We start from the raw sequence: 49256 nt of genomic DNA, 5'->3' as shown, positions 1-49256 counted from the left end.
GCCCTCCGTCAGCCAATATCCGTTTGACAGAGTGAAGCCGCAACAGTTTATTCAGACATAGCCTTTCTTATTGGCGTGACAGCCAGGATGGGTCAGCTCCAAGGGCCGACCCACAGATCACTCGTCGCGGTGTTCGCGTGCCTGATGCAGCGCTTCGAGCAGACGGCGCGTACGCAGCTTGCGCCACATGACCGGCGCAACGATCGCGGTGGCGATCAGACACGGCACAGCCCAGCCAATGGTGGATTCCAAAAAATTCGTCATGATGCGCCCCTCCCGACACATGTTGCTGATGCGCACAGTTGGGCGGTGCGCATCATGTGGTCCCCGCAGGGCTTTGTTGTTTCGGCGGCGGCCGAAACGCCCTGACATTTATATGGACGGCTATCGGCGCTGTGCATTCAAACCTGAAGCCCAACGTTTGCCGTTTGTGCTATTTCCCGCTTATCGCAATGAACTGTCAATAGTATGGCGATAAGGTTGTAGAACATTGTGGCGCCACACTAACAGGGCCCGCGTGTGTCTGACCCCACTCCACAGTCTGACCGCAAAGGTAACGGCAGATTACGGCGGCCCCGGCGCGAGCGTTGTCAACGCGTGGCAGGCGGTCGGCCGCTGGCTTGGGCGTCATAGTTTTGCTTACAAACGGTAAAGCGCGGTTGCGAGGCGTTTCCATACAGTGAGGCCAAGTCCAACGACAACCACGGAGCCTCACCATGAAACGCACCATCGCCCTGCTCATCCTTGCTGCTGCCGCTGCGTCCGCGCTGAGCGCGTGTGTGGTGGTGCCAGCGGGCGGCTATTACGACCGCCCGCACTATCACCCGTACTACCGCGGTTATTAATGAGTAACTGCGGGGTAACTGCGGGGTAACTGCGGGGTGACCGCGGGGTGACATACGCGGCGGGGCCGGCATGCCCGCCGCTCAGGCCTTGCGCGCCTGCAGCATGCGGATGCGCGCGACGGCCACGCTCACGTCCATCACCTGCAGACCGTGCTCGCGTGCAAAGGCGCGGACGGCGTCGATGTCGCCGGTGGTGGCGCCAAATTGGGCGGCTCATTCTTCACGGGTCAGGGATGTGGGCGGTGGGGTGCCAGCAGCGTGCGCGTGGGCAAATCCGCAGAGGCGGGCGTCTTCAGGGATGGTGCGTTCGCTGCCGCGCAAGGGATGCCGGACCATGGGCCATCTCCATGCAGGTAGGTGGCCCCGGCGTCGCAACCGGCGTGCCGAGGGTACCGAACAGGATGCGGCGCCACCTCCAATCACGTTAGGCGATGGCCTGCCCGCTTGATCTGGCGGGTGCGTCAGTCGGCAAAATCGGCGCCGCCCGCACCTTCTGCGGGACGCTGCGGCTTGCCCTCGGCAAAAGCGCGGCGGATGAGCGCGCCGCAAGCAGCGCTGCGCACATAGGCGCGTGGGCCGAGCGTCTCGCGTACGAGCATGCCGTAATGGCGCTTGTCAGCGGTGATCCACGGATAAAAGCCGAATGCACCGGCCGAGCTGAAGGCGCCGTCACCGCCGTCTTGGTCTTCGATCCAGTAATTGAGCGCGTAGTGCCACGGTTGCGAGGCCGGCGTGCTGACGGCGGTCGGGCACGTGCCGGGCTCGGTGCATACGGCATGCTGGCCGAGCATCTTGCCGAGCTGGTATTCGCCGCGCATCAGCCGGCGCAGGAACTGGCCGTAAGCGAGCGGCGTGGCGATCATGCCGCCGGCCGGCTCAGGCGCAAGGTAACGAATGCCAAGCGGCTGGCCGGCATCACTCAGGCCGGGCACATTGGCTAGCTGGCGGTCGAGATCGTTGTTGAGCATTTCGACATCGGCGCGGCCAAAACCGAGATCGATCAGCAGCTTCTGGTCATGGCCGCCGTTGTAGCTGAAGCGGCCCACATGACCCGGCGTAAAGGTGTGATTGCGGCCGCGCTCAAAACAGCTTTGCACGGTGTCATTGCGATTGCACAGCAGCGGATTGAGCCCGTCGTAGCCAGAGCGCATGGTGAGCGCATCGATCTCGGCGGGGGTGGGCTTGCCGTGCGTGCGCTCGACCACGTATGCACCAAAAACCCATTTGGACGCGGACGCCAGGCGCACCGTTTTGTTGGCACCCACACGCTTGCCCTGCTGTCCGTGCATCAACGCGCCATGGGCGTCGCCGATTTCCCAGTAGTAATCGCCCATGCGCTGGCAACTGCCGGCGTGCGCCAGTGTCGATTCCACTGCGGCGCGGCGTGCTGCCAGGCTCGGCTCGGCAGCGTGCGCGGCGGCCGTTGCCGCCAATACTGCCGACGCCGCCAACGCGGCGGCAATTCCCCCTCGCCCCAGCCCTGCGAGCGCCCTGGTGCTCCGGGCGCGTCTTGCTTGCGTCATATCGTGTCCTGCTCGTTCTCAGATGCCTTGCCAGCCCGGCGGCACTGTACCGCAGCGTGCGTGGCATTTCGCTGTTTTGCGGTGGGACGCCCACTTCTGTGCAGTCTTGCAACACCCGACCCACGAAAAGCGCATGACTGTATCGGCGACACCTTGCAGGCAGATTGCGAGGTGCGATCGGCACGCGTTTCAACGTAATCGTTTGCACTTCGGTTAATTGTCCTCGCAGATCATGAAAGCCGTTTCATATTCGCACCCCCAATATGTCCTAAACCTCCCGTTTATGAGCCAAATGGAGGATAAGGATCATGCCAAGGCACGCTAGCGGTCTGCGCAGAGTGGCCTAGAATGCAACCGAAGAAAAAGAGAATTAAATAACATTAAATTCGCCGCCACAGCGAGCTTGCAGGAGCGGGCCATGGGAACGATCAAACGGGGAATAGCGGGCCTGAGTGCCCGTCGGGGGTGGGGGCATCACCCTGCCAATTGGCAGGTGATTCCAACGCGTCGGCGTCTTTTTCAAACACGCCTTCCGGCGACGCGCGCATCCACCGTTTTGCTCTGGCTGTTTGCTATCTCGATTGCCGTTGGCGTCGGGATGTTGCATCGATTGTGGTAACCCAAAAAACCTATAACTGAATTTTGTACGGGGAAGGTCGCAGCGCGAGAGCAAACCCGCAATCAGTCACCGGATTGACAGACCGCATAACGGCACCGAGGGATAGTCCGACCCGCTTTACTGGGTCAATTGCATCCGGATGGATTTAACATCTGGAGCATCGTCATCCCTCCATTCGGAAACCACGCTCCCGCATGTGATCACTGCGCCGCGAAAGCGGCATGTGCGGCACGCCGCTCAACCGGCACGCCTGATCAATGGGGGAGCATCATGAACATCTCATTCACCGGCAAGACTTTCAGGTCCGTGGGCGACCTGTTCTTCCAAGCCATCGTCGACGGCAAGGTTGTGAGCTGTTTCGTCACGTCCGAAGCGCTGTCGCTCTGCGATTGCGCACATCAGAAGATCACGGCGGAAGAGGTCTATCGCAATTACCGCGATTGGATCGAACTGGCTGCGTCAGACCTGATCCGGGCAGGCACGCTCGCCCCGGTGATCGTGCGCGGCCGTGACCTTGCCGCTTCACGCGCATCGCTGCCGCACGGTGGCGTGCCGGCCTACGACTTGGATCGCGCGCGTCAATTGCGCCTGGTCCCACGCTCGTCGCGCTGATATCGATCAGTGCTGGCACAGCGGAATGTGCGGTCGAGGGCCGCACGTTCTGTGAGTGCCAAAGCACTGCGCGCAGATCAATCGGCCGGAAAATCCTCTTCCCAATACTCCTGCATATTGCGCACGCCCGCGGCGCTTTCGCTGCGCGCGGCTTCACGCAAGCGCAGTTCGACGCGCCGGATCTTGCCCGAAATGGTTTTGGGCAGATCGGCAAACTCGATGCGCCGTACGCGTTTGTACGAAGCCAATCGGTTGCGGCAAAACCGGAGGACGTCGCGCGCCAGTTCCGGGCCGGCTTCGTACCCTGCACGCAGCGCCAGGAAGGCTTTCGGCACGGCCAGGCGTACTGGGTCAGGGCTTGGCACGACGGCGGCCTCCGCAATGGCCGGGTGCTCGATCAGCACGCTCTCCAGCTCGAACGGGCTGACACGGTAGTCCGACGCCTTGAACACGTCATCGGCGCGCCCGACGTAAGTCAGATAACCGCTGGCATCGCGCGCGGCAATGTCGGAGGTGTGATACACGCCGCCGCGCATGGCTTCGGCGGTTTTATCGGCGTTGCCGGCGTAGCCTTCCATCAGGCCGGTTGGGCGGCCACCCTGGCGTGAACTCAATTCGATGCAGATCTCGCCTTCTTCTGCCTCGTTGCCATCGGGGTCGCGCAGGGTGATGCGGTAGCCCGGCAGCGGCCGGCCCATCGAGCCGGCCTTGACCGGTTGCCCTGGGCTGTTGCCGATCTGGCAGGTGGTTTCAGTCTGGCCGTAGCCATCGCGGATGGTGATGCCCCAGGCAGCGCGTACGCGTTCGATCACCTCGGGGTTGAGCGGCTCGCCAGCGCCCACGAGTTCTCGCAGCGCGGGCTTCCAGGCGGCCAGGTCTTCCTGGATCAACATGCGCCACACCGTGGGCGGCGCGCACAGCGTCGTCACCTTGGCGCGGCAGAGCACGTCGAGCGCCGTCTTGGGCTCGAAGCGCGCGTAGTTGTAGATGAAGATGGTAGCGCCAGCATTCCACGGCGCGAATAAGCAGCTCCACGCGTGCTTGGCCCAGCCGGGTGAACTGATGTTCCAGTGCACGTCGCCCGGCGCCAGGCCGATCCAGTACAGCGTGGACAGATGCCCCACCGGATAGCTGGCATGCGTGTGCATCACAAGCTTGGGTTTGGACGTGGTGCCGGACGTGAAATACAGCAGCAGCGGATCGCTGGCCTGTGTTGGCGCGTCGGGGGTGAATTCGGCGCGCGCATCGTAGGCGTCTTCAAAGCGGTGCCAGCCTGCTGGCGCTTTGTCTGTACCAACAGCAATGCGTGTGAACGTGCCCGATACGGCGTCGAGCTTGGCGCAATCCGCCGCACCCACCACCACATGGCTCACCTCACCCATGGCAATGCGTTCGCGCAGGTCTTCGGCCGTGAGCAATGTCGTGGCGGGGATGATGACCGCGCCGATCTTGATGCTGGCGAGCATCACATCCCAGAGCCCCGGCACGTTGCCGAGCATGAGCAGGATGCGGTCACCCCGTTGCACGCCAAGCGCACGCAGATGGTTGGCAACGCGCGCAGAGCGCTCGGCCATTTGCGCGAATGACAGGCGTGTCTCGTGGCCCTGGTCGTCGACCACCCACAGGGCGATGCTGTCGTTGCCACGCGCCATGGTGTCGAAGTAATCGAGCGCCCAGTTGAAGCGATCCAATTCGGGCCACGCAAAATCGCGCACGGCGGTGTCGTAATCCTCACGGTGCGCGAGCAGAAAGTCGCGGCACCGCAGGAAGGCGTCCAGCGATGTCATGCCTGTCTCCTGGGTTTTGACTGCATGCGCCTCGTCCGGGCGCCACGTAAAACGCATGGGGTCTGTTGCCCCTGCCAACCGACATCGCCACTTATAGGAGGATTTTGTCCGCCAGACCAGCCCGGAATCACCCGAGCCATACGCTCATTGCGAGCGCGGCGGAAAACGTAGCGATCGGCCGCCGCCCAGGCTCAACCACGCCCAAGCCCCTGCTGCAACCACGACACCCAGCACGACGATCCATTGGGCGCTGACCAGCATCAGCTCAACGGTACCTGCCATGTCCGGCAGGATTTGCGGCCAGACGGGCGCAAGCCAGCCATCTGCGTCAAACCATGCGCCGCGTCCGGCACCCGTGGCCAGCTCTACCGCCAGCAGCGCCGCATTGATGGCTGCGAACGCCATGCCGCTGTGTGCCAACAAGCGGCTGAACACGGGCAATTCATACAGGGGCCTGAGATATTGAATGTGCCGCGCGAGCGACCACGCGCACACGATAAGCAACGCAACACTGATGGCCACCATGGGTGCGGGGCTGCGCAAGCACACGCCCAGCGCAATCCACGCCAGCGCATTGATCTCGTGGCGCCGATAAATGCGCAGCGCACGCGCGGCGTGCAGCAGGCCGATCGGGGGAACATCAGGGGGAACACCGGCAGACGCCATGATGTGCTCCATAAGCGGGAGGTTGGTGCGGCGCCGCACGTCTGTAGCGCTGGACGATCCGCAACTGTTTGCAGTGTACCGACGCGTTTTCACGCGCGCGAGTTCAAACAGCATGCCTCCGCCAAATGAAGGACGCGCACCGTGCTCAGGCCTCGCGCAAATGCTCGATCAACTGGCGCGCAAAGACGGGCAAGTCGTCGAAATGACGCACGCAGATGCGTAACAGGCGTGTCGCCCAGGCGTCGGTCAGGCGCACACGGCGTATGCCCATGGAGCGCTGCAACCGGATCGCCGCATGCTCGGGGATGACGCCAACCCCCACGTTGCGCTCGACCATGCGGCACACCGCATCGAAGCTGCGCAACCGCACGCGGTATTTGAGCCGATACCCCGCTCGCGCGGCATGCCCGGCCAGATACGCCTGCAACGCGTTGTCCCCCGTCAGGCCAACGAAGTCTTCCTGCAAGGTGTCGACAAATGCCAGTTCGCGGCGCTCGGCCAGCGGGTGGTCGCGCGCAGTCACGAGCACCAGACGGTCGTGCCGGAACGGGAAGGTCTCCAGCCCCGACAAGTCCACCGCGTCATTCACGATGCCAATGTCTGCCCGCCCCTGCGCGATCGCCTCGACAATCTCGTGGCTGACCAACTCCTCCAAATCGACATCAATTTCAGGATGCGCAGCCAAGAAAGCGCTGAGCGTTTCGGGCAGAAATTCCGTCATCGCGGCTGTATTGGACAGCAGCCGCACGTAGCCTTTCAGGCCCCGCGCGTATTCGCCCAACTCGCCGCGCATGCGATCCATCTGCTGCAGGACGACGCGCGCATGATGCAAGAGCGTGCGGCCAGCGGCGGTGGTTTCCACACCGCGCCGGTTGCGCGTCAGCAACGGCACGCCCAGGGTGTCTTCCATGCCGCGGATACGCGCGCTGGCCGAAGCCAACGTCAAGTGCGAACGCTCGGCGCCGGCGGTGATGCTGCCGGCCTCAGCGGTGTAAAGGAAGAGCCGCAGGTCAGTCAGATCAAAGCGCACGATTCGTCTCAAGATTGGCGTGAGCCTCAGTTTCAGCCTAAGGCTCAGTCAATGTATCGCAGATTGCGGCATTGCCACCAGTGGCAGAAACTGAGGCATCTCACAACACACCACCCCAACCTCGCCCCCAATGGAATCCGCCACGCTGCTGCTCTTTGGCGCGGGCCTGCTCGCCGGCACGATGAATGCGCTGGCCGGCGGCGGCTCGTTTGTCACCCTGCCCGCACTCATGTTTGCTGGCGTGCCGTCAGTGTTTGCCAATGCGTCGAGCACGGTGGCGCTGCTGCCCGGTGCGGCCACGTCGGCATGGGCGTACCGCTGCGACTATCGCGGGTTCGAGCAGGTTTCGATGCGCGCCATGGTGGGGATCAGCCTGGCGGGCGGCCTGCTTGGCGCGTTGTTGCTGATGAATACGTCTTCACGCGCGTTTGATTTCATCGTGCCGTGGCTGCTGTTGATCGGCTCGCTGGCGTTTACGTTCGGCAAACAGGCGGGCGTGTGGCTGCGCCGGCGCGTACAGATTGGCCGGACGACGCTGCTGGTCACGCAAGGCGGGCTGGCCATTTATGGCGGCTACTTTGGCGGCGCGGTGGGGATCATGATGATGGCCGTCTGGGCACTGTTCGGCCATGACAACATCAAGGCACTGAACGCGTCGCGCACGCTGCTGGTGGGCGCGACCAACCTCGTGGCCGTGCTGTGTTTTGCATTGGCGAAGATGGTGTGGTGGCCGCAGACGCTGGTCATGCTGGTGGCTGCCGCGCTGGGCGGCTATCTGGGCGCGCACGTCAGCAAGCGCCTGCCCGTGCCGGTGGTGCGGGCGTTGATTTCCACCTTCGGTTTTTCGATGACGGCGCTGCTGTTCTGGCGCGCGTGGTCGCACGCTTGAGCATGAGGAGGATCGCCGCCATGTCTCACCCGCCCATGCAGCCGCATCCGACACACCGCGCGCCGCGCGCCTATCGCGATGCGGTGCCGCGCCACACGGCGCGCAGTGTCTGGCACACCCAAGCTGCTCAAGCCGGATCTCGTGAGCCGGAAATCGCCGGCGCACAAACGGTGTTTTACGTCGCGCGAGGCGTTGCGGTTCTGCTGGCCGCAATGGCTGTCAGCTTGGGCGCGGTATCTGACGAGACGCAGCGACCGTCTGCGGCATACCCCACTTCAACGCAAACGACAACGCGCTGAAAGCCAGCGACCATCCGCCCCGCGATGCGGGCCAGCTTGGACAAGCGCGAGGCAAAGAAAAAGCCCGCGGGCCGGGGGGCGGGCGGGCTTAACATCTTCAGCCTTTGACGACGAAAGATGGTCGGGTGTGCTTTGTGAACGAGCAATGCGCCGGAATTCACAAAGCGTCGCCATTATAAAAATTGCCCGCCTCCCGACATACCCCAACAACGAGGGGGGTCTGCATCGTTTCCGCGTCGTTTCCGCATCGTTTTTTAAGGACTGTTCATACTCGGAATGTATGCAGCGCCGCGCGTAAGCCAACGCTAATCCTTGAGCGCTGCATCCAGCGTCTGCGGCGTCAGCAAACCGCTCGATGCATGGCGACTGCCGTCGGGGCGCAAGATGATCGTGCGCGGCATCTCGCCCTGCCAGCCGGGGTCGAGCGCGGCGCGCAGGCGCTCCGGCATGTCTTCGGCATTGGCGTACTGCGGCACGCGCGCAAGCCCAATCTTGCTGTCGCGCGCCAGTGGCGCCAGCGCGCGGTTCAGCATCTCGGCTTGGTCGGGGCCGTCCATCGACACCATCACCACATCCACGTTCTGCCTGACAGTGCGACGCCACTGCGCAATGCGCGCGATGTTCTCTCGGCAGTAGCTGCATTCCAGCGACCAGATCTCGACGATGAGCGGGCGCGCATGCTGTGTCTGCAGCAGCGCCGGCACATCGCGGGCATGCAACGGCTGGAACGGCAGTACCCCGGCCGCCTGCGCAGCGAAGGCGGCGGCAGACAGCGCCACACCCATCGCCAGCGACTTCCATCGAATGTTCATTGCGATGCCTCCAGTGTTGCGTTGGCCGGAACAGCGCCGGTCACGTCAATGAACCGATAGCCCTCTGCCTGCGTGCGCCACGACAGGTAGACATGGCCATCGCGCGCGAGCAGTTGCGGGTGGTCATTGCCGCCCTCCGTGCTCGCCAGGCTGACCGGGGCCGTCCAGTGCGCGCCGCCGTCGGTCGATTTACGCAGCAGGATCTGCATGCGATCGTCGGCAAACTGCTTCCACGCCAGCCACAGCGCGCCGCCGGCCGCCAGCAGCGCCGGATGCGCTGCCTGCGTGCCGGCTTGTGCAGAGCCCGCAAAGGCCCATGCGCCGCCGATCGGTTTGCCATCGGCCGAGAGTCGGCTGTAGAACAGGCCGGGCTTGTCCTGCAGCACCGAGAACCACGCCATGTGCCGCACGCCGTCGGCCGTCACAGCCAGCGCGGGGCCATGGTGCGGACACGCATCAACGCGCCACTCCGAAAACGTCGCGCGCGTGACGGCAAGCGGCGTGCTATCGATCGGCAAAGTCGCCAATGCGTGATCACGAATCTGCCCCGCAAACACGTTGCGCCACAGCGCGAGCATGTGGCCGTCAGCGTCGGGGGCAAGTGCGATGCGGCAGCACTCACAAGTCTGGTCAATGACCTTGCGCTCGGGCGCGAAGGTAGCACCGCGGTCGGTCGATACGGTGTAGTAGAGCGCTGCGCCGTCATACGGCTGTTTGGCCGCCTGCGCGCGCAGCAGGTCGCGCTTGTCGATCCACGTGACGAAGATGCGGCCTGCGCTGTCCACAGCAATCGAATCGAAGCGGTGCGTGATCGGCTGGCGGTCGTCATGGACAGTCACCGGCGCGGCCCACGTCTTGCCGCCGTCAAGCGAGCGCGAAAACCGCACGAAACCCGTGTATGGCGCATCGAGCGGCCGCGACCAACTGATGTACAGCGCGCCGTCCGGGCTGGCGACGATTTTCGGGCGGTTCTCGCCGTCGGTGTAGACCGGCTCGGGTTGCGGGTTCACCCGCTGCGGCTTGGAGAGCGTCTTGCCAAGATCGTCGGACGAGGCAACCACCACGTGCTGCCCTTCGGCCCACGTCACCCACAAACGCCCTGCTTTGTCGAACGCGGCTGTCGTGGCGAGCTGCGCGCGTTGTGGCTGGGCGGCAGCTTTGCCCGCCATGGCGCCATGATCGTGGCCTTCGTGCGCTGCGCTCAACGTTGCGGCCAAGGCCAGCAACGCACCGGCTATCCACCGAGGAATCGAGTGCATTACAGACGCCATTTCAGTTGTCCATAGAAAGTGCGCGACGGATACGGGTGGTACACGAAGTACCGCCGATCGGTCAGGTTATCGACCCCCAGCGCCAGCGTGACGTGCTTGTCGATGCGATAGCTCGCTTTCAGATCCACGGTGACAAAGCTGCTGGTGCCACCGTAGACGTTGGGCAGCACATCCGTGTTGTCGAGCGTGCCGTATTGCCGACCGGAATAGCGCACACCCGCGCCCACCGTCCAATCCTGCGTAGCGTGCCAACTGGCAAACAGGTTGGCGCGCACGCGCGGCATGCGCGGCCAGGTCTTGTCGACGTAGTTGGGGTTGGCGGCGTCGGCCAGCGTTTTCGATTGCGTCAAGGCAACGTTGGCCTCGACATCCACACCGCGCACACCAGCATCTTGCAAAACGTCCTGCCCGGAATACGCCAGTTCAATGCCGCGCGTGCGCACGCGGTCCACGTTCTGCACGTTCGTCACGTTGGGCGTAACGGTGATGTTCGTCTGCGTGTAAATGCTGTCACGCACGTCGCTCTGGAACAGGCTGGTGCGCAGCACGCCGTACGGCACAGCCTGCTCGACGGTGAAGTCGAGATCATTGGCGCGCTCCGGCTTGAGGTGCGGATCGTTGTTGACGATGGTGTTGCCGCTGATCGTGCCCTGGAACAACTCTGCCACGGTGGGGAAGCGCACCGCACGGCCGTATGACAAGCGCAGCAACGTATCCCGCGTGGCCTGCCATTGGATTGCCGCCTTGGGGCTGAACGCGTCTTCGGTGCGGCTGGCGTAACCGAGCGTGCTGCTGTTGTTGCCAAGCTGGCCGTTGTAAGCCCGCCAGCTCTCATAGCGCAGGCCCAGCGTTGCCAGCCAGCGCGGCGCAAAGGCCCAGGCGTCCTGCAGGAAGACGGCTTGTGTTTGCGTGTCGCCCTGGTAGCTGGATTTGAGTGTGGAAAGGGTTTGCGCCGCCCAGTCTGTGGCATTGAAGGTCTGGTTGCGCAGGTGGTACTGGTCGTAGTGGTAACCGGTCGTGAACGTGTGGCCGGACACCGTGGGCGACGTTGCCTTGATATCGAAGTTGGACCAGCCCGTGCCATCGCCGTAGAACACGGTGCCCGGGCCACTGCCGGCGGCCGTGTTGGATGCACGCAAAATGTCGCGCGTGACGTTGTAGGCCGAAGCGTTGGTGTCAATCTTCCAGCCTCCGACCGCGGCCCTGACGCCCACGCCGTAGAGCCAGTTTTCCTGATCGCCGTTCTGTGGGGCGAAGGCATTTTGGGCAATCGTGTAGGGCGTGCCGTTGATCAGCACATTGCCGCCCGTGACAACGTTGCCGGCAGCATCGCGAAGGAAGCTGACCGCCTGATCGGCGAAATGGTTTTCCCAATGCCCCAGTGTGAGCGACGCCTCCAGGCTGTCGCTGAAGATATAGCCCAGGCGTAGCGTTTCCTGCAGTTGCTGGGTGCGCTCCAGCATCTGCGGGCCGAGAATCACGCGCGGCTGGCCGTTGAGGCCGAGATCTTGCCGCGCGCCCGTCACCGGTACCGGCGTACCACCGGCCGTGAACTTCGAATTGGGCGTGGCATATTGCATCGGCTGGCTGTCGTTCTCCAGCCGGTCGACCGACAGCGCATACCAGAACTTGCCGATGCGGTCGCCCAGCGATGCGCTCTCGTGGTTGCCGGTGACGTTGCGCGAGAAGCCATACGCATCGTTGTAATGCTGGCGCATCAGTTGTGTCTGCGCGGCGGCCTCGAATTTCTCGGGGCGGCGCAGCGTCATCGCGATGGTCGTGCCCATCGAGTTGCCCGGCAGCAGCGCCGAGAACGGCCCGTACAGGATATCGACGCGCGCCAGATCATCCGGCCCGACCATCGACCAGCGCGGCGGATAGCTGTAGCTGGAACCGAGCAAATTCGAGAGCAGGATGCCATCGGCATACAGCAGGCCGCGCGCGCTCTGGATCTCGTTGAAGTCGCGGCCGGCAAAGATGGAGTTGCGGTCGCCAATGAAACGGCGGCGCACCATCACGTTCGGTTGGTATTTGACCGCGTCTTCGGTGGTGACGACGTTGCGGTCGGCAAGTTGGTCGGCCGTCACGCTTTGCACAACGGCGGGCGTGTTGCGGGCGAACGGCGTGGGGTTGGCGCTGGCGCGCACCACGGTGGGCGCGAGTTCCTGGGTGACGGGCATGGGTGCCGCATCGTCAGCGGCGAAGGCAGACAGCGGTGCCGCCGTGCTCAACGCGAGCACCGCGCAGCACACCAGCGTGCGCCTGGGGCAGGCGGCCCCTGTGCGCTTGTGGGATGACATCGGAAAGGTCTCCGGATTGCGATGGCGCGGGCCGCAACTGCAGCCCAGCGCGAAGGCGCCGCGAGACTTACTCCCGCAGGCGCGTCAGATCGACAACGTCGGAGACACAGGCGGCGCGCGCGACTCGGCCACACGCAGCGCGCTGCGCGCGTACACGGGCGCCGGGCTGGCCGGCTGCCGTACGCGATAGACGAAATGGGCGGAAGGCACATCCAGCGCCGGCACGGATGCCAACGCAAACCCGGCAGCAAACCCCGGGCAATACAGGCAGTGCGCCACGCTGTGGTGGGCTGCCGACCCATCGGCGGAGCCATTGCCTTGCAGGTCAACGGCAATCCGGACGGTCCTGCCCGCTGTTCCGTCATGCCGTGCCGTTGCGCTGCACAGTTCGATGGCAAGCGTGCCCGTGGCTGCCGCGCGCGCGGCAGCGAGCACCGGCGACAGTACGTTCAGTACGATCGCAAGCCAGACGAGGAAAAGCCAACGGCGGTGGAACATAGAGATGAAACGTCAGAATGTGTGGAGTATAGCGCTGCACATAGTTCCCTCGAATTGCCTGCGGCACAGTGCCGCGTAAGGGGAAATCGGCGGAAATCGACTGGCAACCCGATCAGAATTAGCCTTAATTATTGGATTGGCTATAATTTATACCAACCCCCATAATCAGCCCTAAACCAGGCTTCCAATGGACCAAGACACCGACACCGGCCGCTTTAACTTCCACCGCCAGGACCTCGCCAACACGCTGTGCAACAGCCTGGAGGGCAAGGGCTTGGCCGACGCGCGCTCCGGCCTGTTCCTGGCCGCGCCCCGGCGCACCGGCAAAAGCACATTTCTGCGTGAAGACCTCGTGCCGGAGGTGGAGCGTCGCAAGTGGATCGCCATCTACGTGGACTTGTGGGCCGACCGCGCCCGCGACCCTGGCCTGCTGATCGCCGACGCCATCAAATCGAAGCTCGCCCAGTTCGACGGGCCGATCGCCAAACTGGCCAAGCAGGCCGGCATGGAGAAGGTCGACGTGCTGCGCACCTTCACCTTCAACCTCGGCAAGATCGGGCTGCCGCCGGGCATCACGTTGGCCGATGCGCTGGATGTGCTCTACAAGGCGGTCCGGCAGCCCGTTGTGCTGATCATCGACGAGGCGCAGCACGCGCTGTCCACCGAGGCCGGCACCAACGCGATGTTCGCGCTCAAGGCCGCACGCGATCAGATGAACCAGGGCGTGGAAGACCCCCGCTTGTTCCTGGTGTTCACCGGCTCGAACCGCGACAAGCTCGCCAACCTGCTGCTCAATCGCACGCAGCCGTTCTTCGGCTCGCGCGTGACCAACTTCCCGCTGCTGGGGCGGCCGTATGTGTTGGCGTACACGGCATGGGTCAACCAGCACCTGGCGCCCAACAACCAGTTCAAAGAAGACGATATGTTTGCCGCCTTCCAACTGGTCGGGCACCGGCCGGAGATGCTCAAGGGCATTGTCAGCGAGATCGCGCTGGAACTGGGCGAAGCCGCCAGCCTGGGCGAACTGCTCAAGCGCGGCGCGCAGGGGTTTCGGGACCGCATCTGGGGCGAGATCGAAAGCGATTACAGCGCACTGACCGAAATCCAGCGTGCAGTGCTGGCCGTGCTGATCGAGCGCGGGCAAGGCTATTCGCCGTTCTCGGAAGACTCGATGAAGGCGTATGCGGCCAAGCTTGGCCACAGCGAATTTTCCACCGCCACAGTGCAGGCGGCGCTGGATGCGCTGCGCGACAAAAACCTGATCTGGAAGGAGTCGCGCGGTGCCTATGCGCTGGAGGACGAAAGCTTGGCGCTGTGGTTTCGTGAAACGCGGGGCGCGCATGCCGTGCCGTCGCGTTTAAGCAAATAGGCGCGCGCCGCCCGTCGATTGCGCGATAACCCGCGCTCGCTACACTGTACGAACGACCACAACAACATTTCGGGGAGCGGCCAAATGGCACGCAATCGCACCATGTGGCGCACGCTCACGGCCGCGCTCTGCCTGTTGGCGGGCATCGACGCCGCTGTCGCGCAAGAGCCGACGGCTGCACAGACACCAACCACGAACTGCCCGCCCCCGGCTGCCAGCTTCATCCCCAAGGACGGCTGGGCCGCTGCCGCCCAACGCGCAACCGACCACGGCCTGCTCTGGCGCATCGAAAAAAAAGGCCATACATCGTGGCTCTACGGCACGATCCACGTCGCGCGGGCCGACTGGATGCTGCCCGGCCCCGCCGTGCGCAATGCGCTTGGGCAGGTTGACAGCATCGCGCTCGAACTCGACCTGCTCGACACAGACACCAACCGCAAGCCGCTCACCGCGCCCAACACCAGCGAAGACCGCCGCCTGATGACCGGCCGGCGCGGTGAGCGCCTCAACAAGCTGCTCTCTGCGGCCTGTCTGCCTGACACGGCACTCACGCAGATCCGCAAGTTCCAGCCGACCATGCAGTTGGCCTCGCTGGCCGTCCTGGGCGTGCGCACCGACGGGCTCTATCCCGATTTCGGCATCGACCTGTTCCTCACGACCTACGCCAAGAGCATGCATCTGCCCATCGTGCCGCTCGAAACGCTGGCGCAGCAGGTGCGCGTGCTCAATGAGATCGTGCCGAAGAACGAAGTCGTGCAGCAGTTCGATACCGTGCTGGATGCGATTGAATCCGGCGAGGCGCGCACGCAGACGCTCACACTCGCCAACGCCTGGGCCGACAGCGACATCAGTACGCTGGAGCACTACCCACAGTGGTGCGATTGCATGAAAACGGCATCGGATAAGCGTGCCTTCCAACGCCTGGTGACGAACCGCAATCGTGCCATGGCCGAGAACATTGCACGCGTGCACGCCAGTGGCCAGCGCGTGTTTGGCGCGGTTGGCGCGCTGCACATGATCGGGCCTGAAGGGATTCCCGCGCTGCTGGCGGCACGCGGGTACAAGGTCACGCCGGTGTTGCCAGCGCCGGCTCCGCACTAGCCCTTGTGCAGTGTTCGCAGGTCGGGCGAAGTTCGAGCATTGTGTCCTCGGTGTGGTGAGTTCAGTCCATTGCAGCCTGAATCCACTGCGCGCACGTTTCATCGGTCACAATCCGTGCGGTTTGCGTTTTGATTGCACTGGGGCCCGCTTTGGAACTGCTTCGTGTTGCCATGCTGTTTGCCGTCACCGCCGTGGCAGAAATCGTCGGTTGCTACCTGCCGTGGCTCGTGCTGCGGCAAGGCAAACCGATCTGGCTGTTGCTGCCGGCAGCGGCCTCGCTGGCGCTGTTTGCGTGGCTGCTGACGCTGCATCCGGCTGCTGCCGGGCGCACCTATGCCGCGTATGGCGGCGTCTACATCGCCGTGGCGCTGGTATGGCTGCGCTTGGTCGACGGCGTTACGCTCACGCGCTGGGACATCGGCGGCGCGGCCATCGCGTTGGCGGGGATGGCCGTGATCGCCCTGCAGCCGCAGGCCAGCTGACCGAGTTGCGCGCGATATTTAGGCTTTCCTGAGAGAAACGGAACCCTAAGCCGCCGCTGTGATCGGAAGGAGGGTCATTGCTGCCGGCCACCGCGCTGCGCGCCGGCCGCCCACGCATCCAACGATCATCCAACCGTTTTGTTCTGGAGGCCATGATGCCTGCCAACACCCTCAAGCACCTTGTCGTGGCGTCGACCTTGATGTCGGCAGCCATGACCGCCTCGGCCCTGACCACGTCAACCTTCACCTTCACCGATCAGGACCTGCAAGGGATGCTCGCCCACAGCCAGCCCCCTGTGCCCGCTCAGCAGACCCACCCCACCGAAACCGCATCCACGAACAGGCTGCGCGTCGGTTTGAGCGATCCGGGCACGCAACTCGTGCTGCCCTGGTTCCTGGCGGATCTGGTGGATGCCATCAACCAGCGGTCCTCGCCCCAGGACTTTGCGAAGAAGCTGCGGGACGGGATCTGATCGCGGGGTTCGTCATCCACCTTGCTCACGTTCCCCGGGCAGGCAACGCAGTGCTGTATATTTATACAGTTATTTTTTGTGACGCCCTGCCGTGCTCTCCGCTTCTCCCAACCCAGACATCGCCAATGATCCGGTTACCCCGGATTACCTGGCACAACTGAACGACCAGCAACGCCAGGCGGTTGAGTTCGGCATTTCGGGGGCAGATGCGGCGCAAACCGGCCCGCTACTCGTGCTGGCCGGTGCTGGGTCAGGCAAAACGCACACGCTGGGCTGGCGCGTCGCGCATCTGGTGGCCAACGGGGCTGATCCGCAACGCATTCTGCTGCTGACGTTCTCGCGCCGGGCGGCGAGTGAGTTGTCCAACCGCGCCGGCCACCTGCTGGCGCGTGCCATGCAGGGCGCGCGAACAAACAGCGCGCTGAATTGCGCTGGCACGTCGTACAAAACCACCCTGCCCTGGGCCGGCACCTTCCACGGTATCGGCGCGCGGCTCTTGCGCGAGTACGCCGAGCGCGTCGGCCTCGCGCCCGATTTCACCATCCACGACCGCAGCGATTCAGCCGACCTGCTCAACGTCGTGCGCCACGAACTGAACCTGTCGACCAAAGAACGACGTTTTCCGCTCAAGCAGACGTGCATCGCAATCTACTCGCGCGCCATCAACGCCGAAAGCCCACTGAACGCCGTGCTCAAGCACCACTTCCCGTGGTGCGCGATGTGGGAAGCGCAGTTGCGCACGCTGTTCGACGCATATACCGAAGCCAAGCAGGCGCAGCACGTGCTCGACTACGACGACCTGCTGCTCTACTGGCACGCGATGGTGTCCGACACCGAGCTGGTGGCCGAGATCGGCGCGCGCTTCGACCACATCCTCGTCGACGAATATCAGGACACGAACCGGCTGCAATCGTCCATCCTGCGTGCGCTGCGCCCGGATGGCCGCGGCGTAACGGTGGTGGGCGACGATGCGCAGTCGATCTACGCGTTTCGTGCGGCGACGGTGCGCAACATCCTCGACTTTCCGCGCCATTTTTCCCGCCCGGCACACACGGTGCTGCTGGAGCGCAATTACCGCTCGACACAGCCGATCCTGGATGCGTCCAACGGCGTGATGCGCTTTGCCACCGAGCGCTTCGCCAAGACGCTGTGGACGGATCGGACATCGACGCATCGCCCGCGCCTGATCTCGGTACGCGACGAAGCCGAGCAGGCGCGCTGCGTGGCCGAACAGGTGCTGCATCAGCGTGAAGGCGGGTTGGCGTTGAAATCGCAAGCGGTGCTGTTTCGCACGGCGAGCCACAGCGCGCCGCTGGAAATCGAACTCACCCGCCGCAACATCCCGTTTGTGAAATACGGCGGTCTGAAGTTTCTGGAAGCCGCGCACGTGAAGGACGTGCTCTCGGTGCTGCGCTGGGCCGAGAACCCGCGCAACCGCATCGCCGGGTTTCGCGTGATCCAACTGCTGCCGGGCGCAGGCCCCGCCACCGCCGCACGCGTGCTTGACGCAATGGCCGAGGCGGCGGACCCGATTGCCGCGCTGCTCGCTTACGAGCCGCCCGCACGCCTGGCGGGTGACTGGGCCACGCTGATGACGCTGATGCAGACGCTGCGCATACCCAAAGACAGCCTGGAATGGGCCGGCGAACTCGAAGCCGTCGGCGCCTGGTACATGCCGCACATGGAACGCCTGCACGACGATGCTGCCGTGCGCCAGGGTGATCTGGAGCAGCTTGCCCGCATGGCCGCCACCTATGCCACGCGCGAGCGCTTCCTGACAGAAATGACGCTCGACCCGCCCGAGCTGACCAGTGATGAATCGGGCGACCCGTACCGCGATGAGGACTATCTGATCCTGTCCACCATTCATTCATCGAAAGGCCAGGAGTGGAAGGCGGTGTATGTGCTCAACGCCGTGGATGGCTGCATGCCGGCCGACCTGGGTGCCGGCTCGCATGACGAGCTGGAGGAAGAGCGCCGCTTGCTTTACGTGGCGATGACGCGCGCTCGCGAGCATCTGGACATCCTCGTACCACAGCGGTTCTACGTTACGCAGCAAACGCCCAATGGCGATCGGCACATCTATGCATCGCGCACGCGTTTTATTCCGCCTGCGTTGCTGCCGCTGTTCGAGGCCTGCGCATGGCCAACACCAGTGCCCGGCGCAGACCCGGCGGCAGAAGCGCGCTCGGCAGCCAAGGTCGACCTCAGCAAGAAGATGCGTGGCTACTGGAAGAAGTAGCCGAGCGCAGTCAATGCACTTCCATCTCGGGCCGTTTGATCACCTGCGTTGACTCGAAGCGCGAGAGCTGCGCGAAGATCCACGCCGCCGCGCAGGTCATCACGCCCACGCAGACGAAGGTCTTGTGGAACGCCGCCAGCGTGTCGCGCCCTTCCGGCCCGGCGGTAAAGTCGGTAAAGCCGGTGAGCAACGCCCCGGCCGCAGCCACGCCCAGGCTCATCGACAGCATCATCACCATGGAGAGCATGCTGTTGCCCGCGCTGGCCAGCGGGCCGGTCAGGTCTTTGAGCGTGAGCGTGTTCATGGCCGTGAACTGCATCGAGTTGAAGGTGCCGAACAGCGCCAACTGCACGATGCGCAGCCACAGCGGGCGATCAGGCGTCATCACGGCAAAGCTGGCCATCATCAGCCCGACCATCACCGTGTTGGCAGACAGCATGCGGCGATAGCCGTAGCGCTTGATGGCCCACGTGCCCAGCGGCTTGGCAGCCATGCCGGCAGCGGCCACTGGCACCATCATCAGCCCGGCCTGCAGCGGCGTATACCCCAGGCTCACCTGCAACAGCAGCGGGATCAGGAACGGCATGCCGCCGCTGCCGATGCGCGCAAACAGGTTGCCCAGCACACCAATCGAAAAACTCGGAATACCGAACAGCGAACGCGGAAACAGCGGCCCCGATCCGCGCTCATTCACGCGCCCCGCGTGCAGCCAGTACGCAGTGAGCGCTGCCAGCCCGAAGATCAGCAGCACCAGCACCGTTGCATGCTGAAAGCCCAGTTCGGACAAACCATCAAGGGAGAACGACACTGCCGCCATGCCAAAGGCCAGCATCAGATAGCCCGACCAGTCGAAGCGGGCGTCTTCCTCCGCGCGCACATCGGGCATCACCTTGAGTGTGACCAGCGCGCCGATCACACCCACAGGAATGTTGATCAGGAAGATCCAGTGCCACGACACCGCCTGCACCAGCCAGCCACCCAGCGTCGGGCCGATCAGCGGGCCGATCAGCCCCGGGATGGTGACAAAACTCATGGCCGGCAGAAACTGCTCGCGCGGCACCACGCGCAGCACCGTCAGCCGCCCCACCGGCATCAGCAGCGCGCCACCCACACCCTGCACCACGCGCGAGATGATCAGCATGTCGAGGCTGCGTGATTCTGCGCACAGCAACGAGCCGATGGTGAACAGGAAGATGGCTGCAAAAAACATCTTGCGCGTGCCAAAGCGATCGGCCAGCCAGCCGGAGGCAGGCATCAGCATGGCAGTCGTCAACGTGTAGGCGATGATGACCGACTGCATCTTCAGCGGGCTTTCCGACAGGCTGCGCGCCATGGCCGGCAACGCCGTGTTGACGATGGTGGAATCGAGCGTCTGCATGAACAGACCCATCGCCACCAGCCAGAGCAGCGGCTGAAGCGACTTGTCGAGGGAAGCGGAATGCGTGGTGGACATAGGGCGATAGGGCGGGGGCGGCAAAAACGGCAGAGCGCGCGGCGGAGCCGTCATTGTGGCGTGCCTGGCCTGGGCCCGCAAACGGTGTACCCGGCAAAACCGTGCGCTCCCCCATCTGCCCTATCGCCAGCATGGGCACTGGGCTCTGCCTATACTGGAGTGTTCGTCCCAGTCACCTCGCGCCCTTCTTTCTGCCATGACCACCCGTACTGAACGCGACACCTTTGGCCCCATTGAAGTCCCTGCCGATCACCTGTGGGGTGCGCAAACGCAACGCTCGCTGCAGAACTTCGACATTGCCGGAGACCGCATGCCGCGCGAGTTGATCGACGCGCTCGCGCGCATCAAACGTGCCAGCGCCGCCGTCAACCATCGCCTCGGGCTGCTGCCCGCTGACAAGGCCAACGCCATTGTGAGCGCGGCCGACGAAGTCATTGCCGGCAAACACCCGAACGAATTCCCGCTGGTGGTCTGGCAAACGGGTTCGGGCACGCAGACCAACATGAACATGAACGAGGTGCTCGCCAACCGCGCCAGCGAACTGCTCGGCGGCGAGCGCGGCGAAGCGCGTCTCGTGCATCCGAACGATGATGTCAACCGCAGCCAGTCGTCCAACGACGTGTTCCCCACAGCGATGCACGTGGCTGCGGTGACAGCCATCACGCAACATCTGCTGCCCTCGCTGCGCACCTTGCGCGAAACGCTCGCCAGGAAGGCGTCGGACTTCAACGACATCATCAAGATTGGCCGCACGCATCTGCAAGATGCAACGCCGCTCACGCTCGGCCAGGAGTTCTCCGGCTACGTTGCCCAACTGCAGCACAACGAAACGCACCTCAACGCCGCCCTGCCGCACTTGTGCGAGCTGGCACTGGGCGGCACGGCTGTCGGCACGGGCCTCAACGCACCGGCCGGATACGCCGAACAGGTGGCCGCAGAGCTGGCCCAACTGACCGGCCTGCCTTTCATTACCTCGCCGAACAAGTTCGAGACCATGGCCTCGGCTGATGGCCTGGTGCATGCGCACGGCGCGTTGAAAACGCTGGCCGCCAGTCTCACCAAGATCGCCAACGACATCCGCTGGCTGGCCAGCGGCCCGCGCAGCGGCCTGGGCGAAATCGCCATCCCCGAGAACGAGCCGGGCTCGTCCATCATGCCGGGCAAGGTCAACCCCACGCAGAGCGAAGCCGTGACGATGCTGTGCGCGCAGGTGTTCGGCAACGATGTCGCCGTCAACATGGGCGGCGCGTCGGGCAACTTCGAACTGAACGTGTTCCGCCCGATGATTGCCTACAACTTCCTGCACAGCGTGCGCCTGCTGGCCGACGGCATGCGCAGCTTCAACGACCACTGCGCCGCGGGCATCGAGCCCAACCGCAGCCGCATCGACGAGCTGGTACAGCGCTCGCTGATGCTGGTGACGGCGCTCAACCCGCACATCGGCTACGACAAGTCAGCGCAGATCGCCAAGAAGGCGCACAAGGAAGGTACGAGCCTGCGCGAAGCCGCCCTGGCGCTGGGCTATGTCACACCAGAACAGTTCGACGCGTGGGTGCGGCCGGAGAATATGGTCGGCCGTTAAGTCGTTGTATGTTCTTGCCCCGCAGCTTACTGCGCGTGAGTTATCTTTATCTTTTTCGCCCGTTTCAAGCGCGCCGGCCCGACCGGCGCCCTCTTGCGCATGAAACCCGCCCCGATTCCACATAACGAAGCAGAACGTCTGGCCTCGCTGCAGGACATGCTATTGCTGTCCACGCCGGATGAGGAACTGTTTGACCGTGTCACGCGCACGACCAAGCGCGTGTTCGATGCGCCGATCGTGCTGGTGTCGCTCATTGACGCGCAGCGGCAGTGGTTCAAGTCGTGCGTTGGCCTGGGTGCGCGTGAGACCCCGCGCGACATCTCATTCTGCGGCCATGCCGTGGCCGCAGACCAGATGCTGGTCATTCCTGACACCATGGCCGACCCGCGCTTTGCCGACAACCCGCTCGTGACCGGCGCGCCGCACATCCGCTTCTATGCAGGGCGCCCCGTCAAGAACCTCGCGGGCTACGCCGTCGGCACGCTCTGCGTGATTGACCAGAAGCCGCGCGCGTTTGATCAGACCGAGCGCAAATTACTCGACGATCTGGCCAGTTGGGTGGAATCGGGTTTTCGCGAGCGCGAACTGAGTGAAACGCAGCGGTCCATCCTGACCGAGCTGCAGGTCGCGCGGCATGAGAGCCTGACCGACCCGATGCTGAGCATCTGGAACCGGCGCGCTGCCATGGAACTGCTCACACGCGAATGCGGCCACGCAACGCTGCACGAGCAGCCGCTTTCACTGCTGGTGGTGGACGTTGACCACTTCAAGCGCGTGAACGATACCTACGGCCACCCCGTGGGCGATGCGGTATTGGTTGAGATTGCACGCACGCTGCGGGTGAATTCGCGCCCCATCGATACGGTGGGCCGCTACGGCGGCGAAGAATTCCTGGTGGTGCTGCCCGATAAGACCACCGTGCAGGCCGCCACCATCGCCGAGCGACTGCGCAGCGCGGTGGAGGCCTCGGAGATTGCCACGCCGGAGGCCGCCATCCGTTGCACCATCAGCCTTGGCCTGGCGAGTTGCAAGCCCGGCCTGGACCTGTGCACCCCCACGGACCTCATCATGCGCGCCGATGCCGCACTGCTTGCCGCCAAACGGTTGGGGCGCAATCGCGTGATATGCGACGGCCAGACGGTGTAGATCAGTTCGGTGCGGGCGCACCACCGCGCGGGGCGACGCGCACGTTACGGTGTATGGCATCCGCTTGCGCACGCAGATCCGCTGCGCAGACCTGACGCTACGCGGGCACGCGATGGCAATTCCCACACCGGGCTTCCTCTCACGGCCGGGCATTGCGCGCCTGCGTGAGAGCGCCGGGCCGATCCACTACGCGCGTGCGGATCTGTCCGGCGACTCGGTCGTTGAAGAGGCTGCGTGGTGGGGTGATCGCGCGGCGCGGCGCATTCTGGGCGGCTGAGTTCCCGGCGGCGCGGCCGGCCCCCCAGCTGCCGTTGGTGCGGCAGCGCCGTGAATCATAGCGGCGGCGGTAGCCTGGCCGACGCGCCCAATTACAGCATTTCGTGAGCGCGCCTTACCGCCAAACCCGCCTGTCGTGCTGCGCTTACCCCTGACGCGACCAGAGCGTGCGGCCGAAGAACGTCAGCGCCCGGTCCCACGCATGCTCGGCCCACACCGGGTCGTACTGCGTGATGGCGATACGGTTCGGGCCGACGGCGGTCTCGTTGGCAAAGGCGTGATGCGCGAGATAACGGTGGAACTCGACGTCCACGCCGGCATCGACCAGCTTCTTCTCCAGCGCATCGACCGTTTCGATCTTGAAGGCGTTGTCTTGCGTGCCCCAATGGCCCTGCACCGGCACCTTGATCTTCGAGGCATCGATGTATTCCAGCGGCGGGAAGCCGTACCACACCACACCGGCTGCGGCTTCGGGCACGTTGCACAGCGCCAGCAGCGTCAGTGCGCCGCCCATGCAGTAGCCCGTCACGCCCACGCGGTCGCAGCTTTGCTTCAGGTATTGCACGGCACCGCGAACATCCTGCGTGGCCGCGTCGCCAAAGTTCAGGTTGCTCATGAGGTGGTGGGCCTCCTCCTCTTCCACCGTCATGGTGCCGCGGTAAAGGTCGGGCACCAGTGCCACGTAACCGGCGCGCGCCAGGCGGTCAGCCACGCCGCGAATCTGGTCGTTCAGGCCCCACCACTCCTGGATGACAACCACCCCCGGCGCGCCCTCTGCCTTGGCCGGCTTGGCCAGATAGCCCTGGAGTTCCTGCCCATCCGGGCGCTTGAACGAGATCATGGATCCATGCGGTGCAGTCATACGAAAAGCTCCTCTGCGTGAAACGAAAGCGCACAGCATAGCCCTCGGCGGTGAAATTTGCAGCCGCGCCTCCAGCGAGGAAGCGCTCTCAGACGCACGCCTTTCATTCAATTTAACCCGGGTATTATTGAGATGCCATTTATACCCGGGTAATAATCGCCATCAGCATTTGCCTTCGACACGACCGCATCACGCAAGGGCCGACCATGACCGATCGACGCGAACTGAAACGCCAATATCTCAAAACTCGAACACATTGGCTGGCCTGCATGCCTGCGTGCCAGGCCAGCTCTGTGGAATGCGTGCAACCACTCGGCTTGCCCGGCCCCGCCGTGCTCAGGCGCGTGCTGGCCTTGGAGAAGATTGGCCTGATTGCCCGCGAAGGCGCTCGCGATGCCCGCGCGCTGACCACGTTCTGAGCCCCCTTCACCGGGGGCAGGCATCCGGCACAAACTCTCTATCATGGCGGCAAGCTCACTTTCGATGACCGCCATGATCAAAACACTCGCCCTGCTCGTGTATCTGCTCGTGCTGCTGATCCACGTCTACATCGTCGTGCTGGAAATGGTGCTGTGGAAGACGCGCGGCCCCAAGGTATTCCGCATCACGCCCGAGAAAGCCGCCGAGACTGCGGCCATGGCTTCCAACCAGGGCTTGTACAACGGCTTTCTGGTGGCGGCGCTGGTGATCGGCCTGGTAGCGCCGGACCCCGCCGTCAACGCATCGTTTGCATTGTTCGGGCTGATCTGCGTGGCGGTGGCTGGCATCTGGGGCGCCATCACGGTCAACAAGCGGATTCTCTTCGTGCAGACGGTGCCGGCGGTGGTGGCATTGGCGCTGGGGTGGTTTGCCTGAAGCGCGCAGCGGTACGCGTCTGTGCGTTGATGCGACGGCGGCGATGCTTGTCTGCACTGCCGTCGCGCACTAGCTTGAAAGGAATCAGAAAGGCCTGCACAACCGGTGCGCCCGCCGGTGGGACCGATGGGGCTGACAGGGCCGATAGGACGATAGGACCAACAGGACCAACAGGACTTCACACATGTCGCCCACGCGTTGTCGAACGCGCAGAACGTGCGCGCTGACGTTATTGCTGGCGATTGTGTGCAGCTCGCCCGCCTCCGCTCAAGCGAGGAACACCATGACGCTCACCCTGACCTCGCCGGCCTTTGCTCCCGGCGGTGAAATGCCTGCGCACCTCACATGCGAAGGCGCCGATATATCGCCACCGCTCGCATGGACGGGCGTGCCGGCCGGTACACGTAGCCTCGCCCTGATCATTGATGATCCGGACGCACCCGACCCGGCAGCGCCGAAGATGACCTGGGTCCACTGGGTGCTCTACAACATCCCGGCCGGCACGACCGCGCTGGCCGAAGATGCCGCGCGCAAAGGGCTGCCGCCCGGCGCACGCCCCGGCAACAACGACTGGAAGCGCACCGCCTACGGCGGCCCCTGCCCACCCATCGGGCGCCACCGCTACTACCACAAGCTCTATGCGCTGAACGTGGAATTGCCGGAGCTTGGCGCCCCCACCAAAGCCGAGCTGGAACGCGCCATGCGTGGCCATGTGCTGGCAGAGGCGGAACTCGTCGGGACGTATCAGAAGCACAAACCCTGAACCCACCGCGCGTTCGGCGCAACGCTTACGGCTTGGCGGCCGCGCCCTTGCGAAACAGCGCGTAGGGCACGCCGCGCTCCGGGTGTGCGGTTGTCTCGTTGATGAAGCGCTCGACATCCGGCACCTCGCGCAGCGCCGCCATGAACGGCGCAAACGCATACCCCGGCGCCACGCACCCCTGCACGAGCACCCAGCGCTGCCAGACCGTCACCCACAGGCTCGTCTTATCGCGCCATCCGGGCACGTGGATCGACATCCACTGCAGGCGCCGCTTCGCCGTCTCGGCAATTTCGTCGTCGTAAGAAAACGCGTTGGGCAAACGGCAGCGCCCCTCAACCCAGCAGTGGTTGCCGTGCTCGATGCGGTGATGCGAATCGCGCTTCCACTCAGCCTCGCTGATGCGCGGGCCGGCGGGCTCGGGGCAGTTGGCAACGCCAGACGAAATCTGGAAGAAGGGATCGTGACCGCGGTTTTGCAGGTCGTCCTGCGCAAGAACAGCGGGCACGGCCAGCAGCAGCGCCAGGGCAAGGCAGCACGGGGGAATCGTCACGGTGGCCTCCTCGCCCGCGCGGGGCGGCGGCTGGAGCAATGCTGCGAAGGATAGGCGCAAAGTGCCGTGCCAACCAGACGCCCTGACGCCTTGACGCCCTGAAGCCCCACGGCGCCCCCGCTACCTCTGCTTCACATGCGCCGCGAGCGGCCAAGCCAGGTCAGGCGCGCGCCGGATACTGTGCGAGCACCTTCTCGCGGATCGACGGCTTGATATTCGCCAACGACATGTTGCCGTTGTAATGCGCCACCACGCGCGGGTTCATTACACGGAACCACAGCGGCGGCACATAGGCGATCAGGATCATCGCCGCATAGCCGGCAGGCAGTTGGGGGGAATGCTCGAAATGCCGCAGCGCCTGGAACGAGCGCGTCGGGTTGGCATGGTGATCGGCGTGTCGTTGCAGTTGGTACAGGAACAGGTTCGTCACCACGTGGTTGCTGTTCCACGAATGCTGTGGCGTGCAGCGCTCGTAGCGGCCGCTGGGCAGTTGCTGGCGGCACAGCCCGTAGTGCTCCAGGTAGTTCACCACCTCCAGCAGCGAGGCGCCGTAGACGGCCTGGATGATCAGGAACGGCACGGCTTTGGGCCCGACGAACGCAATGCACACGCCCCATAGCACCACGGTCATTGCCCACGCGTTGAGCACGTCGTTACGCCAGGACCAGACCGAATGGCCGTGCAGCTCCAGCCGCCGCTTCTCCAGTGCCCAGGCAGATTGGATGCTGCCCACCACGGTGCGCGGCAGAAACGACCAGAACGATTCGCCATAGCGCGCGCTTGCCGGGTCGGCCGGCGTGGCCACGCGCACGTGGTGGCCGCGGTTGTGCTCCACAAAGAAGTGGCCATAAGCCACCGGCGCCAGCGTGATCTTCGCCAACCAGCGCTCGAAACCATCGGTCTTGTGGCCCAGCTCGTGCGCGGTGTTGATCGAGATACCCGTCACCACGCCCACTGAAAACGCAAACGCAAGGTAGTCGTACCAGGCAAGGTCGTACGTGCGCAGCACCCACATCGCCGCCGCAAAGCTCACGTAGAGCACGGTGGTGGCCAGATAGACGATGCGGCGGTAGTAGCGTTGCTTTTCCAGCGTCGGGACGACTTCCTCGGGCGGGTTATCGCGGTCGTCCCCGATCAGGTAATCGAGTAGCGGGATGATCGTGAACACGATGAACGGCCCCGCCCACCAGAGCGGATGCCAGCCCGTCGCAAGCGCCGAAACGGCTGCGATGATCGGCAGCGTGATGGTCAGCGCGCCGAGCATCCAGAGATAGCGTTTGCCGTCGGTCCACTCCACGGACGCGACCATGCCGGGTGTTGCCATTGTCTTCCTCCTGTTTGCCCCGCTGGGTGGCTTGGCTGTGTACGCACATGCGTGCGCCGCCGGGGTCATGCCCGACACCTGCGTTATAGGCGTGGGAGGAGAAGAGGCCAACGCCCGAAGCTAGGGGCAAACTTCCAAACAAGGCCGCCGCTGTGCAGCGTTCTGTCAGCGGGGAAAAAGCAGTTGATTGAAACGGCCGATTTAAAAACGGTCGTTCGATTTTGGTGCGATGCACCTGAACCGAGGCTCGCAATAAGCGTCGATGCCAGCACCTGAACGGCGCTGGCCGGCAATGCGGATCAAATGGATGCGGTGAGGAAAGCGTTGACTGCATCAAGCACGGCAGTCTCCTGCTCCCGGTGCGGCACGTGCCCGCAACGCTGTACCAGCTTGAGTGTGGCGGGTGCGCCAGCCAGCGTGACAATGCGCTCGGGCTGCGCGGTCGAGCCGTATTCGTCTTCGGTGCCATGCAGCGCCAGCACGGGGCTGCGCACCGCAAGCAGCGCATCGTCCAGGCACCACTGCGCAAACGCCGCAGACAACCACGTGTTGACCCACGCATCCAGCACCCATGGGGCCTTGGTGCCGTGGTACCGCTCCAGCCGGCTCATCTGGGCGGGCTCGGCAAACTGCCTCCGGGCGACACGGATGCCTTCTCGCGTCTGCTCTTCCACAAACGCCTGCGCCGCCTCGGTGATCAAGCCCGCGCAGCGGCCCGGATACGCTGCCGCAATCGACACCGCCATCCCACCGCCCACGCTGTGGCCAAAAGCGATGAAGCGATCCACGCCAAGCTGCTCGGTCAGCGCGGCAAAACCGCCATACGCTTCCTGCTGGATGAAGCCCGGATCGAGCTGACCCGGAAATGCATCGGATTGGCCAAAGCCGAGCCGGTCGTAAGCGATGACCGCATGCCCGGTCGACTGGGCCAGGCGCTGCGGAAAATCACGCCACAGTTCAACGCAGCCGAGCGAATCGTGCAGCAGCACGATAGGCGGCTTGGCGGCATCATCCATCGGGCCGCCCCATTGCTTGGCATAGAGACGGCCATCAGGTGTGGTGACCCACACCTCTGCAGCATCAACGGAGAGCGGGGAAAGCGATTCAGCCATCCCGGGCTCAGAACAGGCGGTCGAGCCAGTTGTGCGGATCCGGCGCGCGGCCGTTCTGCAGTTCAACCAGCGCTGCCTTCAGCTTGGTTGTCAGCTCACCTGCCCTGCCGTTGCCGATGGTGAAGTTGTGCTTGTGACCCTTGACCTTGCCGATCGGCGTGACCACGGCGGCCGTGCCGCAGGCAAAGGCTTCGCGCAGGCGGCCGCTTTGAGCGTCGGCTTGCCATTGGTCGATGGAGTACGGCTCTTCGCGCACGGTCAGGCCCATGCCGCGCGCCAGGGTGATCAGCGAATCGCGCGTGATGCCCGGCAAGATCGTGCCGGTGAGCGGCGGCGTCTGCAGCGAGTTGTCGTCAAAGACGAAGAACACATTCATGCCGCCGAGTTCTTCAATCCATTTGCGCTCCACCGCATCGAGAAAGACCACCTGGTCGCAGCCCTCTCGCGTGGCCTCGGCCTGCGCGACGAGGCTGGCGGCGTAGTTGCCGCCGCACTTTGCCTCGCCGGTGCCGCCGGGCGCGGCGCGCGTGTAGTTGTCCGACACCCAGATCGTGACGCCCGACGAAGCGTCGCCCTTGAAGTACGCGCCCACCGGGCAGGCAATCACGCAGAACAGGTACTCAGCCGACGGCTTCACGCCCAGGACCACCTCGGTGGCAATCATGAACGGGCGCAGGTACAGCGCCGAGCCCTGGCCCGACGGAATCCAGTCGCGGTCCAGCTTGACCAGCTCGCGCACGGCTTGCAGAAACAGATCTTCCGGCAGGGCAGGCATGGCCAGACGCTTGGCGGAATTCTGGAACCGGCGCGCATTCGCGTCCGGGCGGAACAGTGCACCACCGCCGTCCGGCAGGCGGTAGGCCTTCATGCCCTCGAAAATTTCCTGGGCGTAGTGCAGCACCAGCGTAGACGGATCGCACTGGATCGGGCCATGCGCGCCGATCTTGGCGTCGTGCCAGCCCTTGCCCTCGGTGTAGCGGATGGTGGCCATGTGGTCGGTGAACACGCGGCCGAAAGCGGGGTTTTCCAGCAGGCGCGCGCGCTCATCCGCCGGAACAGGGTTCGGGCGCTTCTCGATAGAAAGGGCCGACTCGACAACGTTGTTCATACCGTCTCCATGGGGTGCGAGGGCGCAAAAAACGCCCAAACCGCTATTTTGCGCCAATGGCGATGCAATTTGGTTGCGTATTCACGCACATACGTTATTGCAGGCGGCGGAAAACAAAGCCCCTGGATGGGCATACCGTCGGGCGCAATGCCAGCGCGACACAGCCGGCCAAGTTCATCGTGTTTTTCATCAAGAACAAGGGCGCACCGATCTTGATGCCTGTGAAGTAACGCAACCGCTTGTGCGGGCACCAGCGGCGTCAGTGCTGCACTACGCTCGGGTTGGCGTAGGTGTTCGCGCTGGCCGCGCGGCGCTGGATGATGGAGATGACATCCGGCGAGTGCCCGGGCGTACCGGCGGTTTCCGATTCATGGAGCCCTATGGTACGGTTGACGCAATGAACGCCACGACCTTCCATCTCCTGCTGATGCACGGCTGCACCGAGGTGCCGCTGGGGAGTGTTGCGCACCATGAGTGATGCGAAACACGATCCGCGTCGCCAGATCCGCGCTGAGAAAGTGACCATCAGCCGGGCTTTGCGCATGAGCGTGCCCCCAGAGGCCCGCCCCGCGCCGGTGAATCGAAAAGACTGGCTGCGGCAACGGAAGGAACAGCTCCAGGCCGCGCGGGCCGCCGCCAAGCAACGACGCGATCAACTCAAGGCCGAAATCCTCTCGGCCGCTCAGGAAGTTGCCCGCGAGGAACGCGTTGCCGCGCGACTGGAAGCTGAACGCGTCAAGGCTGAAGCCAAGGCGTCCAGCGTCCACGCGAAGGAAGACGCACGCGCGGCCGCCAAGTTCGAGCGCAGCAAGCCCGCTCGTCCCGCCTCAAAACGCAAGACGCTTGGAACGGGAAAACGCAAATTGGTCTCGTACGCCGATCTTTTGCGCATGCGCGGATGATGCCCCGGCATTTTCGCGCGGCATCTGATTGGCGTGGGGCTGGAACCGGAACCTGCTCCACGCTGGGCAGCAATCCCTAGCGCGCCTGCACCGCCTCGGCCTCCACGTTTTTGGCTCGGAACGGCTTGGCATCCAGCCGACGGAAGATCAGCGCAGACAGCACAGTCACTAGGCCCATGGTGAAGAACGCCAGCCGGTACGCCGGTGCAGCCACACCCAGCTTGACCGAGAACAGGCTGACCAACCCGCCCCCAATCGAGACTCCCAGGCCAATTGCCAGCATCTGCACCATCGAGAACAAGCTGTTTCCCGCGCCAGCGTCCTGGTGCGACAAACCCTTGAGCGTGATGCTGTTCATGGCTGCGAACTGCATCGAATTCGCCCACCCGAATACCGACAGTTGCAGGATCGACAGCACCAACGGCCAGCCCGGAGACATGGCCGCAAACGAGGCAATCGATATGCCGACAACCCACGTGTTGATCTGCAGAAACATGTCGTATCCAAACCGGTTCACGAGGGGGACGACCCAGCGCTTGGCGAGCATGCCCGCAATGGCGATCGGCAAGAGCAGCAACCCCGAACGAAACGGCGAATACCCAAGCTGCAGTTGAAACAGCAACGGCAGCAGAAACGGCACGGCGCCCGAACCAATACGGCAGAACAGGTTGCCGATCAGCCCAACGCTGAAGTTCGGTTCGCGCAATAGTGCAAGGTGGAACAACGGCGCGGCGCGGCGCCTTGCGTGCGGAATATAGAGCAGCGCGCTGACGATGCTCACGGCAATGAGCCCCGCGCTCCACGGGCTATGCGCGCCGTTTTCCAGTGCCAGCGAAAAGGCCACCATGCATAACGACAGCAGGCCGCAGCCCACCCAGTCGAACGGCGCCACCGCGCTCACCGCGTCCTGCGGCAGATAGCGCCGTACCGCGAACAGACCCACGAAACCCACTGGCACGTTGATCAGGAAAATCCAGTGCCACGAAGCGTCCTGCACCAGCCATCCGCCCAACGCCGGGCCTAGAAGCGGGCCGACCTGGCCGGCCACCGACACGAAGGCCAATGCGGCGATGTACTGCTCGCCTGGGATGTTGCGCAATATCGCCAGCCGGCCGATGGGCAACAGCATGGAACCCCCAATGCCCTGCAGCACGCGCGCGATCACCAACTGCTCAAGCGTGTGCGCCATCGCGCAGAACACCGAGCCCAAAACGAAGATCAGGATCGCGCTGAAATAGACGCGCCGCGTGCCGAACTTGTCTGCCAGCCATCCCGATGCCGGCGTCAGCATGGCCATGGTCAGCGTATAAGCCACCACCACCGATTTCAGATCGAGCGGCTTTTCGCCCAGGCTGCGCGCCATCGATGGCAGCGCGGTATTGACGATCGTCGTGTCCAGCGCCTGCATGAAGAAGCCGGCAAAGACGATCCACAGCATGGCCTTCCGGGCGGCGTCTTGTGGGGCGGAAGTTGAAGCGGTCTGCATGCGAATCCTGGAATGCCTGTCCGGAAGCGCCGGACATCCACCCGCAATGCTACCCATGGCGAGCCAATCGGGAACCCCTCTAGAGACGTTGACTGTTATCGGAAACCCCGATGACAATGCCCGCATGCTCAATCCCGTCTGGATTCAAACCTTCGCCACCGTGGCCGCGGCACATAGCTTTACAGATGCCGGGCGCCAGCTTGGCCTGTCGCAATCATCCGTCAGCGATCACATCCGCCGGCTGGAACACAGCGTGAACCGGCGGCTGTTTGTGCGCGACACCCATTCGCTGTCGCTCACGCCCGATGGCGAAGCGCTACTCGTTCACGCGAAGCTGATCCTCGAATCGCTGGCGCGTGCCGAGTTGCAGTTCAGCGCGCCCCGGCTGCAGGGCCGCGTTCGGTTGGGATCATCGGAAGATCTGGCCCAGGGACCGTTGCCCAATCTGCTGGCGGCGTTCCGGGCCACGCACCCCGACGTCGAACTCGAAATCACGATGGGGATGACCAGCAAGCTTTACGAGGGCATTGAAGACGGCTCGCTCGACCTGATCGTCGGCAAGCGCCGCGAGGGCGAGCGCCGTGGCGTGCCGCTGTTCCGCGGCCAACTCGAATGGCTGGCCCGGCCTGGCACCGTGGTGGACTTGGGCCAGCCGCTACCGCTCATCCTCGTCAACGAGCCTAGCGTGACCCGCTCCGTTGTTTTGGACACGCTGGCTGCGGCGGGCTGGCTTTGGCGTGTGGTCTGCACCAGCAGCAGCCATTCGGGGTGTATTGCCGCAGCGCGTGGCGGGCTGGGGATTACGGTGCGTGCGCAGAACCTGGCCGGCGGCGGGCTGGTGCCGCCAATCAATGGCGACGCATTACCGCCGCTGCCCGCAATCGAATTCATCACACTGTCGGCACGGCGCTTGAGCAAGCCTGCGCAAACCCTGCTGCAACTCATCCGCAAGAGCGACTTGCGCGCCGGGCGGACAGACTGACTGGGACATCCACCGGCACGATCCGCCGTTAGCCACCACGGCCTCGTCCACCTGCCCCGCGCCCCGTGTTGGCAGACGAAGGGGCTCTGGCCGCTCAGGCCGCTCAGGCCGCTCTGGCCGCTCTGGCCTGTGGCATTGCGTCGAGCTGGTCGCCGCCCAGACTGTCGACCAGATCCGTCAGCATCCGCGCCAACTCGCCGGTCATCAGTGCGACATCGGAGTCAAAGCGTTCGTCGTCGTTCTGCGCGGTGGGGTCTTCCGCCTCCTTGATCACGTCGAGCGGCGTAACGCGCTTGATCATGAGCGACGGCGTCAGCACGAACGACACGCGGTCGTCCCACGTCATGGCCAGACGCATGCATTGCTTGCCGGCTTCGATGTGCCGCCGCATGTCGTCCGCTTCCAGCGCATGGCCGACGTACCGCACCGTGGCGCCGCCTTCTCCGGTCGAGCGCAACTCGGCATCCTGGTCCACGGTAAAACCGCCCGGCGCCTCGCCGGAGAGCAGCCACTCCGTCATCGCGGCAACCGGCGAATGCGCCACGCGCACGCTGGTCATTGGCAACTGGTCGATCGACTTCACGAGCAGGCCGCGAATGTCGTCGGCCACCGCCTGCGAAGCCGCATCGATCACGAGCCAGCCGTTTGCCGTATCGATCCACACACGGGTATCGCGGCGAATGCTGAACGCGCGCGGCAGCAGCTCGTCGGTCACCTGTTCCTTGAGTTCGCGCATCTGTTTGCGGCCGGGCTTGAAGCCCTGTTGCTCCTCCGCCTCAAGCGCGCGGGCTTTGGTCACCTGATTGATGACCGATGCCGGTAGCAGCTTCTTTTCAGCGCGGAACGTGAGCAGCATCTGCCCGTTGTTGGCATACACGAGCGCGCCGTCATCGCGCGGCGATGCCCAGCCCGAAGTCTGCTTCTCGACGCTGTTGCCTGGTTGAAACGCGTGCGGCGCCAGCCATGTCTCAAGCTGATCCGGGGTCACGGCCCACGGGGCGGGCAGGCGATGAAGCTGAAGGTTTTTGAACCACATGGGAGTCTGGGCAAAGTGCGCGATTCTAAAGGATGGCGGCGGCCTCCTCCCAATGGCGGATGTCCGGCGCGGCGTGCGCGGCATGTTTGGCCGGCTCGCCGCGCGTGTGGCCAGCAACATCAAGCGTCACCGGCTGGCCCCGGTACTAATATGCATGTCCGGACGCCGGCATCCATGGATGCCCCCCAGGGCGTCGAAACGCAGGCAAACCGGAGGCAACGATGACACGCATTCGCGTTGAAGGCTGCACCCTCTCGCTCGACGGATACGGAGCGGGCCCGGATCAGGACATCAACAACCCGCTCGGCGTTGGCGGGACCGAGCTGCATCAGTGGTTGATCCCGACACGCACGTTCCAGCGCAACCTGTTCGGCAAGGACGGCGGCACCACCGGCATTGACGATGACTTCGCCGCCCGTGGCTTCCAGAATGTCGGCGCCTGGATTCTTGGGCGCAACATGTTCGGCCCCATCCGTGGGGACTGGCCGGACGACAACTGGAAAGGCTGGTGGGGAGACAACCCGCCGTATCACGTTCCCGCGTTCGTCCTGACTCATCACGCGCGCGCGCCCATCAACATGGAAGGCGGCACGACATTCCACTTCGTCACAGGCGGCATTCACGAGGCGCTCGACCGCGCACGCGAGGCCGCCAACGGAAAAGACGTGCGGATTGGCGGCGGGCCGGGCACCATCCGGCAGTACCTTCGCGAGGGCTTGGTCGATGAGCTGCACATTGCGATCTCGCCAGTACTGCTCGGCCGCGGAGAACCGCTGTTCGCGGGGCTAGACCTGCGGGCGCTGGGCTATGCATGCGTTGAATCCGTCGCATCGGAAAAGGCCACACATGTCGTGCTGCGGCGCCAATAGCGCAGCGCCAGCGGGCGAATCATGGCGCTCGTCACCACAGCGGCGCGGGTGCAAGGAGCGGCGCGGCTAATCGTTCGAAACGGCCTGCATCATGCAGGTACACCTCCATCCCCTCTGATGCTCCGTCGAGATGGAGCGACGCCTGCCTGGCAACGGGCAACGGGCAACGGGCAAGCCATTGCCAGACTTAACGGATACGTAACGATGCCGCCAGGCGATATGTGACCCCAAGGTCCTATACACTAAGTCCGCTCTAAGTCTCGGCTTCTACCTTCGCCTGACCTCCTGGCGCCCACTACCGGGCACGGCAGGTTGTACTGGCCCAACGGTGGCGTTTCCATTCGACAAAAGAAAGAAAAAACCAGCGATGAAGACTGCAACCACCATTCGCTTCCGTTGGCCGCTGTTCGTGCCGATTGCAGCTCTGCTCCTGAGCGCGTGTGCCTTTGACCGTTATGACGCACGGCCGCTTTCAGCGGCATCGGTGGCAGATGCTTATACGGCGCGTTCCCTGCAATCACCGGAATTGCGTGAGTACATTCGTCAGCATGATCCGCAGGCCGCAGAAGCCTGGCCGCCCAGCCGATGGAACCCGCAGAGCCTGACACTCGCCGCGTTCTATTTCAATCCGGCGCTGGAAGCCGCACGCGCCAGGCTCGCAACTGCGGAAGCGGCAACCACAACGGCTGCGCAACGGCCGAACCCTACGCTGCAGTTGCCGTTTCAGCGCACGCTCAACCCCAAGAATGGCGATTCCCCCTGGACGCTCGGTATGGCGCTGGACATTCCTATTGAGACTGCCGGTAAGCGGAGCGCTCGCATCAGTGAGGCGACACACCTGTCCGGCGCAGCCCGGTTTCAGGTTGCGAACACGGCGTGGGGCGTCCGCAGCCAACTGCGGACACAGTTGCTCAATCTCTGGCTTGCCCGAGAAAAAGCTGAACGCCTGGGCCAGCAACTGACACTGGACCAGCGCACCGCTGCCATGCTGGAGCATCGCCAGACGGCTGGGGACGCCTCCGCATGGGAGGTCAACCAGCAGCGGCTGGCCGTCATGGAGGCACGAACCAACCTGCTGACAGCACAACGCGATGCCGCTGCGGCACGTGTCCAAGTCGCCACTGTGCTGGGGCTGCGAGCGAGCGCGCTCGACAACATCGAACTGGACCTCACGGAATATGCCGGGGCCTATCCCGCAATACCGGCGGACACCCTGCGGGTGCAAGCACTCCTGAACCGGGCCGATGTGCAGGCCGGCGTTGAACAATACGAGGCCAGCCAAGCCGCTCTGCAATCAGAGGTCGCCAAGCAGTATCCGGACATCCATCTTGGGCCCGGTTACACCTTCGACCAAGGTGCCCGCAAGATCGGATTCGACTTTGCCGGTCTGGTGCTGCCGATATTCAATCGCAACGAAGGCCCCATTGCGCAGGCGCGTGCCCGCCGCCTGGAAGCCCAAGCGCATCTGCAGCAGTTGCAGGCCCAGGCCTTTGGCGAGACCGACGGCGCGATCGCCGCTTACCAAGCCACCCAAGACATCGTTCAGCAAAGCAAAGCGCAGCTTGCGGCGCAATCCCGCCAGTTGACCACAGCGCAACGCGCATTCGAGATTGGCCAGTCCGACCGTCTGACGCTGACGCTGGCAGAAAAAAGCGCGCTCACAGCCCAGCTCGCCCTGACTGATGCGACCTTCCAGATGCAACAGGCGGTCGGGCGCATGGAAGACGCCATGCAGCGCCCTCTTACCGCAATGCCACTCAAATAACCATGTCAAAACGCACCTTACTCAAAGGCGTGGCGCTCTTCTCGCCGGTCATCCTGGTCGCCTTGGCGGTGGGCGGGTTCATGCTGAGCCGAGGCGAGCAAGCGCGCGAAGCCGAACAAGAGGCAGCGGTGCACAGCCCAGTGCGCATCACCCTTGAGGATGGCCTCGTCACGCTGACAGTGGATGCAGCCGCCCAAGCTGCCAGCGGCATCCAAGTGCGCGCGTTGAGCGCCACCGAGAGCACCGCTGGCGCCGCCGTTTATGGCACGGTCATGGACTTGCAGCCGCTGGCCGACCTCTCAAGCCGGTACGCGGCCACCAAGGCGGACCTCGACGCCGCAAAAGTCGCGGCAGACACCGCACGGGCAGAACTTGACCGGACGCAAACGCTGTATGCCGATGTTCAGAACGCCTCGTTAAAGACGCTTCAGGCGGCGCGCTCCGCGAGCATCGCGGCAACGGCCAAGATCAAGTCAACACAGGTCAGTCTGGATGCCACCGTGACGGCGGCCAGGCAGCAATACGGCGCAACCATCGCGGGGTGGATCGCATCGCCAGCCTCCGCCAATCTGGCGCGTTTGCTGGACCGGCGCGACGTTCTGCTGCGTGTTGTGTTTCCTGGCGGCCAAAGCGGTGCGGCGCCTGCTTTGCTGAAAGCCACCGGCGACGGCGTTGCGCCGTTCGAGGCGCGGCTTGTATCGGCCTCCCCACAAGCGGACCCCGGCATTCAGGGGCAGGCCTACTACTACCGTGCGGCAACGCAGCTCGGGGCGGGCGCACGCATCAGCGCCAGAGCGCCTGCCGGGGCGAGCGCAAAAGCGGGCGTCCTGGTTCCGGCCGGCGCCATCGTCTGGTATGGCGGACAACCGTGGGCGTATGTCCACACGGGCAAGCACACCTTCCAGCGCCGCGCCGTCGATGCACGGTTTGCGCAAGACGGAGACTTCTTTGTGGCGGATGGATTCAAGCCCGGCGATCTCGTTGTCGTGCGTGGCGCACAGTTGCTGCTCTCGGAAGAGTCCCGGGCCCAAGGCGGCAACCAACCTGACAACGATTAACGGGCGTCTGCCCGCCAAGCGATGCTGACGTCCATCATCGATTTCTCCGTCCGCCTGCGGGGCATCATCTTTGCCCTTGCCGTTCTCTTGCTCGGCTACGGCCTCTACGCGCTGTATCACGCCAAGCTGGATGTCTTCCCGGAATTCGCCCCGCCGCTGGTGACTGTGCAAACGGAAGCGCCCGGATTGTCCTCCGAGCAGGTCGAGCAACTGGTTACCCAACGCGTTGAGAACGTACTGGGCGGCGCCATCGGGCTTGAGTCCATGCGGTCCCAATCGATACAGGGGCTTTCGGTCGTCACGCTGATATTCAGCGAACAGACCGACGTGCTGCGGGCGCGCCAACTGGTGGGGGAGCAACTCGCAACGCTCTCCGGCGAATTGCCTGTGGGTGTGCGCGCACCCAAGATGACGCCGCTGAGTTCGTCCACCAACCTGGTGCTGGGCATCGGGCTCACGTCCAACACACGCTCGCTGATGGATCTGCGCAGCTTTGCAGAGTGGACGCTCAAGCCACGGCTGCTCAGCCGTGCCGGAGTTTCAGACGTCGGCATCTACGGCGGCGAGGTCAAGCAATACCAAGTCCAGGTGGCCCCCCAACAGCTGGTTCGCCTGGGCTTGTCCATTCATGACGTTGTTGGTGCGGCGCAGCGGGCGACGGGCATCCGTGGCGCTGGCGTGCTGGACACCGACAACCAGCGCATCGTGCTCAACACCGTCGGGCAGAGCACAACGGCGGAGCAGCTAGGACAAGTCGCGCTCCTGCAAAAGAACGGTGCGGTGGTGAGGCTGGCGGACATCGGCAAGGTCGTGGTGGGCCAGGAGGTGCCGGTGAGCGGCGCAAATGTTCAGGGCAAGCGCGGTGTCGTCGTCATGGTGAGCAATCAGTACGGCGCGGATACGGTCTCCGTCACCAAGAACGCTGAAGAGGCGCTGGCCGCGCTTCGGCCCGTTCTGGCGGCAAACGACATTCAGCTCCATGCAGACTTGTTCCGGCCGGCCAACTTCATCACGGCATCCATCAACCATTTGCGTACGGCGCTATTGGTGGGTGCCGTACTGGTGGTCGTGGTGCTGTTTCTGTTCTTGTTCAACGTTCGGACGGCCTTTATTTCAGCAACGGCGATTCCGCTGTCGTTGCTGACCGCCATCATCGTGCTGCATCACTTCGGTGTGCCGCTGAACACCATGACGCTAGGCGGCCTGGCCATTGCATTGGGCGAGGTAGTGGACGACGCCATCATCGACGTGGAAAACATCTACCGCCGCCTGCACGAGAACCGGCTGAAAGGCAGCCCGCTGTCTGCGTTGCAAATCGTTGTCAATGCATCCACCGAAGTGCGCAGCGCGGTGATTTACGCCACCTTTACAGTGGCCGTTGTTTTCTTGCCAGTGCTGACGCTATCCGGCGTGGCCGGCAAGCTGTTTGCGCCGTTGGGCACGGCCTATATCCTGGCCATCCTGTCTTCCCTTGCGGTGGCGCTCACGCTCACCCCGGCGCTGTGCTACGCGCTGTTGCGGCAGGCCACCAGTGAGACGAAGGAGCCGCGCGTCTACCAATGGCTCCACGTGCGATACACGGCCATGCTCGCCCGTGTGGAGCGGCACTCGGTCATGGTGATGAGCGGGTTCGCCGGTCTCGTTCTGGCAGCCCTTGCGACCCTGCCCTTCTATCACCTGCAATTTCTGCCGGAGCTGAGGGAGGGCCACTTCATCACGCACATGCAAGCCGTGCCCGGAACGTCACTGCAAGAGTCCTTGCGCGTTGGCGAGCGCGTCAGCCGTGCCCTGCTTGCGGTGCCCAACGTCCGCACCGTTGCCCAGCGCGTTGGGCGAACCGCGCGTGGCGTGGATGTGTTCGGGCCGCAATACAGCGAGTTCGAAATTGACCTGAAGCCCGGCTTGGGGGCAGATGCCCAAGAGGAGACGCTGGCGCAGTTGCGTGCAAAGCTGGGCGAGTTTCCGGGCCTGACCTTTACCACCGAGACATTCCTGACCGAGCGCGTGCAGGAGACCATTTCCGGATACACAGCCCCTGTCATCATCAACGTATTCGGCCCTGACCTGGATGTGCTCGACAGCCTGGCACGGCAGGTATCGGCAACACTCGGTTCAGTGCCGGGCGCTTCTGGTGTCACGCTGCCCGCGCCGCCAACGCTGCCTCAGTTGTCCATCCGCCTGCGGCAAGACCAGCTTGCCCGCTGGGGCTTTGCGCCGGTGGACGTGATGGAAGCCATTCAGGCGGCCTACCAAGGCGCTGAAGTTTCCCAGGTCTATGAAGCCAACACGGTGTCCAACGTTGCGGTGGTGCTGGCCGACAGTGCCCGGCGCGGTCCTGCCCAGATTGGCGAACTGCCGCTGCGCAACGCTGACGGCCTCATCGTCCCGCTGAGCCGGCTTGCGGATATTGGCCAGACCGATGGACGGTATCTCATCCAGCACAGCGGCGGCCAGCGCTTGCAGACGGTGACAGCGCAGGTCAACGGGCCCTCGGTTGGTCAGTTCGTGAGGCAAGCCCAGCATCGCATCGACACCGAAATCAAGTTGCCGAAGGGATACTACGTCGTCTTCTCGGGCGAGGCGCAGGCCCAGGCCAGCGCACAGCGCGATTTGGCGATGTACTTTGGCATTGCCGCGGTCATCATCTGTTTGCTGGTTTATCTTGCGCTGCGTAGCTGGCGCGGGTTGCTGCTCGTGCTGACCAATCTGCCGTTCGCGCTGGTGGGCGGCGCGCTGACTGTCTTTGCCACCGGCGGCCTGCTATCGCTGGGCTCCATGGTGGGTTTCGTCACCCTGTTTGGTATTACGCTGCGCAACTCCATCATGCTCATCTCGCACTACCAGCATCTGGTGCACGTGGAGGGGCACCCCTGGAACATGGAGACCGCAACGTTGGGGGCAAAAGAGCGGCTGGCGCCCATTCTGATGACGGCGCTGGTCACAGGGCTTGGGCTGCTGCCATTGGCCTTGCAAAGCGGCGAGCCGGGCAACGAAGTTGAAGGGCCAATGGCCGTGGTCATCCTGGGGGGGCTGATCACGTCAACCGTGTTGAACCTGCTCGTGCTGCCGACCCTGGCGTTACGCTTTGGACGGTTCGACACAGGCATGCAAGGCCACGCAATGCAGCCCATACGCTAAAGCACAGGGCAGATATCCGCGAGGAGTTGACGCGAGGGATGCGTGGCAAGGGGCCGGCTGAATCCGCAGCTAGAGCGGCCGTTCGGCACATATCGAACAGCGCACGCCATTGCCCGTTCGGGCATGCAAGGAAGCCACACATGAAGCTAGTGAAGTTTTTTCGCCCGAAACCCCTCTCGTCGGTCATGCGATGCGCTGGCAGAAGGCTGGCCATGATTGGCATGCTCCTGTTGGCAGGCGCTGCAATGGCTCAGGCGTCGCAGCCAAACAAGCCTATCGAGTCGGCGCATCGAGCTGGGCCGAACGGTCTTGAGGGGTGGACCGAAAACCATCGGTTCCCAGACGGTCAGAGCTACCCCACCACCCTCGTTATCGCCCGGCGCGGGCATGTTATCCGTCGAATCAAGGGAGATCCATTTGTATGGAAATGGATGTTCCGGGAAAACGGAAAGCAAGTTGCCTATCAGACCGGCTCATTGCACTTCAACCTGTCGTGCATATTGGTCGACCTCTCAAGTGGTCGACTATTGGCGAATGACGATTGCTATCGTGAACTCACCGATGCGGCCCCAGCATGGGAGAAAGCCCTGCAGGATGCACGGTAATTTGGCGGCCACGCAGTGCGTCGGGGCTGCAACGCGCCGGAGTGGCGGCAGTCGGCCAGAAGCAGCCATTCGAACGGTTTCGCGACCACCCATAGGAAACGGAGTAGCAAGTAGGCGAAATTCCGTAAGAGGGATAGAGAGAACGAACCAATGATTCCGGTGCTTGCCGGAGCTATGGTCAATCCGTTCCGCACGCAAACGATTCCGACATGCGGTGGTATGGCGCGCATTCACAGTACCTCGGAGGTGAGAAATGTCTCTGCAGTCTGTGGCCCGAATGGTCATGAAATGCGTAGCAATCTCTTCAACGCTCGTAGCTGTTGGGCTGTCTCTATTTGCCTGGATGCCGCTCGATAGCCGCATCGTGTACTCAGCGCGACATGCAGCTGACGACGTTCATGTTGCACAAATCGAGCTGAAAGGAAAAATCTACTACGTGACGCAAGAGGAGCGAAGGGACTATCTCGCTTATAGGGTGATAGTCATCTCCTCAATCGTTACTGGAATTTCCAGCATGTTTTTTCTTCGGCGCATCAAAGGATGATGAATCGGGCAAGGGCCGGGTTCAGCCACGTGTCGATGTGCTTGGGCTTGCTCGGAATCGGCCATCCTACGGCCAACCCTTGGGGACAAAACGAAATGCAGGAGTGGATGCCGGCCATGGCCAGCCATCAGCAACCATCTTTGCAAAGTGATTGCGATACCACAGCGAAAAGCATTCGTGAGCATTTAAATTCCGCCCGACCGCCTATTCCGGCAAATATTCCGGCAAACACCTGCCTGCGCCACTGAACACGCACATAAGACCTAGCGCAATGCACAGCCCAACACTCACGCTCACCAACCCGGAAGCCTGGGAAGCCTGGCTTGAAGCCAACGGAGACGCTGTGCCCGGTGTTTGGCTCCGCATAGCCAAGCGCTCTGCCGAACACGCCACTGTTTCTTATGCGCAGGCACTTGAGGGCGCGCTTTGTTACGGGTGGATTGATGGGCAAAAGCAGGCGGAGAACGAGCACTACTGGCTGCAGCGATTTACGCCCCGAACGGCCAAAAGCATCTGGTCCAGGATCAACAAGGCAAAAGCCGCGGCGTTGATCTCTGCCGGAAGGATGCGGCCCGCGGGGTTGCGCGCAATCGATCAAGCCAAGCGCGACGGGCGTTGGGAAGCTGCCTATTCGTCTGCGAGCACGTCCACCGTGCCTGATGATCTGCAGCAAGCCCTTGACGCCAACCCGAAGGCAAAGCAATTCTTCGCGGCCCTGAATAGCCAGAACCGGTACGCCATTCTGTTCAGAATCCAGAACGTCAAGAAGGCCGAAACGCGTGCACGAAAAATCGCTCAGTTCATTGACATGCTGAACAAGGGCGAGAAGCTTCACCCATAGGGTGCGCAAAACCGGGTGCCGCACTTTGAGCCCCGCGTGTCGAGCTTTGACAGCCGATCGCGGGGCTTTTTGACTCGTGATCGAGGGTGTGGACTTGGCGGGTGGGGTTTTGAACTCGACCATCGGCGTTTTTGACTCGGCGGATGCTGTCTGAGTCGCAGACCGCCACAAACCCCAACTTGCCCGCGTTGCCGGGCGCCCGGTAGACTCTGCCCCGCTTGCGCAAAAAAAGCGCAGCCGGGCCTGCAATCCCGACATCAGAAATACCCGTGAGTGCCGTTATAGCCCTCGCGCGCCGTCGTTCGTCCCTATGGGCGGGCCCGGCAGGGAGGGCTTCGGCCCTGCCGGTTCTTTGGTGTTTCTGATCGGTATTGCAGACCTTGCCGTGTGCCCGCCCACCCCTGCCGGTGGGCGGCTCCCCCGACTCAACCAGTTAGAGGGCAAGACAATGGCATTACTGATTCACGCTGTTCCCGCCGCTTGCGGACGCCGCTCCGCGCATTTCCCCTCCCCGCCTTGTATCGATCGCCACGCCGCGTGCGGAGGTGCGCGATGACGCTTAAACATAAACGTGAGTACCTGCAGGGCGCGGTGTCTGCACGCGAGTTTCTGCGGCGGACACAGATAGATTTGAAACTGCATCGGCACTATCAGCCGAAGATGCTGCGGTGGGAGCTTCAGATCAACGTCCGCAATAAATCAGCCGAGTATCAGGCCGGGTTTTTGGATGGGATTGGAGCGTACGTGCTCACCACGCTGGAGGGGGTGCTGGTGGAGCTGTATCGGTGGGAGTTGTTGAAGGACCTAGTGCGGGGGCCGGGTAAATAAGAAGAAGTCGTGACTTTCCCCGAGACGGCAGGGAATTTCGCTATCCAGCTTGCTGCAACACGCCAAGATTCCGAATCATCAGTGTCACCCCCACTCCGGAACCCCAGGCACACGCATGTGCTCCACCTCCGGCAGATCGATACCGAAGTATTCGGTCAGAAGCCCCCGCAATGCCCGCCGATCCTCCAGTTCAATCCGGTGCGGCGTATTGCCCCGCCAGATCGTCGCATCCCGATTCATGACCGTCACCCGCCCTTCGTCGGTCAATGACCGCATCAGGATGCGGTTCATGAACGGCGATGCGGGATACGTGCACGTGTAGTAGTTCGCCATTTCAAAATCGATCGGGTAGTCCTGCTCAAGCGTGGTGACCCAGGCGTCAACGGGGGTGTCGCTGCGCACCTGGGCGCGCAGCACCCAGCGGGTTTCGTCGCGCACCATCCAGTGCAGTTCGCCGTCAATGTTGGCCTGGGTGCCGTCCAGCGGCACCGGCACGCGCGGGGCCAGCCCGCCAAAGCCGGGGTCGACGACGAAGGTGCCTTCGGGCAGCGGCACGGTCAGGAACATGTGCGTGCGCGGCGCTTCAACCCGCGGGGTCTGGATGATCACGCGCGATGAGTGGCGAACCGGCTGAAAACCGAGCTGTTCCAGCACGGCTGCAAACAAGGTGGCGTGTTCAAAGCAGTAACCGCCCCGGCGTGCGCGTACGAGCTTGTTCTGGATGCTCTCCAGATCAATGCGGATGCCGCGCCCGAGCAGCACGTCGAGGTTCTCGAACGGGATGTGCCGCATGTGGGCGCGCACCAACTGCGCGAGCGTGTCGTAGCTTGGGCGAACGCTGCCGCCCCATTGGATGCGGTTGAAGTAGGCGTCCAGATTGAGTTGCGGTGTCACGTGGGGTCTCCTTATGCGCTTGGGGGGCTGGGCAGGCTCAGCCCTGGGTGCGGCGGCGGAATTGTTGTTCGGTCGCGGTGCTGCCCCACTGCGTGCCGGCCTCTTTGTGCGTGAGTACAAAGCCGAATGATTCGTAGAGGTGGCGGGCGGCATCCAGGCCCTTGAAGGTGTTCGGGTAGTTTTCATCATTTTGATATCAACCAACAAGCACGGGCCGCACAAAAATCGCAGAACCATATCGAAAAAGCTTCGTTCCCCCGTGAACGCGGGCTTTTTAGACTGGGCGCACCTGACTTGTTATGACGAGTTGACACCCGCGCCCCCAAGATGACGACACCTCCCTCCTCACCTCGCCAGCCGGGCCCGCCGCTCTATGAGCGGATCCGGGGCACGCTGCGCGAAGGCATTCTCAGCGGCCGCTACGCGCCCGCGTCGCTGCTGCCTTCGGAAGCGGCGCTGGGCGCGCAGTTCAACGCCAGCCGCATCACCGTGCGTCAGGCATTGGCCGATCTGCAAAACGAAGGGCTGATCTTCCGCCGCCATGGGCGGGGCACGTTTGTGAGCCAGCCCAGGGCGTTTCAGAACGTGACGGCGCTGCAGGGCTTTGCCGAGGCGATGTCGGCACAAGGCCATGCCATTCACAACCGCGTGCTGAAGCTGCAGACAACGCCCGCGCCGGCCGATGTGGCGCAGGCGCTGCAACTGGCGCCCGGTACGCCCGTGACGGCGTTGCAGCGTGTGCGGTTGCTGGATCAATCACCGGTGTCGCTTGAGGTGACATGGCTGCCGGAGGCACTTGGCAACATCGTCGCCCGAGCAGACCTTGTGACGCGCGATGTGTTTCTCGTGCTGGAACAGGACGCAGGGGTGGCGCTCGGCCACGCCACGCTGGCCATCGACGCCGCATTGGCAGATCACGCCACTGCTGCCGCGCTCGACACGGGCGCAGGCGCAGCGCTGCTGCGTGTGGAACGCCTGACGCACGATGCGCAGGGCGCGCCCATCGACTTTGAACGCCTCTACTTTCGCGGCGACGCTTTCCAGTACCGGCTTCGGCTGGATCGGCAAGTGGCTGCCGCCACGCAATCCATCTTCCCCTTGCAAGGCACCGTATGAACACGCTGGAACTGGAGTACGACCTCGTCATCGTGGGCGGCGGCACCGCTGGCCCGATGGCGGCTATCAAGGCACGGGAGCGCAACCCCGCGCTGCGCGTGCTGTTGATCGACAAGGCGCATGTGAAGCGCAGCGGCGCCATCTCGATGGGCATGGACGGACTGAACAACGCGGTCATTCCAGGGCATGCCACACCGGAGCAATACACGCGCGAGATCACGCTGGCCAACGATGGCATCGTCGATCAATCGGCCGTGTATGCATATGCGCAGCACAGCTTTGCCACCATCGAACAGCTCGACCGCTGGGGCGTGAAGTTCGAGCGCGACGAGACGGGCGACTACGCCGTCAAGAAAGTGCACCACATGGGCAGTTACGTGCTGCCGATGCCGGAGGGGCACGACATCAAGAAGGTGATGTACCGGCAACTCAAACGCGCGCGGGTGGAGATCACCAACCGTATCGTCGTCACGCGGGTGCTGACGGACGTGGATGGTGCGGCGTGCGGGGTGCTCGGCTTCGATTGCCGCACGGCGGATTGTGTTGTCGTGCGGGCAAAGGCCGTGGTGCTGAGTTGCGGCGCGGCCGGGCGGCTCGGTTTGCCGTCATCGGGCTACCTGATGGGCACGTACGAAAACCCGACCAACGCGGGCGATGGCTATGCGATGGCGTATCACGCCGGTGCGGAACTCGCCAACCTGGAATGCTTCCAGATCAACCCGCTCATCAAGGATTACAACGGCCCCGCGTGCGCCTATGTAACGGGCCCGCTGGGCGGCTACACCGCCAATGCGCGCGGCGAGCGCTTCATCCAGTGCGATTACTGGAGCGGCCAGATGATGTGGGAGTTCTATCAGGAGCTGCAGGGCGGCAAAGGGCCGGTGTTCCTCAAGCTCGACCACCTGGCTGAAGAAACCATCCAGACCATCGAAACCATCCTGCACACCAACGAGCGCCCAAGCCGTGGCCGTTTCCACGTCGGGCGCGGCACCGATTACCGCACGCAGATGGTGGAGATGCACATCTCGGAAATCGGTTTCTGCAGCGGGCACAGTGCATCGGGCGTGTACGTGAATGCACGTGCCGAGACCACCGTGCCCGGCCTCTACAGCGCGGGCGACATGGCCGCCGTGCCGCACAACTACATGCTGGGCGCGTTCACGTACGGTTGGTTTGCCGGGCAGAACGCGGCGGACTACATTGCCGGCAAGCAAGGCGAAAGGCATGTGGATGCTGAACAGATCGCCCGCGAGCGCGCACGCATCTTTGCGCCGCTGCAACGTGATCACGGCCTCGCGCCCGCGCAGGTGGAATACAAGCTGCGCCGCATGGTGAACGACTATCTGCAGCCACCCAAGGTGACGCGCAAGATGGAAATCGGCCTCCGCCGCTTCGACGAGATTGCCGAAGACATCACGCACCTGCACGCACGTAACCCGCACGAGCTGATGCGCGCAATGGAGGTCAGCTTCATCCGCGACTGTGCGGAGATGGCCGCGCGTGCCTCGCTCTTTCGCACTGAAAGCCGCTGGGGCCTGTACCACCACCGCGCCGATTACCCCCAGCGCGACGACGCCAACTGGTTCTGCCACACACGCTTGTACAAAGACACACACGGCGCCATGGCCAGCCGCAAGCAGGCGGTGGAGCCGTACGTTGTCCCCATCGATGTGCGCGGCACCGATTCCTACGCGCACATGCGCATCCCCAAGGCAGCCTGACCATGCTCAACACCACCCCCGCAACCCAGACGCCTCACGACATTGCCTCGCGCAGCAGCGCGCCCGTCACCATCGACGAAGCCAAGTGCATTGCCGACAAGGGCTGCACGGTGTGCGTAGACGTCTGCCCCCTCGACCTGCTCGCTATTGATCTGACCAAGGGCAAGGCCTTTATGCAGTTCGACGAGTGCTGGTACTGCATGCCCTGCGAGCAGGACTGCCCGACCGGCGCGGTCAAGGTCGACATCCCATATCTGCTGCGCTGAGGTGGCGATGACGACAACACACCTGCCGCGTCTGTACGACGCTGATGCCGCCGCACGCCACGTCGCGCTCCTGCAGCTTGCCGATGAGGAAGACGCCGATGCGTTGCCCGAGGTGATTGCGCTGCTGGCGCGTGACCCGGCGCCTGAAGTCCGGCTGGAAGCCGCGCGCATCGTTGCGACTTGGGAACAACCGGATACGGTGGCCGCACTCGCCCGCGCGCTGGAAGACACCGATGCCGCCGTGCGGAATGCGGCGGCAATCGGCTTGGGAGATTTGAAATCGCCAGACTCTGCGCCTGCGCTGTTGCCTTATGTTGACCACGCGAGCGCCTTTGTGCGCGCCGCCGCGTTGCGTGGCTTGCGTGAGCTGCGCGTGCCGGAAAGCGAAGCGCCCGCGCTGCTCGCCTTGCAAGATGCCGATGCTGCCGTGCGCCGCGAAGCCGTGGCGGTGCTCGGCTGGCGCAAGCATGTGGGCGCGCTGCCTGCGTTGGCGGAGCGCGCGCGTCATGACGCTGATGTGCAAGTGCGCCGTGCGGCTGTGGGCGCGCTCGGCCTTGCTACCGATGCCGCTGTGCTGCCCGCGCTGCTTGATGCGCTGCACGACCCCGCCTGGCGCGTGCGAGAGGAAAGCGCAAGCACGCTCGGCAAGTTGCGTGCGCTGGCGCCCGAGGCGCGTGTTACGCAGGCGTTGGCCGGCGCGCTGGCTGATGCGTATTGGCAAGTCCGTCTGCAGGCCACCAGGGCGCTTGGCCGCTGGCGCGCTGCGCATGCCGTTGATGCGATTGCCGCGTTGCTCACGCACCCCATCAGCAACCTGCGCAAGGAAGCCGCGCTGGCGCTGGGTGAAACCGGTGAAGCCGCGGCCCTGCCCGCCCTGCGCAGCGCAGAAACCGATGGCGACCCGGAAGTCGTCAAAGCCGTGCGGATTGCCTTGGCACAAATCGAGAGCGCGCGTGCTGCCCCCTGAGCGCATCGACAACGACATCGCACAAGGCCGGCTGCGGCTGCATAGGGCAGATGCCGTTGTGGTGCTCGGCCACGTTGCGTTGCGTGGGGCGTGCCGCTGCGCTGAATGCCAGTTCAGGCGCCATCACGGCATGCCGATCAACGTGCCGCCCGACGTGCGCATCACTGCCATTGAGCCCGCTGGTTACGGCGTGCAACTGGTCTTCAGCGATGGGCATGCGCGCGGCATCTATCCGTGGGCGTATCTCAACGCGCTTGCCAGCGCCGCCATGGCGGGCGAGATGGCGGGCACCGCGTACTAAGGTCTGCGCCCGCCCGGCTCAAACGCAAAGGCACGGAGCCGGCCGCACCGCATTGAGTGCGCGGGCCGGCCCACTCACGTCAGAAGTT

At 63.8% G+C, this 49256-nt stretch carries 47 protein-coding genes and 3 pseudogenes (1 of these 50 running past the window's edge); 29 read left to right on the top strand and 21 right to left on the bottom strand.

Annotation, left to right across the window (positions count from 1 at the left end; all coding sequences use genetic code 11):
• Positions 1 to 117: 117 nt before the first annotated feature.
• Entirely contained in the window at positions 118 to 264 is a 147-nt protein-coding gene (locus tag PSUB009319_RS22845) for a hypothetical protein (RefSeq protein WP_185453394.1), read from the bottom strand.
• 452 nt (positions 265 to 716) lie between these two features.
• Here PSUB009319_RS22845 and PSUB009319_RS23110 point away from each other — a divergent pair, with 452 nt between their 5' ends.
• Entirely contained in the window at positions 717 to 845 is a 129-nt protein-coding gene (locus tag PSUB009319_RS23110; protein WP_260392870.1) for a hypothetical protein, read from the top strand.
• Positions 846 to 1306: 461 nt separating this feature from the next.
• On the opposite strand, the gene PSUB009319_RS02555 is transcribed toward PSUB009319_RS23110, so the two are convergent.
• The gene (locus tag PSUB009319_RS02555) at positions 1307 to 2368 is read right to left on the bottom strand and encodes a hypothetical protein (protein WP_124380670.1); all 1062 of its coding nucleotides are present in this window, start codon (positions 2366 to 2368) and stop codon (positions 1307 to 1309) included.
• A gap of 889 nt (positions 2369 to 3257) precedes the next feature.
• Here PSUB009319_RS02555 and PSUB009319_RS02545 point away from each other — a divergent pair.
• Positions 3258 to 3599, top strand: coding sequence for a DUF1488 family protein (locus tag PSUB009319_RS02545; protein WP_124380668.1), 342 nt, complete (start codon positions 3258 to 3260; stop codon positions 3597 to 3599).
• 77 nt (positions 3600 to 3676) lie between these two features.
• Here the strand turns inward: PSUB009319_RS02545 and PSUB009319_RS02540 are convergent, their stop codons facing one another.
• From PSUB009319_RS02540 to PSUB009319_RS02530, 3 genes are all read right to left on the bottom strand, one after another.
• Positions 3677 to 5386 carry an AMP-binding protein gene (locus tag PSUB009319_RS02540; RefSeq protein ID WP_124380667.1) on the bottom strand — a complete coding sequence of 570 codons (1710 nt, stop codon included), beginning with the start codon at positions 5384 to 5386 and terminating at the stop codon, positions 3677 to 3679.
• A gap of 144 nt (positions 5387 to 5530) precedes the next feature.
• Positions 5531 to 6052, bottom strand: coding sequence for a hypothetical protein (locus tag PSUB009319_RS02535; protein WP_124380666.1), 522 nt, complete (start codon positions 6050 to 6052; stop codon positions 5531 to 5533).
• A 145-nt stretch (positions 6053 to 6197) separates the two neighbouring features.
• Positions 6198 to 7082 (bottom strand): LysR substrate-binding domain-containing protein, encoded by an 885-nt coding sequence (locus tag PSUB009319_RS02530; protein ID WP_124380665.1) that lies wholly within the window; start codon positions 7080 to 7082, stop codon positions 6198 to 6200.
• Between the two features lie 130 nt (positions 7083 to 7212).
• On the opposite strand from PSUB009319_RS02530, the gene PSUB009319_RS02525 reads away from it, so the two are divergent.
• Positions 7213 to 7971 carry a sulfite exporter TauE/SafE family protein gene (locus PSUB009319_RS02525; protein WP_124380664.1) on the top strand — a complete coding sequence of 253 codons (759 nt, stop codon included), beginning with the start codon at positions 7213 to 7215 and terminating at the stop codon, positions 7969 to 7971.
• 604 nt (positions 7972 to 8575) lie between these two features.
• Here PSUB009319_RS02525 and PSUB009319_RS02515 read toward each other — a convergent pair.
• From PSUB009319_RS02515 to PSUB009319_RS02500, 4 genes are all read right to left on the bottom strand, one after another.
• Positions 8576 to 9082 carry a redoxin domain-containing protein gene (locus tag PSUB009319_RS02515; RefSeq protein ID WP_124380662.1) on the bottom strand — a complete coding sequence of 169 codons (507 nt, stop codon included), beginning with the start codon at positions 9080 to 9082 and terminating at the stop codon, positions 8576 to 8578.
• Positions 9079 to 10353 carry a sialidase family protein gene (locus tag PSUB009319_RS02510; protein ID WP_374704175.1) on the bottom strand — a complete coding sequence of 425 codons (1275 nt, stop codon included), beginning with the start codon at positions 10351 to 10353 and terminating at the stop codon, positions 9079 to 9081. The genes PSUB009319_RS02515 and PSUB009319_RS02510 overlap by 4 nt, the downstream gene beginning before the upstream one ends.
• Positions 10341 to 12653, bottom strand: a complete 2313-nt coding sequence (locus PSUB009319_RS02505; RefSeq protein ID WP_124380660.1) for a TonB-dependent receptor — start codon at positions 12651 to 12653, stop codon at positions 10341 to 10343. The genes PSUB009319_RS02510 and PSUB009319_RS02505 overlap by 13 nt, the downstream gene beginning before the upstream one ends.
• An 84-nt stretch (positions 12654 to 12737) precedes the next feature.
• The gene (locus PSUB009319_RS02500) at positions 12738 to 13151 is read right to left on the bottom strand and encodes a DUF2946 domain-containing protein (protein ID WP_124380659.1); all 414 of its coding nucleotides are present in this window, start codon (positions 13149 to 13151) and stop codon (positions 12738 to 12740) included.
• A gap of 187 nt (positions 13152 to 13338) precedes the next feature.
• Here PSUB009319_RS02500 and PSUB009319_RS02495 point away from each other — a divergent pair, with 187 nt between their 5' ends.
• From PSUB009319_RS02495 to PSUB009319_RS02475, 5 genes are all read left to right on the top strand, one after another.
• A complete protein-coding gene (locus tag PSUB009319_RS02495) occupies positions 13339 to 14520 on the top strand; it encodes a hypothetical protein (RefSeq protein WP_124380658.1) in 1182 nt (393 codons plus the stop codon).
• 84 nt (positions 14521 to 14604) lie between these two features.
• Positions 14605 to 15621 carry a TraB/GumN family protein gene (locus PSUB009319_RS02490; protein ID WP_124380657.1) on the top strand — a complete coding sequence of 339 codons (1017 nt, stop codon included), beginning with the start codon at positions 14605 to 14607 and terminating at the stop codon, positions 15619 to 15621.
• A 170-nt stretch (positions 15622 to 15791) separates the two neighbouring features.
• Positions 15792 to 16103, top strand: coding sequence for a YnfA family protein (locus tag PSUB009319_RS02485; RefSeq protein WP_185453404.1), 312 nt, complete (start codon positions 15792 to 15794; stop codon positions 16101 to 16103).
• Between the two features lie 77 nt (positions 16104 to 16180).
• On the top strand, positions 16181 to 16576 hold the full coding sequence (locus PSUB009319_RS02480) for a hypothetical protein (protein WP_260392869.1): 396 nt from the start codon (positions 16181 to 16183) through the stop codon (positions 16574 to 16576).
• A gap of 91 nt (positions 16577 to 16667) precedes the next feature.
• On the top strand, positions 16668 to 18818 hold the full coding sequence (locus PSUB009319_RS02475) for an ATP-dependent helicase (RefSeq protein ID WP_124380655.1): 2151 nt from the start codon (positions 16668 to 16670) through the stop codon (positions 18816 to 18818).
• 10 nt (positions 18819 to 18828) lie between these two features.
• Here the strand turns inward: PSUB009319_RS02475 and mdtD (PSUB009319_RS02470) are convergent, their stop codons facing one another.
• Entirely contained in the window at positions 18829 to 20271 is a 1443-nt protein-coding gene (gene mdtD / locus PSUB009319_RS02470) for a multidrug transporter subunit MdtD (protein ID WP_124380654.1), read from the bottom strand.
• A 196-nt stretch (positions 20272 to 20467) separates the two neighbouring features.
• Here mdtD (PSUB009319_RS02470) and fumC point away from each other — a divergent pair, with 196 nt between their 5' ends.
• From fumC to PSUB009319_RS02455, 3 genes and pseudogenes are all read left to right on the top strand, one after another.
• The gene (gene fumC / locus PSUB009319_RS02465) at positions 20468 to 21853 is read left to right on the top strand and encodes a class II fumarate hydratase (RefSeq protein ID WP_124380653.1); all 1386 of its coding nucleotides are present in this window, start codon (positions 20468 to 20470) and stop codon (positions 21851 to 21853) included.
• Between the two features lie 99 nt (positions 21854 to 21952).
• A complete protein-coding gene (locus PSUB009319_RS02460) occupies positions 21953 to 22999 on the top strand; it encodes a sensor domain-containing diguanylate cyclase (protein WP_124380652.1) in 1047 nt (348 codons plus the stop codon).
• A gap of 46 nt (positions 23000 to 23045) precedes the next feature.
• A pseudogene (locus PSUB009319_RS02455) lies at positions 23046 to 23276 on the top strand (amine oxidase); the annotation flags it as partial.
• Between the two features lie 144 nt (positions 23277 to 23420).
• Here PSUB009319_RS02455 and PSUB009319_RS02450 read toward each other — a convergent pair.
• The gene (locus tag PSUB009319_RS02450) at positions 23421 to 24137 is read right to left on the bottom strand and encodes a dienelactone hydrolase family protein (RefSeq protein WP_124380651.1); all 717 of its coding nucleotides are present in this window, start codon (positions 24135 to 24137) and stop codon (positions 23421 to 23423) included.
• Positions 24138 to 24343: 206 nt separating this feature from the next.
• On the opposite strand from PSUB009319_RS02450, the gene PSUB009319_RS02445 reads away from it, so the two are divergent.
• The 3 genes from PSUB009319_RS02445 (at position 24344) to PSUB009319_RS02435 (ending at position 25755) form a co-directional block, all read left to right on the top strand.
• The gene (locus PSUB009319_RS02445) at positions 24344 to 24556 is read left to right on the top strand and encodes a hypothetical protein (protein ID WP_124380650.1); all 213 of its coding nucleotides are present in this window, start codon (positions 24344 to 24346) and stop codon (positions 24554 to 24556) included.
• A 73-nt stretch (positions 24557 to 24629) separates the two neighbouring features.
• Positions 24630 to 24992: a DUF1304 domain-containing protein gene (locus PSUB009319_RS02440; RefSeq protein ID WP_124380649.1), complete on the top strand. Its 363-nt coding sequence runs from the start codon at positions 24630 to 24632 to the stop codon at positions 24990 to 24992.
• Between the two features lie 283 nt (positions 24993 to 25275).
• Entirely contained in the window at positions 25276 to 25755 is a 480-nt protein-coding gene (locus tag PSUB009319_RS02435; RefSeq protein WP_124380648.1) for a YbhB/YbcL family Raf kinase inhibitor-like protein, read from the top strand.
• Between the two features lie 25 nt (positions 25756 to 25780).
• Here the strand turns inward: PSUB009319_RS02435 and PSUB009319_RS02430 are convergent, their stop codons facing one another.
• The 4 genes from PSUB009319_RS02430 to PSUB009319_RS02415 all read right to left on the bottom strand — a co-directional run bounded on the left by PSUB009319_RS02430 (position 25781) and on the right by PSUB009319_RS02415 (position 29849).
• Positions 25781 to 26305, bottom strand: coding sequence for a BON domain-containing protein (locus PSUB009319_RS02430; RefSeq protein ID WP_124380647.1), 525 nt, complete (start codon positions 26303 to 26305; stop codon positions 25781 to 25783).
• Between the two features lie 160 nt (positions 26306 to 26465).
• Positions 26466 to 27629 carry an alkane 1-monooxygenase gene (locus tag PSUB009319_RS02425; protein WP_124380646.1) on the bottom strand — a complete coding sequence of 388 codons (1164 nt, stop codon included), beginning with the start codon at positions 27627 to 27629 and terminating at the stop codon, positions 26466 to 26468.
• 299 nt (positions 27630 to 27928) lie between these two features.
• Positions 27929 to 28741, bottom strand: coding sequence for an alpha/beta fold hydrolase (locus tag PSUB009319_RS02420; protein ID WP_124380645.1), 813 nt, complete (start codon positions 28739 to 28741; stop codon positions 27929 to 27931).
• A gap of 7 nt (positions 28742 to 28748) precedes the next feature.
• A complete protein-coding gene (locus PSUB009319_RS02415; RefSeq protein WP_124380644.1) occupies positions 28749 to 29849 on the bottom strand; it encodes a branched-chain amino acid aminotransferase in 1101 nt (366 codons plus the stop codon).
• Positions 29850 to 29968: 119 nt separating this feature from the next.
• On the opposite strand from PSUB009319_RS02415, the pseudogene PSUB009319_RS23105 reads away from it, so the two are divergent.
• Positions 29969 to 30079, top strand: a pseudogene (locus PSUB009319_RS23105) (cupin); the annotation flags it as partial.
• A gap of 29 nt (positions 30080 to 30108) precedes the next feature.
• Here the strand turns inward: PSUB009319_RS23105 and PSUB009319_RS02405 are convergent.
• Positions 30109 to 30321: a hypothetical protein gene (locus PSUB009319_RS02405; RefSeq protein WP_124380643.1), complete on the bottom strand. Its 213-nt coding sequence runs from the start codon at positions 30319 to 30321 to the stop codon at positions 30109 to 30111.
• On the opposite strand from PSUB009319_RS02405, the gene PSUB009319_RS02400 reads away from it, so the two are divergent.
• Positions 30320 to 30751 carry a hypothetical protein gene (locus PSUB009319_RS02400; protein WP_124380705.1) on the top strand — a complete coding sequence of 144 codons (432 nt, stop codon included), beginning with the start codon at positions 30320 to 30322 and terminating at the stop codon, positions 30749 to 30751. The two genes, PSUB009319_RS02405 and PSUB009319_RS02400, sit on opposite strands and share 2 nt — an antisense overlap.
• 76 nt (positions 30752 to 30827) lie before the next feature.
• Here PSUB009319_RS02400 and mdtD (PSUB009319_RS02395) read toward each other — a convergent pair whose 3' ends face one another.
• Positions 30828 to 32294, bottom strand: coding sequence for a multidrug transporter subunit MdtD (gene mdtD, locus PSUB009319_RS02395; protein ID WP_124380642.1), 1467 nt, complete (start codon positions 32292 to 32294; stop codon positions 30828 to 30830).
• 67 nt (positions 32295 to 32361) lie between these two features.
• Here mdtD (PSUB009319_RS02395) and PSUB009319_RS02390 point away from each other — a divergent pair, with 67 nt between their 5' ends.
• The gene (locus tag PSUB009319_RS02390; RefSeq protein ID WP_124380641.1) at positions 32362 to 33219 is read left to right on the top strand and encodes a LysR family transcriptional regulator; all 858 of its coding nucleotides are present in this window, start codon (positions 32362 to 32364) and stop codon (positions 33217 to 33219) included.
• Positions 33220 to 33322: 103 nt separating this feature from the next.
• On the opposite strand, the gene PSUB009319_RS02385 is transcribed toward PSUB009319_RS02390, so the two are convergent.
• A complete protein-coding gene (locus tag PSUB009319_RS02385) occupies positions 33323 to 34255 on the bottom strand; it encodes a recombination-associated protein RdgC (protein ID WP_124380640.1) in 933 nt (310 codons plus the stop codon).
• Positions 34256 to 34476: 221 nt separating this feature from the next.
• Here PSUB009319_RS02385 and PSUB009319_RS02380 point away from each other — a divergent pair, with 221 nt between their 5' ends.
• The 7 genes from PSUB009319_RS02380 to PSUB009319_RS02350 all read left to right on the top strand — a co-directional run bounded on the left by PSUB009319_RS02380 (position 34477) and on the right by PSUB009319_RS02350 (position 43903).
• Entirely contained in the window at positions 34477 to 35124 is a 648-nt protein-coding gene (locus tag PSUB009319_RS02380) for a dihydrofolate reductase family protein (protein WP_124380639.1), read from the top strand.
• A 367-nt stretch (positions 35125 to 35491) separates the two neighbouring features.
• Entirely contained in the window at positions 35492 to 36889 is a 1398-nt protein-coding gene (locus tag PSUB009319_RS02375) for a TolC family protein (protein WP_124380638.1), read from the top strand.
• 2 nt (positions 36890 to 36891) lie between these two features.
• Entirely contained in the window at positions 36892 to 37947 is a 1056-nt protein-coding gene (locus PSUB009319_RS02370) for a metal transporter (protein WP_124380637.1), read from the top strand.
• A gap of 21 nt (positions 37948 to 37968) precedes the next feature.
• Positions 37969 to 41085, top strand: a complete 3117-nt coding sequence (locus tag PSUB009319_RS02365) for an efflux RND transporter permease subunit (RefSeq protein ID WP_124380636.1) — start codon at positions 37969 to 37971, stop codon at positions 41083 to 41085.
• Between the two features lie 140 nt (positions 41086 to 41225).
• Positions 41226 to 41690 (top strand): hypothetical protein, encoded by a 465-nt coding sequence (locus PSUB009319_RS02360; RefSeq protein ID WP_124380635.1) that lies wholly within the window; start codon positions 41226 to 41228, stop codon positions 41688 to 41690.
• Positions 41691 to 42505: 815 nt separating this feature from the next.
• Positions 42506 to 43075, top strand: a complete 570-nt coding sequence (locus PSUB009319_RS02355) for a YdeI family protein (RefSeq protein WP_124380634.1) — start codon at positions 42506 to 42508, stop codon at positions 43073 to 43075.
• A gap of 552 nt (positions 43076 to 43627) precedes the next feature.
• Positions 43628 to 43903 (top strand): hypothetical protein, encoded by a 276-nt coding sequence (locus PSUB009319_RS02350; protein ID WP_124380633.1) that lies wholly within the window; start codon positions 43628 to 43630, stop codon positions 43901 to 43903.
• Between the two features lie 84 nt (positions 43904 to 43987).
• Here the strand turns inward: PSUB009319_RS02350 and PSUB009319_RS22840 are convergent, their stop codons facing one another.
• Complete coding sequence (locus tag PSUB009319_RS22840; RefSeq protein WP_185453393.1) at positions 43988 to 44797, bottom strand: arylamine N-acetyltransferase; 810 nt, start codon at positions 44795 to 44797, stop codon at positions 43988 to 43990.
• Between the two features lie 37 nt (positions 44798 to 44834).
• A pseudogene (locus tag PSUB009319_RS23100) lies at positions 44835 to 44984 on the bottom strand (MarR family transcriptional regulator); the annotation flags it as partial.
• Positions 44985 to 45124: 140 nt separating this feature from the next.
• Here PSUB009319_RS23100 and PSUB009319_RS02340 point away from each other — a divergent pair.
• From PSUB009319_RS02340 to PSUB009319_RS02320, 5 genes are read left to right on the top strand one after another with little or no spacing between them, the layout of a single operon-like run.
• On the top strand, positions 45125 to 45913 hold the full coding sequence (locus PSUB009319_RS02340; RefSeq protein WP_124380632.1) for a GntR family transcriptional regulator: 789 nt from the start codon (positions 45125 to 45127) through the stop codon (positions 45911 to 45913).
• Entirely contained in the window at positions 45910 to 47634 is a 1725-nt protein-coding gene (locus tag PSUB009319_RS02335; protein ID WP_124380631.1) for a fumarate reductase/succinate dehydrogenase flavoprotein subunit, read from the top strand. Before PSUB009319_RS02340 ends, PSUB009319_RS02335 begins: the two co-directional genes overlap by 4 nt.
• Before the next feature lie 2 nt (positions 47635 to 47636).
• On the top strand, positions 47637 to 47900 hold the full coding sequence (locus PSUB009319_RS02330; RefSeq protein ID WP_124380630.1) for a ferredoxin family protein: 264 nt from the start codon (positions 47637 to 47639) through the stop codon (positions 47898 to 47900).
• 7 nt (positions 47901 to 47907) lie between these two features.
• Complete coding sequence (locus tag PSUB009319_RS02325; protein WP_124380629.1) at positions 47908 to 48867, top strand: HEAT repeat domain-containing protein; 960 nt, start codon at positions 47908 to 47910, stop codon at positions 48865 to 48867.
• Positions 48854 to 49168 carry a DUF971 domain-containing protein gene (locus PSUB009319_RS02320; protein ID WP_124380628.1) on the top strand — a complete coding sequence of 105 codons (315 nt, stop codon included), beginning with the start codon at positions 48854 to 48856 and terminating at the stop codon, positions 49166 to 49168. The genes PSUB009319_RS02325 and PSUB009319_RS02320 overlap by 14 nt, the downstream gene beginning before the upstream one ends.
• Positions 49169 to 49247: 79 nt before the next feature.
• On the opposite strand, the gene PSUB009319_RS02315 is transcribed toward PSUB009319_RS02320, so the two are convergent.
• Positions 49248 to 49256 carry the end of a YbhB/YbcL family Raf kinase inhibitor-like protein gene (locus PSUB009319_RS02315; protein ID WP_124380627.1) on the bottom strand. It continues 573 nt past the right edge of the window, so only the last 9 of its 582 coding nucleotides appear in the window; its start codon lies off the right edge, out of view — the gene reads right to left on this strand; it ends in the stop codon at positions 49248 to 49250.

The sequence above is a fragment of the Ralstonia sp. SET104 genome (genome assembly GCF_003851545.1).
Taxonomy (GTDB): domain Bacteria; phylum Pseudomonadota; class Gammaproteobacteria; order Burkholderiales; family Burkholderiaceae; genus Ralstonia.
This window is presented reverse-complemented; position numbering and strand designations above follow the sequence as displayed.

Coding starts and splice junctions, on each gene's coding strand:
- PSUB009319_RS22845 (WP_185453394.1), bottom strand. CDS start 264: ATGACGAATTTTTTGGAATCCACCATTGGCTGGGCTGTGCCGTGTCTG.
- PSUB009319_RS23110 (WP_260392870.1), top strand. CDS start 717: ATGAAACGCACCATCGCCCTGCTCATCCTTGCTGCTGCCGCTGCGTCC.
- PSUB009319_RS02555 (WP_124380670.1), bottom strand. CDS start 2,368: ATGACGCAAGCAAGACGCGCCCGGAGCACCAGGGCGCTCGCAGGGCTG.
- PSUB009319_RS02545 (WP_124380668.1), top strand. CDS start 3,258: ATGAACATCTCATTCACCGGCAAGACTTTCAGGTCCGTGGGCGACCTG.
- PSUB009319_RS02540 (WP_124380667.1), bottom strand. CDS start 5,386: ATGACATCGCTGGACGCCTTCCTGCGGTGCCGCGACTTTCTGCTCGCG.
- PSUB009319_RS02535 (WP_124380666.1), bottom strand. CDS start 6,052: ATGGCGTCTGCCGGTGTTCCCCCTGATGTTCCCCCGATCGGCCTGCTG.
- PSUB009319_RS02525 (WP_124380664.1), top strand. CDS start 7,213: ATGGAATCCGCCACGCTGCTGCTCTTTGGCGCGGGCCTGCTCGCCGGC.
- PSUB009319_RS02515 (WP_124380662.1), bottom strand. CDS start 9,082: ATGAACATTCGATGGAAGTCGCTGGCGATGGGTGTGGCGCTGTCTGCC.
- PSUB009319_RS02510 (WP_374704175.1), bottom strand. CDS start 10,353: ATGGCGTCTGTAATGCACTCGATTCCTCGGTGGATAGCCGGTGCGTTG.
- PSUB009319_RS02505 (WP_124380660.1), bottom strand. CDS start 12,653: ATGTCATCCCACAAGCGCACAGGGGCCGCCTGCCCCAGGCGCACGCTG.
- PSUB009319_RS02500 (WP_124380659.1), bottom strand. CDS start 13,151: ATGTTCCACCGCCGTTGGCTTTTCCTCGTCTGGCTTGCGATCGTACTG.
- PSUB009319_RS02495 (WP_124380658.1), top strand. CDS start 13,339: ATGGACCAAGACACCGACACCGGCCGCTTTAACTTCCACCGCCAGGAC.
- PSUB009319_RS02490 (WP_124380657.1), top strand. CDS start 14,605: ATGGCACGCAATCGCACCATGTGGCGCACGCTCACGGCCGCGCTCTGC.
- PSUB009319_RS02485 (WP_185453404.1), top strand. CDS start 15,792: ATGCTGTTTGCCGTCACCGCCGTGGCAGAAATCGTCGGTTGCTACCTG.
- mdtD (WP_124380654.1), bottom strand. CDS start 20,271: ATGTCCACCACGCATTCCGCTTCCCTCGACAAGTCGCTTCAGCCGCTG.
- fumC (WP_124380653.1), top strand. CDS start 20,468: ATGACCACCCGTACTGAACGCGACACCTTTGGCCCCATTGAAGTCCCT.
- PSUB009319_RS02460 (WP_124380652.1), top strand. CDS start 21,953: ATGAAACCCGCCCCGATTCCACATAACGAAGCAGAACGTCTGGCCTCG.
- PSUB009319_RS02450 (WP_124380651.1), bottom strand. CDS start 24,137: ATGACTGCACCGCATGGATCCATGATCTCGTTCAAGCGCCCGGATGGG.
- PSUB009319_RS02445 (WP_124380650.1), top strand. CDS start 24,344: ATGACCGATCGACGCGAACTGAAACGCCAATATCTCAAAACTCGAACA.
- PSUB009319_RS02440 (WP_124380649.1), top strand. CDS start 24,630: ATGATCAAAACACTCGCCCTGCTCGTGTATCTGCTCGTGCTGCTGATC.
- PSUB009319_RS02435 (WP_124380648.1), top strand. CDS start 25,276: ATGACGCTCACCCTGACCTCGCCGGCCTTTGCTCCCGGCGGTGAAATG.
- PSUB009319_RS02425 (WP_124380646.1), bottom strand. CDS start 27,629: ATGGCAACACCCGGCATGGTCGCGTCCGTGGAGTGGACCGACGGCAAA.
- PSUB009319_RS02420 (WP_124380645.1), bottom strand. CDS start 28,741: ATGGCTGAATCGCTTTCCCCGCTCTCCGTTGATGCTGCAGAGGTGTGG.
- PSUB009319_RS02415 (WP_124380644.1), bottom strand. CDS start 29,849: ATGAACAACGTTGTCGAGTCGGCCCTTTCTATCGAGAAGCGCCCGAAC.
- PSUB009319_RS02400 (WP_124380705.1), top strand. CDS start 30,320: ATGAGTGATGCGAAACACGATCCGCGTCGCCAGATCCGCGCTGAGAAA.
- PSUB009319_RS02405 (WP_124380643.1), bottom strand. CDS start 30,321: ATGGTGCGCAACACTCCCCAGCGGCACCTCGGTGCAGCCGTGCATCAG.
- mdtD (WP_124380642.1), bottom strand. CDS start 32,294: ATGGGTAGCATTGCGGGTGGATGTCCGGCGCTTCCGGACAGGCATTCC.
- PSUB009319_RS02390 (WP_124380641.1), top strand. CDS start 32,362: ATGCTCAATCCCGTCTGGATTCAAACCTTCGCCACCGTGGCCGCGGCA.
- PSUB009319_RS02385 (WP_124380640.1), bottom strand. CDS start 34,255: ATGTGGTTCAAAAACCTTCAGCTTCATCGCCTGCCCGCCCCGTGGGCC.
- PSUB009319_RS02380 (WP_124380639.1), top strand. CDS start 34,477: ATGACACGCATTCGCGTTGAAGGCTGCACCCTCTCGCTCGACGGATAC.
- PSUB009319_RS02375 (WP_124380638.1), top strand. CDS start 35,492: ATGAAGACTGCAACCACCATTCGCTTCCGTTGGCCGCTGTTCGTGCCG.
- PSUB009319_RS02370 (WP_124380637.1), top strand. CDS start 36,892: ATGTCAAAACGCACCTTACTCAAAGGCGTGGCGCTCTTCTCGCCGGTC.
- PSUB009319_RS02365 (WP_124380636.1), top strand. CDS start 37,969: ATGCTGACGTCCATCATCGATTTCTCCGTCCGCCTGCGGGGCATCATC.
- PSUB009319_RS02360 (WP_124380635.1), top strand. CDS start 41,226: ATGAAGCTAGTGAAGTTTTTTCGCCCGAAACCCCTCTCGTCGGTCATG.
- PSUB009319_RS02355 (WP_124380634.1), top strand. CDS start 42,506: ATGCACAGCCCAACACTCACGCTCACCAACCCGGAAGCCTGGGAAGCC.
- PSUB009319_RS02350 (WP_124380633.1), top strand. CDS start 43,628: ATGACGCTTAAACATAAACGTGAGTACCTGCAGGGCGCGGTGTCTGCA.
- PSUB009319_RS02340 (WP_124380632.1), top strand. CDS start 45,125: ATGACGACACCTCCCTCCTCACCTCGCCAGCCGGGCCCGCCGCTCTAT.
- PSUB009319_RS02335 (WP_124380631.1), top strand. CDS start 45,910: ATGAACACGCTGGAACTGGAGTACGACCTCGTCATCGTGGGCGGCGGC.
- PSUB009319_RS02330 (WP_124380630.1), top strand. CDS start 47,637: ATGCTCAACACCACCCCCGCAACCCAGACGCCTCACGACATTGCCTCG.
- PSUB009319_RS02325 (WP_124380629.1), top strand. CDS start 47,908: ATGACGACAACACACCTGCCGCGTCTGTACGACGCTGATGCCGCCGCA.